General features: G+C 64.5%; 51 protein-coding genes, 2 tRNA genes, 2 rRNA genes and 1 riboswitch (2 of these 56 running past the window's edge). Of the genes, 24 read left to right on the forward strand and 31 right to left on the reverse strand.

The genetic code is table 11. The features are described from left to right. The 4 genes from RAD04_RS18255 to RAD04_RS18270 all read right to left on the reverse strand — a co-directional run. Positions 1-1,022, reverse strand: a 23S ribosomal RNA gene (locus tag RAD04_RS18255); it reaches 1,824 nt to the left of the window's first position. Between the two features lie 413 nt (positions 1,023-1,435). After that, positions 1,436-1,511 (reverse strand) — tRNA-Ala (locus RAD04_RS18260). Positions 1,512-1,544: 33 nt separating this feature from the next. Further along, a tRNA-Ile gene (locus RAD04_RS18265) sits at positions 1,545-1,621 on the reverse strand. Positions 1,622-1,813: 192 nt separating this feature from the next. Next, a 16S ribosomal RNA gene (locus tag RAD04_RS18270) occupies positions 1,814-3,302 on the reverse strand. The 16S and 23S rRNA genes sit together here with 2 tRNA genes alongside, the layout of an rRNA operon. Positions 3,303-3,312: 10 nt before the next feature. On the opposite strand from RAD04_RS18270, the gene RAD04_RS18275 reads away from it, so the two are divergent. The 3 genes from RAD04_RS18275 (at position 3,313) to RAD04_RS18285 (ending at position 8,284) form a co-directional block, all read left to right on the forward strand. Continuing rightward, complete coding sequence (locus RAD04_RS18275; RefSeq protein ID WP_461624862.1) at positions 3,313-3,606, forward strand: hypothetical protein; 294 nt, start codon at positions 3,313-3,315, stop codon at positions 3,604-3,606. Between the two features lie 841 nt (positions 3,607-4,447). Beyond that, positions 4,448-6,511: a M23 family metallopeptidase gene (locus tag RAD04_RS18280; RefSeq protein ID WP_461624863.1), complete on the forward strand. Its 2,064-nt coding sequence runs from the start codon at positions 4,448-4,450 to the stop codon at positions 6,509-6,511. Between the two features lie 153 nt (positions 6,512-6,664). Further along, positions 6,665-8,284: a hypothetical protein gene (locus tag RAD04_RS18285; RefSeq protein ID WP_461624864.1), complete on the forward strand. Its 1,620-nt coding sequence runs from the start codon at positions 6,665-6,667 to the stop codon at positions 8,282-8,284. Positions 8,285-8,528: 244 nt separating this feature from the next. Here the strand turns inward: RAD04_RS18285 and RAD04_RS18290 are convergent, their stop codons facing one another. The 3 genes from RAD04_RS18290 to clpB form a co-directional block, all read right to left on the reverse strand. Then, positions 8,529-8,786, reverse strand: coding sequence for a hypothetical protein (locus RAD04_RS18290; RefSeq protein ID WP_461624865.1), 258 nt, complete (start codon positions 8,784-8,786; stop codon positions 8,529-8,531). 33 nt (positions 8,787-8,819) lie between these two features. Further along, complete coding sequence (locus RAD04_RS18295; RefSeq protein WP_461624866.1) at positions 8,820-9,743, reverse strand: hypothetical protein; 924 nt, start codon at positions 9,741-9,743, stop codon at positions 8,820-8,822. Positions 9,744-10,049: 306 nt separating this feature from the next. Further along, entirely contained in the window at positions 10,050-12,689 is a 2,640-nt protein-coding gene (gene clpB / locus RAD04_RS18300; protein WP_461624867.1) for an ATP-dependent chaperone ClpB, read from the reverse strand. A gap of 239 nt (positions 12,690-12,928) precedes the next feature. Here clpB and RAD04_RS18305 point away from each other — a divergent pair, with 239 nt between their 5' ends. Further along, positions 12,929-13,717, forward strand: a complete 789-nt coding sequence (locus tag RAD04_RS18305; protein ID WP_461624868.1) for an MOSC domain-containing protein — start codon at positions 12,929-12,931, stop codon at positions 13,715-13,717. Positions 13,718-13,846: 129 nt separating this feature from the next. On the opposite strand, the gene RAD04_RS18310 is transcribed toward RAD04_RS18305, so the two are convergent. Beyond that, a complete protein-coding gene (locus RAD04_RS18310) occupies positions 13,847-14,521 on the reverse strand; it encodes an NlpC/P60 family protein (RefSeq protein ID WP_461624869.1) in 675 nt (224 codons plus the stop codon). 217 nt (positions 14,522-14,738) lie between these two features. Here RAD04_RS18310 and RAD04_RS18315 point away from each other — a divergent pair, with 217 nt between their 5' ends. Then, positions 14,739-15,602, forward strand: a complete 864-nt coding sequence (locus RAD04_RS18315; protein WP_461624870.1) for an alpha/beta fold hydrolase — start codon at positions 14,739-14,741, stop codon at positions 15,600-15,602. 115 nt (positions 15,603-15,717) lie between these two features. Here RAD04_RS18315 and metW read toward each other — a convergent pair whose 3' ends face one another. After that, entirely contained in the window at positions 15,718-16,380 is a 663-nt protein-coding gene (gene metW / locus RAD04_RS18320; RefSeq protein ID WP_461624871.1) for a methionine biosynthesis protein MetW, read from the reverse strand. Between the two features lie 2 nt (positions 16,381-16,382). Further along, the gene (gene metX, locus RAD04_RS18325) at positions 16,383-17,582 is read right to left on the reverse strand and encodes a homoserine O-acetyltransferase MetX (protein WP_461624872.1); all 1,200 of its coding nucleotides are present in this window, start codon (positions 17,580-17,582) and stop codon (positions 16,383-16,385) included. 91 nt (positions 17,583-17,673) lie between these two features. Beyond that, a riboswitch (SAM riboswitch) is annotated at positions 17,674-17,753 on the reverse strand. Between the two features lie 156 nt (positions 17,754-17,909). Between metX and RAD04_RS18330 the strand changes: the two genes are divergently transcribed. The 3 genes from RAD04_RS18330 to RAD04_RS18340 are packed head-to-tail and all read left to right on the forward strand — an operon-like array spanning position 17,910 to position 20,824. Next, complete coding sequence (locus tag RAD04_RS18330; protein ID WP_091960290.1) at positions 17,910-18,758, forward strand: chorismate mutase; 849 nt, start codon at positions 17,910-17,912, stop codon at positions 18,756-18,758. A 36-nt stretch (positions 18,759-18,794) separates the two neighbouring features. After that, on the forward strand, positions 18,795-19,892 hold the full coding sequence (hisC, locus tag RAD04_RS18335) for a histidinol-phosphate transaminase (protein ID WP_461624873.1): 1,098 nt from the start codon (positions 18,795-18,797) through the stop codon (positions 19,890-19,892). Beyond that, positions 19,889-20,824 (forward strand): prephenate/arogenate dehydrogenase family protein, encoded by a 936-nt coding sequence (locus tag RAD04_RS18340; RefSeq protein WP_461624874.1) that lies wholly within the window; start codon positions 19,889-19,891, stop codon positions 20,822-20,824. The genes hisC and RAD04_RS18340 overlap by 4 nt, the downstream gene beginning before the upstream one ends. Before the next feature lie 105 nt (positions 20,825-20,929). On the opposite strand, the gene RAD04_RS18345 is transcribed toward RAD04_RS18340, so the two are convergent. Beyond that, complete coding sequence (locus RAD04_RS18345) at positions 20,930-22,117, reverse strand: DUF2125 domain-containing protein (protein ID WP_461624875.1); 1,188 nt, start codon at positions 22,115-22,117, stop codon at positions 20,930-20,932. A gap of 110 nt (positions 22,118-22,227) precedes the next feature. Here RAD04_RS18345 and RAD04_RS18350 point away from each other — a divergent pair, with 110 nt between their 5' ends. Next, positions 22,228-22,836, forward strand: coding sequence for a gamma-glutamylcyclotransferase (locus RAD04_RS18350; RefSeq protein WP_461624876.1), 609 nt, complete (start codon positions 22,228-22,230; stop codon positions 22,834-22,836). On the opposite strand, the gene RAD04_RS18355 is transcribed toward RAD04_RS18350, so the two are convergent. The 4 genes from RAD04_RS18355 to ftsE all read right to left on the reverse strand — a co-directional run bounded on the left by RAD04_RS18355 (position 22,833) and on the right by ftsE (position 26,057). Next, positions 22,833-23,606, reverse strand: coding sequence for a lysophospholipid acyltransferase family protein (locus tag RAD04_RS18355; RefSeq protein ID WP_461624877.1), 774 nt, complete (start codon positions 23,604-23,606; stop codon positions 22,833-22,835). The two genes, RAD04_RS18350 and RAD04_RS18355, sit on opposite strands and share 4 nt — an antisense overlap. A gap of 23 nt (positions 23,607-23,629) precedes the next feature. Beyond that, the gene (locus tag RAD04_RS18360) at positions 23,630-24,334 is read right to left on the reverse strand and encodes a YdcF family protein (protein ID WP_461624878.1); all 705 of its coding nucleotides are present in this window, start codon (positions 24,332-24,334) and stop codon (positions 23,630-23,632) included. A 102-nt stretch (positions 24,335-24,436) separates the two neighbouring features. Next, on the reverse strand, positions 24,437-25,405 hold the full coding sequence (locus RAD04_RS18365) for a cell division protein FtsX (RefSeq protein WP_018316252.1): 969 nt from the start codon (positions 25,403-25,405) through the stop codon (positions 24,437-24,439). Next, a complete protein-coding gene (ftsE, locus tag RAD04_RS18370; RefSeq protein WP_020508614.1) occupies positions 25,398-26,057 on the reverse strand; it encodes a cell division ATP-binding protein FtsE in 660 nt (219 codons plus the stop codon). The genes RAD04_RS18365 and ftsE overlap by 8 nt, the downstream gene beginning before the upstream one ends. Positions 26,058-26,218: 161 nt before the next feature. Between ftsE and RAD04_RS18375 the strand changes: the two genes are divergently transcribed. Further along, entirely contained in the window at positions 26,219-27,100 is an 882-nt protein-coding gene (locus RAD04_RS18375; protein WP_461624879.1) for an MJ0042-type zinc finger domain-containing protein, read from the forward strand. Positions 27,101-27,141: 41 nt separating this feature from the next. Next, positions 27,142-27,516, forward strand: a complete 375-nt coding sequence (locus tag RAD04_RS18380) for a response regulator (protein WP_025033579.1) — start codon at positions 27,142-27,144, stop codon at positions 27,514-27,516. Between the two features lie 132 nt (positions 27,517-27,648). Here RAD04_RS18380 and RAD04_RS18385 read toward each other — a convergent pair whose 3' ends face one another. Further along, the gene (locus RAD04_RS18385) at positions 27,649-28,794 is read right to left on the reverse strand and encodes a DUF4175 family protein (protein ID WP_461624880.1); all 1,146 of its coding nucleotides are present in this window, start codon (positions 28,792-28,794) and stop codon (positions 27,649-27,651) included. Next, positions 28,782-30,731, reverse strand: coding sequence for a TIGR02302 family protein (locus RAD04_RS18390; RefSeq protein ID WP_461624881.1), 1,950 nt, complete (start codon positions 30,729-30,731; stop codon positions 28,782-28,784). The genes RAD04_RS18385 and RAD04_RS18390 overlap by 13 nt, the downstream gene beginning before the upstream one ends. 165 nt (positions 30,732-30,896) lie before the next feature. Between RAD04_RS18390 and RAD04_RS18395 the strand changes: the two genes are divergently transcribed. Both RAD04_RS18395 and RAD04_RS18400 read left to right on the forward strand, forming a co-directional pair. Continuing rightward, a complete protein-coding gene (locus tag RAD04_RS18395) occupies positions 30,897-31,280 on the forward strand; it encodes a carboxymuconolactone decarboxylase family protein (protein WP_461624882.1) in 384 nt (127 codons plus the stop codon). A gap of 117 nt (positions 31,281-31,397) precedes the next feature. Continuing rightward, entirely contained in the window at positions 31,398-32,288 is an 891-nt protein-coding gene (locus RAD04_RS18400; protein ID WP_461624883.1) for an NAD(P)-dependent oxidoreductase, read from the forward strand. 103 nt (positions 32,289-32,391) lie between these two features. On the opposite strand, the gene lysA is transcribed toward RAD04_RS18400, so the two are convergent. The 3 genes from lysA to argH form a co-directional block, all read right to left on the reverse strand. Beyond that, complete coding sequence (gene lysA / locus RAD04_RS18405; RefSeq protein ID WP_461624884.1) at positions 32,392-33,657, reverse strand: diaminopimelate decarboxylase; 1,266 nt, start codon at positions 33,655-33,657, stop codon at positions 32,392-32,394. Positions 33,658-33,680: 23 nt separating this feature from the next. Next, positions 33,681-33,971 carry an LPS translocon maturation chaperone LptM gene (gene lptM, locus RAD04_RS18410; RefSeq protein WP_038948523.1) on the reverse strand — a complete coding sequence of 97 codons (291 nt, stop codon included), beginning with the start codon at positions 33,969-33,971 and terminating at the stop codon, positions 33,681-33,683. A gap of 93 nt (positions 33,972-34,064) precedes the next feature. Beyond that, positions 34,065-35,462 carry an argininosuccinate lyase gene (gene argH / locus RAD04_RS18415; RefSeq protein ID WP_461624885.1) on the reverse strand — a complete coding sequence of 466 codons (1,398 nt, stop codon included), beginning with the start codon at positions 35,460-35,462 and terminating at the stop codon, positions 34,065-34,067. Between the two features lie 101 nt (positions 35,463-35,563). Here argH and tlpA point away from each other — a divergent pair, with 101 nt between their 5' ends. Continuing rightward, on the forward strand, positions 35,564-36,229 hold the full coding sequence (gene tlpA, locus RAD04_RS18420) for a thiol:disulfide interchange protein TlpA (protein WP_461624886.1): 666 nt from the start codon (positions 35,564-35,566) through the stop codon (positions 36,227-36,229). Between the two features lie 6 nt (positions 36,230-36,235). Here the strand turns inward: tlpA and RAD04_RS18425 are convergent, their stop codons facing one another. The 6 genes from RAD04_RS18425 to RAD04_RS18450 all read right to left on the reverse strand — a co-directional run bounded on the left by RAD04_RS18425 (position 36,236) and on the right by RAD04_RS18450 (position 40,337). Further along, positions 36,236-36,430 (reverse strand): hypothetical protein, encoded by a 195-nt coding sequence (locus RAD04_RS18425; protein ID WP_091960250.1) that lies wholly within the window; start codon positions 36,428-36,430, stop codon positions 36,236-36,238. Positions 36,431-36,655: 225 nt separating this feature from the next. Continuing rightward, positions 36,656-37,537, reverse strand: coding sequence for a 3-hydroxybutyryl-CoA dehydrogenase (locus tag RAD04_RS18430; RefSeq protein ID WP_461624887.1), 882 nt, complete (start codon positions 37,535-37,537; stop codon positions 36,656-36,658). A gap of 210 nt (positions 37,538-37,747) precedes the next feature. Next, complete coding sequence (locus tag RAD04_RS18435; protein ID WP_018316266.1) at positions 37,748-38,692, reverse strand: electron transfer flavoprotein subunit alpha/FixB family protein; 945 nt, start codon at positions 38,690-38,692, stop codon at positions 37,748-37,750. Next, complete coding sequence (locus RAD04_RS18440) at positions 38,692-39,441, reverse strand: electron transfer flavoprotein subunit beta/FixA family protein (protein ID WP_018316267.1); 750 nt, start codon at positions 39,439-39,441, stop codon at positions 38,692-38,694. The genes RAD04_RS18435 and RAD04_RS18440 overlap by 1 nt, the downstream gene beginning before the upstream one ends. A 126-nt stretch (positions 39,442-39,567) precedes the next feature. Beyond that, positions 39,568-40,140: a cob(I)yrinic acid a,c-diamide adenosyltransferase gene (locus RAD04_RS18445; RefSeq protein WP_461624888.1), complete on the reverse strand. Its 573-nt coding sequence runs from the start codon at positions 40,138-40,140 to the stop codon at positions 39,568-39,570. A 2-nt stretch (positions 40,141-40,142) separates the two neighbouring features. After that, positions 40,143-40,337, reverse strand: coding sequence for a twin transmembrane helix small protein (locus RAD04_RS18450; protein ID WP_091960239.1), 195 nt, complete (start codon positions 40,335-40,337; stop codon positions 40,143-40,145). A gap of 317 nt (positions 40,338-40,654) precedes the next feature. On the opposite strand from RAD04_RS18450, the gene RAD04_RS18455 reads away from it, so the two are divergent. After that, on the forward strand, positions 40,655-41,548 hold the full coding sequence (locus tag RAD04_RS18455; RefSeq protein WP_461624889.1) for a YihY/virulence factor BrkB family protein: 894 nt from the start codon (positions 40,655-40,657) through the stop codon (positions 41,546-41,548). On the opposite strand, the gene RAD04_RS18460 is transcribed toward RAD04_RS18455, so the two are convergent. Next, on the reverse strand, positions 41,475-42,755 hold the full coding sequence (locus RAD04_RS18460; RefSeq protein WP_461624890.1) for an ATP-binding protein: 1,281 nt from the start codon (positions 42,753-42,755) through the stop codon (positions 41,475-41,477). The two genes, RAD04_RS18455 and RAD04_RS18460, sit on opposite strands and share 74 nt — an antisense overlap. 104 nt (positions 42,756-42,859) lie before the next feature. Beyond that, positions 42,860-43,732, reverse strand: a complete 873-nt coding sequence (gene gluQRS / locus RAD04_RS18465; protein ID WP_461625026.1) for a tRNA glutamyl-Q(34) synthetase GluQRS — start codon at positions 43,730-43,732, stop codon at positions 42,860-42,862. A gap of 122 nt (positions 43,733-43,854) precedes the next feature. On the opposite strand from gluQRS, the gene RAD04_RS18470 reads away from it, so the two are divergent. Then, entirely contained in the window at positions 43,855-44,511 is a 657-nt protein-coding gene (locus tag RAD04_RS18470; RefSeq protein ID WP_461624891.1) for a DNA-3-methyladenine glycosylase family protein, read from the forward strand. Here RAD04_RS18470 and RAD04_RS18475 read toward each other — a convergent pair. Beyond that, positions 44,508-45,395, reverse strand: a complete 888-nt coding sequence (locus tag RAD04_RS18475) for a LysR family transcriptional regulator (protein WP_461624892.1) — start codon at positions 45,393-45,395, stop codon at positions 44,508-44,510. The genes RAD04_RS18470 and RAD04_RS18475 overlap by 4 nt on opposite strands. A gap of 180 nt (positions 45,396-45,575) precedes the next feature. Between RAD04_RS18475 and RAD04_RS18480 the strand changes: the two genes are divergently transcribed. From RAD04_RS18480 to RAD04_RS18505, 6 genes are all read left to right on the forward strand, one after another. Continuing rightward, positions 45,576-46,550 (forward strand): NAD(P)H-dependent flavin oxidoreductase, encoded by a 975-nt coding sequence (locus tag RAD04_RS18480; protein ID WP_461624893.1) that lies wholly within the window; start codon positions 45,576-45,578, stop codon positions 46,548-46,550. A 35-nt stretch (positions 46,551-46,585) separates the two neighbouring features. After that, positions 46,586-47,770, forward strand: a complete 1,185-nt coding sequence (locus RAD04_RS18485) for an ABC transporter substrate-binding protein (RefSeq protein ID WP_461624894.1) — start codon at positions 46,586-46,588, stop codon at positions 47,768-47,770. A gap of 22 nt (positions 47,771-47,792) precedes the next feature. Then, positions 47,793-49,319, forward strand: coding sequence for an acyl-CoA synthetase (locus tag RAD04_RS18490; RefSeq protein WP_461624895.1), 1,527 nt, complete (start codon positions 47,793-47,795; stop codon positions 49,317-49,319). A 165-nt stretch (positions 49,320-49,484) separates the two neighbouring features. Beyond that, positions 49,485-51,260, forward strand: coding sequence for a flavin-containing monooxygenase (locus RAD04_RS18495; RefSeq protein WP_461624896.1), 1,776 nt, complete (start codon positions 49,485-49,487; stop codon positions 51,258-51,260). 61 nt (positions 51,261-51,321) lie between these two features. Continuing rightward, entirely contained in the window at positions 51,322-52,299 is a 978-nt protein-coding gene (locus tag RAD04_RS18500; protein WP_461624897.1) for a peptidyl-alpha-hydroxyglycine alpha-amidating lyase family protein, read from the forward strand. Positions 52,300-52,513: 214 nt separating this feature from the next. Continuing rightward, on the forward strand, positions 52,514-53,071 hold the full coding sequence (locus RAD04_RS18505; RefSeq protein ID WP_018316280.1) for an HNH endonuclease: 558 nt from the start codon (positions 52,514-52,516) through the stop codon (positions 53,069-53,071). Positions 53,072-53,080: 9 nt separating this feature from the next. Here the strand turns inward: RAD04_RS18505 and RAD04_RS18510 are convergent, their stop codons facing one another. Together RAD04_RS18510 and RAD04_RS18515 are read right to left on the reverse strand one after the other, a co-directional pair. Beyond that, a complete protein-coding gene (locus tag RAD04_RS18510; protein WP_461624898.1) occupies positions 53,081-54,550 on the reverse strand; it encodes a GH1 family beta-glucosidase in 1,470 nt (489 codons plus the stop codon). Between the two features lie 2 nt (positions 54,551-54,552). Continuing rightward, the gene (locus tag RAD04_RS18515; protein ID WP_461624899.1) at positions 54,553-55,554 is read right to left on the reverse strand and encodes a glycoside hydrolase family 16 protein; all 1,002 of its coding nucleotides are present in this window, start codon (positions 55,552-55,554) and stop codon (positions 54,553-54,555) included. Between the two features lie 238 nt (positions 55,555-55,792). On the opposite strand from RAD04_RS18515, the gene RAD04_RS18520 reads away from it, so the two are divergent. Next, entirely contained in the window at positions 55,793-56,014 is a 222-nt protein-coding gene (locus tag RAD04_RS18520) for a dodecin (protein ID WP_018316283.1), read from the forward strand. 174 nt (positions 56,015-56,188) lie between these two features. Further along, positions 56,189-56,333 carry the beginning of a sensor domain-containing diguanylate cyclase gene (locus RAD04_RS18525; RefSeq protein WP_201760022.1) on the forward strand. The gene runs 1,760 nt beyond the window's last position, so 145 of the gene's 1,905 nt are visible here — the first part of the coding sequence; its start codon is at positions 56,189-56,191; the stop codon falls past the right edge of the window.

The raw sequence follows: 56,333 nt of genomic DNA on the forward strand, positions 1-56,333 counted from the left end.
TCCCGGATAGTACTCTCAGGTATTCGGAGTTTGGTTGGGTTTGGTAAGACGGTAAGTCCCCCTAGCCCATCCAGTGCTCTACCCCCTGAGGTATTCATCCGAGGCGATACCTAAATATCTTTCGCGGAGAACCAGCTATTTCCCAGTTTGATTGGCCTTTCACCCCTAACCACAAGTCATCGGAGCCTTTTTCAACAGGCACCCGTTCGGTCCTCCAGTGAGTGTTACCTCACCTTCAACCTGCTCATGGCTAGATCACTAGGTTTCGGGTCTAATACAACGAACTTGACGCCCTATTCAGACTCGCTTTCGCTACGCCTTCGCCTATCGGCTTAAGCTTGCTCGTTAAATTAAGTCGCTGGCCCATAATACAAAAGGTACGATGTCACCCAGAACGTATCTTGGGCTCCATCTGTTTGTAGGTGTCCGGTTTCAGGTCTATTTCACTCCCCTCGTCGGGGTGCTTTTCACCTTTCCCTCACGGTACTGGTTCACTATCGGTCGCTGAGGAGTACTTAGGCTTGGAGGGTGGTCCCCCCGCGTTCAGACAGGATTTCACGTGTCCCGCCTTACTCGTGGATACATCATCGCATTACTCGTACGGGGCTATCACCCTCTGAGGCCCAGCTTTCCTGACTGGTTCCGATTGTCTTTGATGTATCACTGGCCTGGTCCGCGTTCGCTCGCCACTACTAACGGAGTCTCTGTTGATGTCCTTTCCTCCAGGTACTTAGATGTTTCAGTTCCCTGGGTTTGCTTGAAACCTCCTATGTATTCAGAAGTCTCATACCTTCTCTTGATAACCGGAAATCCAAAACCTCGCGGTCATGGTCCCGATCATTTCTGGTCGAACACCAAGACACAAGGTCTTGGAGTTCCGGCTATCGAAGGTGGGTTTCCCCATTCGGAAATCCATGGATCAAAGCTTCTTCGCAGCTCCCCACGGCTTATCGCAGCGTAGCACGTCCTTCATCGCCTCTCAGCGCCAAGGCATCCACCGAACACCCTTAAGGCACTTGATTGCTCTCATTATCAATGTCCACACACTCGGCAGAATGTTGTCTGCAGAATTACCTTGCGGCACGCGCCCTCGATGAACGCTATCTGCAGCCGGACAATGATTAGAAAGACCAGCTTGCTTCGTAAGATCGTTCCGATAGCGAGGCGGTCAAGCTTCGCTAAAAGGATCATTTACAACTCGCTTGTCTCTCCAAAGCAGCCTTGTGAGCTACCCTTGAAAGACGCACGAGCGCCGAAATGATCCGGAGATAATGAAGTCTCGCGTAGCAATTGCTTGCTGCACGATCCAACTCGGATCGATCTCCTCTTTACGATGTCAGAAATCACGCAACTTGCTGTCTATCCAGACTAGCAAGATGCGAAGTGATGTTTCGCGGACGATTTAGGTGCACGATCAGTCGATGATCAAACCATCTGGTGGAGCCAGACGGGATCGAACCGACGACCTCATGCTTGCAAAGCACGCGCTCTCCCAGCTGAGCTATGGCCCCGTAACCAGAAGACGAATGCTCACTCGATGAAAGTGGTGGGCCTGGGAAGACTTGAACTTCCGACCTCACGCTTATCAAGCGCGCGCTCTAACCAACTGAGCTACAAGCCCCTAACGCATATCCAGTCAAGGACCAGGGATCCTGCAAGCTTGCAGCCCCAGCGCGTGTTCGTCCGCGAAGAAAGAGAAACGAAGACGGCGAAATCCCGCCAATGCAGCTCAACAATCCTGACGATTGTTGGCCACTGATGTTTCTAAAACGATCCGATAGTGAGCCGAAGCTCGCTGAAGGATCATCCTTAGAAAGGAGGTGATCCAGCCGCAGGTTCCCCTACGGCTACCTTGTTACGACTTCACCCCAGTCGCTGACCCTACCGTGGCCGGCTGCCTCCCTTGCGGGTTAGCGCACCGTCTTCAGGTAAAACCAACTCCCATGGTGTGACGGGCGGTGTGTACAAGGCCCGGGAACGTATTCACCGTGGCGTGCTGATCCACGATTACTAGCGATTCCAACTTCATGGGCTCGAGTTGCAGAGCCCAATCCGAACTGAGACGGCTTTTTGAGATTTGCGAAGGGTCGCCCCTTAGCATCCCATTGTCACCGCCATTGTAGCACGTGTGTAGCCCAGCCCGTAAGGGCCATGAGGACTTGACGTCATCCCCACCTTCCTCGCGGCTTATCACCGGCAGTCTCCTTAGAGTGCTCAACTAAATGGTAGCAACTAAGGACGGGGGTTGCGCTCGTTGCGGGACTTAACCCAACATCTCACGACACGAGCTGACGACAGCCATGCAGCACCTGTGTTCCAGGCTCCGAAGAGAAGGTCACATCTCTGCGACCGGTCCTGGACATGTCAAGGGCTGGTAAGGTTCTGCGCGTTGCGTCGAATTAAACCACATGCTCCACCGCTTGTGCGGGCCCCCGTCAATTCCTTTGAGTTTTAATCTTGCGACCGTACTCCCCAGGCGGAATGCTTAAAGCGTTAGCTGCGCCACTAGTGAGTAAACCCACTAACGGCTGGCATTCATCGTTTACGGCGTGGACTACCAGGGTATCTAATCCTGTTTGCTCCCCACGCTTTCGTGCCTCAGCGTCAGTATCGGGCCAGTGAGCCGCCTTCGCCACTGGTGTTCTTGCGAATATCTACGAATTTCACCTCTACACTCGCAGTTCCACTCACCTCTCCCGAACTCAAGATCTTCAGTATCAAAGGCAGTTCTGGAGTTGAGCTCCAGGATTTCACCCCTGACTTAAAGACCCGCCTACGCACCCTTTACGCCCAGTGATTCCGAGCAACGCTAGCCCCCTTCGTATTACCGCGGCTGCTGGCACGAAGTTAGCCGGGGCTTATTCTTGCGGTACCGTCATTATCTTCCCGCACAAAAGAGCTTTACAACCCTAGGGCCTTCATCACTCACGCGGCATGGCTGGATCAGGGTTGCCCCCATTGTCCAATATTCCCCACTGCTGCCTCCCGTAGGAGTTTGGGCCGTGTCTCAGTCCCAATGTGGCTGATCATCCTCTCAGACCAGCTACTGATCGTCGCCTTGGTGAGCCATTACCTCACCAACTAGCTAATCAGACGCGGGCCGATCTTTCGGCGATAAATCTTTCCCCGTAAGGGCTTATCCGGTATTAGCACAAGTTTCCCTGTGTTGTTCCGAACCAAAAGGTACGTTCCCACGCGTTACTCACCCGTCTGCCGCTGACGTATTGCTACGCCCGCTCGACTTGCATGTGTTAAGCCTGCCGCCAGCGTTCGCTCTGAGCCAGGATCAAACTCTCAAGTTGGACTTGAACTTTGAACCGGCTGATCACAACGTTTGACGAGGTCCCACCATTATCGACCGAAGTCGATGTGCTGCCTGCGATTCACATCGCGGGCAACGATGGTGTTTCCTTTGAAACGTGTACCGCCAAAGTCTTTCGTCCGGCCCCGATCAAAAAAGCCGAAGCTTTTCAGATGCGAGACCCGCAAGGACTCCGCCGTCCACGTTTCTCTTTCTTCATCTTCACTTGTCAAACAGCCCGAGACCGTGGAGGTCTCAACCTTCCTGAGAGGAAGGGTTCCGACACCCTTACCGACGATGGATGAACTCCAATCGACTTACGTCGACTGTTGTGTCACTCAACAAGGTGAGGAGCATCAGTGGCGCGTTCGCTCGCCTTGGTCAGTGACCCGGCGGCGCCGCGCTCAGTGGTCGGGTTATAGGCCCCCGCACTCGGGATTGTCAACGCCCATTGTCAACAAATCGTCGCACGGTGGATTGTCGCGAAAAACAACGTGTTTCCAGATGGTTAGGAGAGCCGCAGATGCGTCGACCCGGTCAGGCCGGTGAAAAAACTTGAAAAAAGTTTGGGCCCCAGGGGGCTCCGGAGCCGACCTGGGAGGGGTTGTGGATGGGGACTGGGAAGCGACCTGGCAAGCCACCTGGGAAGCCACGCGGGGGAACGGCTTGGCGACTGGATTGGCGCGCGGGTCGGCGACTTGGGCAGAGTACCTGGGGAGGACTTGAGGCGCCTTACCGTGTACCTTCGCGGTGGGAAGCGGCGTGCAGCTCCCTCTCGGGAGGCCCCCGCCCTCCGGCCGTTCAGGAAACTTTTTCGATGACAGGCGCCGTACTTGAGCCACAATCCCGCGGCGTTCTGATAAGAGACAAGCTTGAATCGCAGGGATGCCAGTGGGGGCTGCCGGCGGTTTTCATGGGGTCAGAGGAAGGCGATCTTGCAGATGACGCGGCCTTCCTCCGACATTCGAGAGACATCGAGAGAGCTTCACCCGTCCAGCTGTTCGTAATTTCGGCCGGCCCCATCCGAGGGGCCTTCTGAGCGCGGACGCCTGCGTGGCTTGCCTTTTCCGGCGATCCCCCTTCAAGAGGGCGACCAGGACAAGGTTCGAAAGCGGGTATCTTGGGTCGTTGATTGGGGGACTTGCGTTGAACCACAGGACTTCACGCGGCGCTTACGGGCGTGAGACCGGGATCATCGATCTCGGCCACGAGCCGCCGCTGTCCGTCGATGGTTCTGAAGCCGCCGTAATCGACCGCCGCCGCGTCTCGGTGCAATGGTTCAGCGGGACAATCTTGACCGGACTCTGCGGCGCAGCCCTGATCGGCGGCGCCGTTTTCGCATCGCTCGACGGCGAGATGACCTTCGCCAAGGTGCCCGAGCGGGTCGAGGGCGCGCTGCGCGGTGCATTCGGTGCCGCCGATCGCGCCGCCACCCTGCACAAGAGCGACCGCCTGCCGCCGCCGAGCGAATCCACCGCGTCCCGCAACATCATGCGCGTCTCCACGGTGGCCCGCGTCGGCAACCGCGACGTGATGCGGGTGCGCCCCTTCGTCCGGATCGCCGGCAATCTGTCGATGACGACGAGCGACCTGTCGGCGAAGATCCCGCCGTTCAACGCCCAGCGCCTGCTCACCGACGTCGGCTCCGATCCGAAGACCGCATCCGACGATCCCAACAATCCCGAAGCGGTCGAGCCCGACGCCGAAGTGTCCTTTGTCACCAAGGACCTGTCGCCGGTGCTGCCGAAAGCCAAGATTTCCGCGGTGGTGGCGCTCGACGATATCCTGATGCGGGTGCGCGATGCCGCCAACTGGCGCGGCAATGGCGGAGTGCGCTACGCCTCGCTCGCCAATGCCGCCGCCGATGTCTCCGGCGCGACCGGCCCGTCCGACATCCGAAGCGCCTACGCCGCCGAGGCCTCGCCCTCCGATCCCTATGCCGGCTTCGAGACGCGCGTGGTGCCGGAAAACGTCACGCTACTGCCCAAGACCAAGGAGCAGATCACCGGCGGCAATCCCAACGGCGAACGCGTCCATCTGGTCAAGAAAGGCGACAGCGTTGCCTCGGTGCTGCGCGATCTCGGCGCGAACGCCGACGAGATCAAGGCGATCACCGCAACGCTCGGCCCCCGCGGCCGCGACGGCGGCCTCAAGGACGGCGAGAAGCTCCGCATCCTGATGGCGCCGGCGAGTCCTGGCGCCCGCCTCCAGCCCTATCGCGTCGTCGTCGCCAACGAGACCATGGTCGAGGCGATCGCGGCGCTGTCCGATCTCGGCAAATACGTCGCGGTCGACGTCTCCAGCATGAACACCGTCGCCGATGCCGCGGCCAGCGCCAGCAGCGACGACGACGATGATGACGACGGCTCCGGCGTGCGGCTCTACCAGAGCATCTACGAGACCGCGATGCGCAACAAAGTGCCGATGCCGGTCATCGACGACATGATCAAGATCTACTCCTACGACGTCGATTTCCAGCGCAAGGTGCAGCCGGGCGATTCCTTCGACGTGTTCTACGCCGGCGAGGACGAGGGCGTGACGTCCACGGAGAAGAACGACGTGCTGTTCGCCTCCCTCACGGTCGGCGGCGAGACCAAGAAATACTACCGTTACCAGAGCCCCGACGACGGCGTCGTCGACTACTATGACGAGACCGGCAAGAGCGCGAAGAAATTCCTGGTCAGAAAGCCCGTCAACAACGCCATCATGCGCTCCGGCTTCGGCGGCCGCCGCCACCCGATCCTGGGCTATGTGAAGATGCACACCGGCGTCGACTGGGCCACCGCCTACGGCACGCCGATTTTCGCCTCCGGCAACGGCATGATCGAGAAGGCCGGCCCCGAAGGCGGCTACGGCAAATATATCCGCATCAAGCACAACAACGGCTACGAGACGGCCTATGGCCACATGTCGGCTTTCGCCAAGGGCATGGAGATCGGCAAGAAGGTGCGGCAGGGCCAAGTGATCGGCTTCGTCGGCTCATCCGGCCTGTCGACCGGTCCGCACGTCCATTACGAGATCCTGGTCAACGGCCGCTTCGTCGATCCGATGCGCGTGAAGCTGCCGCGCGGCCGTTCGCTCGACGGCCCGATGCTCGCAGGCTTCGAGAAGGAGCGCGACCGGCTCGACGGCATGATGAGCGGCCGCGGCGGCGCCATCGCCCGCATGTCGGATGCGACCGGCGGCCCGTTGCAGGTCAGCAACCGCTAATTGCAACCGGCCGACATCGGCCGGACATCTCCAGCCACGATCCGAATTCGACGTTCTCGCGCGAGACCCCGCTTGGCGGCGTCTCAACGTCAAGTTTCGTTTGCCAAAGCGGCACCAGGGGCGAATACTTTCCAAAAAACGGGAGGTCTCGCCATGAAGAACAGGCTCGCCTGCGCAGCCGTTGCCGCTGCCCTTTTCGCCACCACGAGCGCATCGGCCGAGACTTGGGAGCTCACCAAGCTGGTCCAGGGCTCGGCATTCCATGGCGTGCATGGGCTCGGCATCGACAAGGCCGGCCATCTGTTCGCCGGCAGCGTCGCCGGCGCCGCTCTCTACGAGGTCGACATATCAGGCGGTACCGCCAAGGTTGCAATCCCCTCGCCGATCGGAATGGCCGACGACATCGCGTTTGCGCCCGACGGCACCATGGCCTGGACCGGATTCCTGACCGGCGATCTCTATGCGCGCAAGGGCGATGGCCCGATCAAGAAGCTCGCCAGCGGCCTTCCCGGCATCAACTCGCTCGCCTTCCGCAAGGACGGCAGGCTCTACGCCACCACCGTCTTCCTCGGCGACACGCTCTATGAGATCGACGTCGAGGGCGTGAAGCCGCCGCGCCAGATCATGGAGAAGATGGGCGGCCTCAACGGCTTCGAGTTCGGTCCCGATGACAAGCTCTATGGTCCGCTCTGGTTCAAGGGTCAGGTCGCAAAAGTCGACGTCGACAAGGCCGAGCTGACGGTCGTCGCCGACGGCTTCAAGGTCCCGGCCGCGGTGAACTTCGATTCCAAGGGCAATCTCTTCGTGGTCGACACCGCGCTCGGCCAGCTCGTCCGGGTCGATCCCAAATCGGGCGCCAAGACCATGGTCGCGCAATTGAAGCCGTCGCTGGACAATCTCGCCATCGACGACAAGGATCGCATCTACGTCTCCAACATGGCCGACAACGGCATCCAGGAGGTCGATCCCGCGACCGGCCAGGCCAAGCAGATCATCATCGGCAAGCTCGCCTTGCCCGGTGGCATCGGCGTCACCTCGGAGAACGGCAAGGATACGATCCACCTCGCCGACGTTTTCGCCTATCGCACGGTGGACGGCGCAACCGGCGAGGTCACCGAAAAGGCGCGCATGCACGCCGCAGGCACCACGCTGGAATATCCGATGAGCGCGACGGCGCGAGGCAACGACGTGGTGCTGTCGAGCTGGTTCACCGGCACGGTGCAGGTGATCGACGCCAGGACCGGCGCGACGCGCGACATGCTGCACGGCTTCAAGGCGCCGCACGATGCGATCGTGCTCGCCGACGGCGGCATTTTGGTCGCCGAACTCGGCACCAAGTCGCTGGTCAAGATGAGCGGTGAGCACGGCAAGGATCGCACCACGCTGATCGGCGACCTCGAGGGCCCGGTCGGGCTCGTCCGTGGCAAGAGCGACGAGGTCTACGTCACCGAGGCCTTTGCGGGCACCGTGTCCCGGGTCGACAGCAACGGCGAAAAGACCGTGCTCGCCAAGGAGCTGAAAATGCCCGAAGGCATCGCGCGCGGCAACGACGGCACGCTGATCGTCGCGGAAGTCGGCGCCAAACGGCTGATCGCGATCGCGCCGGAGAGCGGCAAGATCACCGAGATCGCCGCCAATCTCCCGATCGGCCTCGCGGGCGCACCCGGCGGCCTGCCGACCAACATTCCGACAGGCGTGGCGGTCGGGGCGACGGGCGTGATCTACTTCTCGTCCGACATCGAGAACGCGATTTACAAGGTAACGAAGAAATAGATCCCGGCGCGTTCCAGTCGGCTGCTGGACTTGGCGAGCCGTGGATCATTCCTTTGGTCCACGCTGCGGGGCCATTCTGAATCAATGCAGGATCGCGCTCTGCACGCAGAACGCGACTCCACGAGCGCTCCTGCGCAGTCAGGATGCCGCGGCGATTTGTTGTCCGCCAACGAAGCCCAATAGCGGCGGCTCGACCGCCATCCAGATCACGATCAGATCGGCAAGTCGCTATCTTCCACGCGAGCTACGCAACCGCGTACGTACCATCGGCAGCAAGTGTGACCTCAATTGAATCATTGCCAGCCTCAATTGCGGTCTTTGCCGCAGCCTTTGCCGCGGCGGCCGACTCTGCTTTAGGTACTGGTCCGTCATCATCAAATTCCGTAGCGCCAGTATATGTACCATTGTTATTCAGAGTTAGAGATATTCTCATCGCTTCTTGGTTGATGTTGAACTCTACGAAGCTAATCGCATCGTGCCTGCTGGTTATGATCTCAGACATTACGCTCTCCAGTACTGCTGTTTCGCCGACCGGCTAAAGTTTAAGGCAGACGATAACCTGGCGCCGAACCGATCCCAGGCCGGAGCTCGTGAGGATGCTTCGCACATTTGTGAACCCTTTCGGCAAGCACGCGTTCGCTGCTTTGAGATTGGTGCGATTGATTGCTGAATTGCCTCCGCCTGGCCTTAGAAATGCGTCCAGAATTCTCGTCGATGAGTCCGGGCTATAAACTCCGCTTATTACAACTTCTTTCTGCAAGGCGGCTTGATCCGCCGCCTCTCCCGATTTTCCGAGAGCTTCAATCAATCCTGCGGTGAGCGTGCCGGCCCGATAATAGTCTTCGAGATCGTGAAGGGCTGCCGAGAGCGGATAGGCTGCTGACGGTGCATCGCGCAAAGGGATAATGCGCTTGGCAATCTCGTCCCGCTTGGCTCGCATATGTCCTTGAGCGATCTGGATCGTCTTCGCGATGACAATTTCGCTGTCGTAGAATCCGCGAGCGGCGCTTACCCCGGACGCTGCACCTGCGAGAATTTGCGCGGAGCGAAGTGGAGTCGTTAGGGAACTCGCAATCGTAAGGGACTGTGCGACTACCGACGTGCCAAAGCCGAACTTCTGCCGCTCATTCGTCAATGCCGTTTCATATTCGGAATACTCCAGATCGATGATGTACATCCGTCGCGCAATAACTTCATTGCGATAGAACACCCGATCGCCTTCGGCCGTCGGACTATTCGAATCTACGGAATAATAACGTTCGACCATTCCCTGGATGCGACGCTTGCCATCAGGGCCTGTATCGCCATCCAGCCATGCGCGCGCGAGGGATACTTCCTCTGCCGGGCTGTATAGCCTATCGGGCCCGCTATCCCAGGTTTTGCACCCTGTCAAAACAGCGCCAGCCAGCATCAGGATGCTGAACGCTAAACGTCGACGCAACGCCCCCACGCCACGCATGCTACGCCCCCTTAACCCCTCGTTAGGGATTGTGGCGATGATGTGTCGGGTTGTTCAAGAGGATTCGCACAGCCACAGCGTTAAAGCGCTTTACGTGTCGCATTTGCACAACACTTCCTTTGCGTGCAGTGCGTCAAAATTGTAGATGGCGTGCATATGCCGGTGGGAGTGCACCGCGAAGACGCTCGCCCCGGCAAAACGGCGCTCCGCTCCACCATCAGCGAACGAACCACCCGCAAAAAAATCGCCCCGGAGAGGCTGACCTCTCCGGGGCGGCTTGTCGTTTCAGGCTTTGATCGCCCGCGTTCAGTTCAGCTTCCGCTTCGCCACCGGCGCCTCGAACTGGGCGATCTCGGCGGTCTGTGGCGCCTTGCCGTTGAAGGTCAGGACGTTGCCTTCGGACGAGATCGCGACAGTATCGCCGTCCCTGATGTCACCGGCCAGGATCATCTCGGCGAGCGGGTCCTGGACGTGACGCTGGATCACGCGCTTGAGCGGCCTTGCGCCGTAGGCGGGGTCCCAGCCCTTGGCGGCGAGCCAGTCGCGGCCGGCGGCGTCGAGCGTCAGCACGATCTTGCGATCGGTCAGCAGCCTCTGCAGCCGCGCGAACTGGATCTCGACGATCCGGCCCATCTCGCTCCGCTGCAAGCGGTGGAACAGGATGATCTCGTCGACGCGGTTGAGGAATTCGGGGCGGAAATGCCCGCGCACCATCGCCATCACCTGCTCGCGCACGGCCGAGGTGTCCTCGCCCTCCGGCTGGTTCACCAGGAATTCCGAACCGAGGTTCGAGGTCATGATGATCAGCGTGTTGCGGAAGTCGACGGTGCGGCCCTGGCCGTCGGTCAGGCGGCCGTCGTCGAGCACCTGCAACAGGACGTTGAAGACGTCGGGATGCGCCTTCTCGATCTCGTCGAACAGCACCACCTGGTAGGGCCGGCGCCGCACCGCTTCGGTAAGCGCGCCGCCCTCGTCATAGCCGACATAGCCCGGAGGCGCGCCGATCAGACGCGAGACCGAGTGCTTCTCCATGTACTCGGACATGTCGAGGCGGACCATCGCGGTCTCGTCGTTGAACAGGTACTCGGCCAAGGCCTTGGTCAGCTCGGTCTTGCCGACGCCGGTGGGGCCTAAGAACATGAACGAGCCCGTGGGGCGGTTCGGGTCCTGCAGGCCCGCGCGCGAGCGACGCACGGCGGTTGCGACCGCGCGCACGGCCTCGGCCTGGCCGACGACGCGGGTGCCGAGCTGCTCCTCCATCTTCAGGAGCTTCTCCTTCTCGCCCTCCAGCATCTTGTCGACGGGCACGCCGGTCCAGCGCGAGACCACCTGCGCGATGTGGTTGGCGGTGACCGCCTCCTCCATCATCTCGCCGGAGCCCTCACGCGCCTCGATATCCGCAAGCTGCTTCTCGAGCTGCGGGATCCGGCCATAGGCCAGCTCGCCGGCCTTCTGGAATTCGCCGCGACGCTGGGCGTCGGCGAGATCGACGCGCAGGGCGTCCAGCTCCGACTTCAGCTTCTGGGCGTTGGAGAGCTTGTTCTTCTCCGCGCTCCAGCGCGCCGTCAGCGCCGCGGACTTCTCCTCGAGCTCGGCGAGCTCTTTCTGGAGCGTCTCGAGACGGGACTTGGAGCCGGGATCGCTTTCCTTCTTGAGAGCTTCCTGCTCGATCTTGAGCCGGATGATCTCGCGGTCGAGCGAATCCAGCTCTTCCGGCTTGGAATCGACCTGCATCTTCAGCCGCGCAGCCGCCTCGTCCATGAGGTCGATCGCCTTGTCGGGCAGGAAGCGGTCGGTGATGTAGCGGTTGGACAGCGTCGTCGCGGCAACAAGCGCGGAATCCGTGATTCGCACGCCGTGGTGCTGCTCGTACTTGTCCTTGAGGCCGCGCAGGATCGAGATGGTGTCCTCGACCGAAGGCTCGCTGACGAAGATCGGCTGGAAGCGCCGCGCCAGCGCGGCGTCCTTCTCGACGTGCTTCTGGTACTCATCGAGCGTGGTCGCGCCGATGCAGTGCAGCTCGCCGCGGGCGAGCGCGGGCTTGAGCAAATTGGAGGCGTCCATCGCGCCGTCGCCCTTGCCGGCGCCGATCAGGGTGTGCATCTCGTCGATGAAGAGGACGAAATTTCCCTCGCTCGCGGTCACCTCCTGGAGTACGGCCTTCAGCCGCTCCTCGAACTCACCGCGGTATTTTGCACCCGCGATCAGCGCGCCGAGGTCGAGCGAGAGCAGCTTCTTGTCCTTCAGGCTCTCCGGCACATCGCCGTTGACGATGCGCAGCGCCAACCCTTCCGCGATGGCGGTCTTGCCGACTCCGGGCTCGCCGATCAGGACGGGATTGTTCTTGGTCCGGCGCGAAAGCACCTGGATGGTGCGGCGGATCTCCTCGTCGCGGCCGATGACCGGATCGAGCTTGCCGTCGCGCGCGGCCTGGGTCAGGTCGCGGGCATATTTCTTCAGCGCGTCATACGCGTTCTCGGCAGTGGCCGAATCGGCCGTGCGGCCCTTGCGCAGGGCCTCGATCGCCGCATTGAGGTTTTGCGGGGTGACGCCGCCCTTGGCGAGGATGGTGCCGGCCTCGCTGGTCTTTTCCAGCGTTAGGCCGAGCAACAGCCGCTCGACGGTGACGAAGCTGTCGCCAGCCTTCTCGCCGGCCTTTTCGGCGGCATCAAAAGTGCGGGCGAGCTCGGGCGCCAGATAGATCTGGCCGGCGCCGCCGCCACTGACCTTCGGCACCTTGCCGAGGGCATCCTCGGTCGCCTTCAGGATTGCACGGGAATTGCCGCCGGCGCGGTCGATCAGGCCGGAAGCCAGGCCCTCATTGTCGTCCAGGAGGACCTTGAGCACGTGCAGGGTGGAAAACTGCTGGTGCCCCTCGCGCATCGCAAGCGACTGCGCTGACTGGACGAAGCCCCTGGAGCGTTCGGTGTATTTGTCGATATTCATCTTTTCTGTCCCTCGGCCTGCCCCTGGAGCCCTCTAAGGCACTCCAAACGGCATCTTCATTGGGTTTCCGATTACCGCATTGACGTTTCTCAACCGGTAACGGTCGTGTTTTGCCGACGTTGCCGCCGGCGTGAGGCAGATGTGGGAAGCAGGCTGCAGATGCGAAAGAGGCCAATTCACAATTTCGTGCGCTGATCCGCCGGCTTGGCGGGGCCGGGTCGAATCCCTTAAGTAGCGGCATGACAGCTAGCCAGACCGCCGAGATCACCGGCCTTTACCGCTACCCGATCAAGGGCCTGACACCGGAGCTCCTGCACCGCGCCCCCTTGCGGACGGGCCAGACCCTGCCCGCCGACCGCCGCTACGCCATCGAGAACGGTCCGAGCGGCTTCGATCCCGAACGGCCCGAGTGGAGGCCGAAAATCCAGTTTCTGATGCTCGCACGCAATGAGCGGCTTGCCGAGCTCGACAGCCGGTTCGACGACGCCACCAATGTCTTGACCATCCGCAAGGACGGCCAGACCGTCGCCAGCGGCGACCTCGAGACCGCCGCCGGGCGCGCCGCTATCGAGAGGTACTTCGCGGAGAACTTTCAGCCGGAGCTAAAGGGCCCGCCGAGGCTGCTGTCCGGCCGCGACCACAGCTTCTCCGACGTGGCCCGCAAGGTCGTCTCCATCATCAGTCTCGGCAGCGTCCGCGCCATCGAGACCATGCTGGGCGGCACTGCCGTGAATCCCCTGCGTTTCCGCGCTAATCTTTATGTAAAGGGCTGGCCGGCCTGGTCCGAGCTCGATCTCGTCGGCCAGACGCTGGCGATCGGCGCGGCGCGGCTGAAGGTGGTCAAGCGTATCGTCCGCTGTCCGGCCACCAATGTCGACCCGGTGACGGCCAAGCGCGATCTCGAGATCCCGCCGACGCTCTCGCGCAATCTCGGGCACATGGACTGCGGCATCTATGCCGAGGTGATCGAAGGTGGCGAGATCGGCGTCGGCGATGCGATCGCGTTGGAAGAGCCGAAGCTGGTGTGAGCTTCGTACGGTGGGTTAGCCGAAGGCGTAACCCACCACTGTCTGTCACCGCAGAAACAGACGAGGTGGGTTACGCCAGCGGACCGCACTTCGCGCGACCGCTAGCTAACCCACCCTACGCACCTCACCTCAGTTCGGCATCACATAGGCATAGATCCGCCCGCGCGAGACCGGCGCTTCGCGGACGCGGTTGCCGTTGTTGCCGGAGATCATGATCGGATTGCCCTGCGCGTCGATGCCCGTGATGATGCCGACATGACCGCCGCGGCGGCCGCGCGACATCACCGCGATGGCGCCGACCTGCGGACCGGAGACACGGGTGCCGTAACGCGCGAACGAGCTCGCCATGTCGGAGCCCGAGCCCTTATGGCCGGTGTGCTCCAGCACCATGTTCATGAAACGCGCGCACCACAGGCTGCCGCGCCCGGTCGGATTGCCGCCGACATAGCGGCGCGCCTCGGATACGAGGTTCGATCCGCCGCCGAAGCCGCCGCTATTGGCCATTGCGGTATTAGCCATGGTGTTGTGGACCATGCCGCCGCTATTGGCGTTCGGATCATAGCTCGCCTGGGTGTCGGCGAATCCGCTCGCCCGCAACTGCGCCGCGCTGCGCTCGAAGCGCGAGCTGCGTGCATGGTGGCGGTAGTGATGATGTCTGGCGTGGTGCACGTGTGCGTGCCGCTCTGCGCTATGACGATGATGCGGCCGCGCTGAGGCCGGAGAAACGAACGCGGCCACCGCCGCGAAGAAGATCGCCAGCGCGACAACACAACGCGACAGGCGAGACGCAAACAACTCAAACATTCTTCATCCTTCGTTGACACCCCACTTCCCAATCGGCCCGTGCAACGGCCGACATCGGTCTGGCCGTTAAGCCGCCCGATGTGGCGAGAAAAAGACGCGGGCTGCCTGCGAATGGCTGCGATGATTTTGTGCCGATACTGGCTCGAGGCCGCCGCATTGCCGACAACAGCATTAACTGCGATCTTGCAAAGGCGGCTTTAAGAGAGGGAAACGGTTAATGCCCCACGCCACGACCAGGGACGACGTCCGCATCTATTTCGAAGAAGCGGGTCAGGGAACGCCGATCATTTTTCTGCACGAGTTCGCGGCCGACCACACCAATTGGGAGCCGCAGATGCGCTACTTCTCGCGCGGCCATCGCTGCATCACCTATTCGGCCCGCGGCTACACGCCGTCGGACGTGCCTGAAGGCGAGGTTTACAGCTACACGCATTTCTACAGCGATGCGCTCGCGGTGCTCGATCATCTCAGGATTGAGCGCGCGCATCTGGTCGGCCTGTCGATGGGCGCCTACTCCTCGCTCCAGATCGGGCTCAACGCGCCGCAGCGCGCGTTGTCGATGACGCTGGCCGGCGTCGGCTCCGGCTCGGAGATCGAGAACCTGGAGGCCTGGCGCAAGCAGTGCCGCGCCAATGCCGAGCAGTTCGAGACGCTGGGCTCCGCGGAGGTCGCGAAAGTGACGCGCGAGGCGCCTAGCCGGATTCCCTTCCTGGTGAAGGATCCCCGCGGCCACGCCGATTTCTACGCCGCGCTGGCGCGCCACGACGCCAAGGGTTCGGCGCGCACGATGCGCGGCTTCCAGGGCCGCCGCCCCTCGATTTACACGATGACGGATGCGATCAAGCGCGCATCGACGCCGGCGCTGATCATCTGCGGCGACGAGGACGATCTATGCGTCGGACCGAGCCTGTTCCTGAAGAAGCATCTGCCTGCGGCGGGGCTGGCGATGTTTCCGAAGTCGGGCCACGTGCTCAATCTCGAAGAGCCCGCGCTGTTCAACGAGACGGTGGCGCGGTTCGTGACGCTGGTGGAGGCGGGAAGATGGCCGGTGCGCGACACGCGGTCCCTGGCTCCGCACTAGCTGTCATTCCGGGATGCGCCGGCGGCGCAGGCCCGGAATCCATTGCGCTGCAGGCGCTGTTGCTCGATGGATTCCGGGTTCGCGCTACGCGCGCCCCGGAATGACGCCTACGGCGTCACTTCCCCCCGCCGCGGCTGAGCAAGAACACCGCCTGCTCGCCGAACATGTTCCAGACCCACCAGGGCAGATTCAGCGGCACCGGGCGGCCGTAGAGATCGAGCGCGACCGAGCGCTCCATCTTGACGTTGATCTCGTCGCAGAGCTGCACGAAATCCTTGATGGTGCAGAAATGGATGTTGGCGGTGTCGTACCAGGTCGCCGGCAAATTCTCGGTGCGCGGCATGTGGCCGCCGACCAGGAGCTGGAGCCGCATCTTCCAGAAACCGAAATTCGGGAACGAGACGATGGCGCGGCGGCCGATGCGCAGCAGATTCTCCAGGACCACCCGCGGCTGCCGCGTCGCCTGCAGCGTCTGCGACAGGATCACATAGTCGAAGGCGTCATCCGGATAATTGACGAGGTCGGTGTCGGCATCGCCCTGCACCACCGCAAGGCCCTTGGCGACGCAGCGATTGACGCCCTCGCGCGACAGCTCGATGCCGCGGCCGTCAATGCCGCGGGTCTCCATCAGCTGAAGCAGGTCGCCCTCGCCGCATCCGACGTCGAGCACTTTCGAGCCCGGCTTGACCATCTCGGCGACCAGCAGATGATCGGCGCGAAACTGGCCGGACGATCCGGTCGCGACGCCGTTCAACGGCAGCACTTCCTGTACAGACATGACTAGCCGTCCCTGGTGAGCCCGCGCGCCTTGCCCGCCGATTGCAGGAAGGCGCGGGAGATGTCGAAGAATTCGGGCACGTCGAGCAGGAAGGCGTCGTGGCCGCGATCGGTCTCGATCTCGGCGAACGACACCCGCGCGCTCGACGCATTCAGCGCGTGCACCAGCGCGCGCGATTCCGAGGTCGGAAACAGCCAGTCGCTGGTGAAGGAGACCACGCAGAAGCGGGTCGCAATTCCCGCGAACGCCTTTGCGAGCACGCCGCCATGGTCGGCGGCGATGTCGAAATAATCCATCGCGCGCGTCAGATAGAGATAGGAATTGGCGTCGAAACGCTCGACGAAGGACGAGCCCTGGTAGCGCAGATAGGATTCGACCTGGAAGTCGGCGTCGAACGAGAAGGTCGGCAGCTCGCGGTCCTGCATGCGCCGGCCGAATTTTCGATGCAGCGCCGCGTCCGAGAGATAGGTGATGTGCGCCGCCATCCGCGCCACCGCGAGCCCGCGATGCGGATGGATGCCGTGATCGGCATAGCCGCCGCCGTGCCAGTCGGGATCGGCCATCACGGCCTGGCGGCCGAGCTCATGGAAGGCGATGTTCTGCGCCGAGTGCCGCGTCGCGCAGGCAATCGCCAGCGCGGAGAACACGCGGGAAGGATAGGCGGCGGTCCATTGCAGCACCTGCATGCCGCCCATCGAGCCGCCGACGACCGCAAACAGCGTGTCGACGCCGAGCCGGTCGACCAGCATCGCCTGCGCACGCACCATGTCGGGAATGGTGATGACCGGGAAATCCAGGCCCCAAACCTTGCCGGTAGCAGGATTGATCGACGCCGGCCCGGTCGAGCCCATGCAGCCGCCGATCACGTTGGAGCAGATGATGAAGTAGTGCTTGGGATCAATCGGACGTCCAGGGCCGACCAGCGTCTCCCACCAACCGGGCTTGCCAGTGACGGGATGCACATTGGCGACATGCTGATCGCCGGTCAGCGCATGGCAGATCAGCACCGCGTTGGAGCGATCGGCGTTGAGCTCGCCATAGGTCTGGTAGGCGATCTGGAACGGGGTGAGATCGATGCCGCAGTCGAGCCGCAGCGGCTGCTCGGCGCCGAAATGCGCGATCTGCGAGCTTGGATGATCCACCTCGTGCGACCGCTCGTCGGCGCTGATCGCAGGACTCGGTATCGACTTGACGCTACCCATCTGACCATCGACCTCGTTTGCGATCAAACGCGTGATCGCCACTTGCATCAGGCCATGAAAAACCCGGCCTGAACGATAGGTTCGGCCGGGATCGGAAGCGTCCCCGGCCTGTTTAGCGAGTTTTTTAACGTGGCTGCAAGCCGGCCGGCTCAAATGACCACGGAACGGGCAAAAGCTACCGTCTTGGGCGGTTTTCGTCAAGTCGCGGCCCGGATCGGCCCAATTCGTCTCTCTCGCGTCATCCGAAAAGGACGTGATTTCTCTTTGCTTTCGCCGTCCCGACTGCCTAATCAGGACATCCCCCATCGAAACCATCGACAGCCAGACATGTCCCAACGTCCGCCCGCGCCACCATCGCTCCAGGAACTGCGCAAGGAGATCGACGCGATCGACGAGGGCATGCATCGCCTGCTGATGCAGCGCGGCGACATCATCGACCGCCTGATCCAGGTGAAGCAGACCCAGGAGGTCGGCTCGGCGTTCCGCCCCGCGCGCGAGGCCGCCATGATGCGCGAGATCGTGCAGCGCCATCGCGGCATCCTGCCGCTCGACACGGTCGAGAGCATCTGGCGCGTCATCATCTCGACGTTCACCTATGTGCAGGCGCCGTTCTCGGTGCATGCCGACATCTCGGCGAGCGAGCCGGCGATGCGCGATTCCGCGCGCTTCCATTTCGGCTTCACCGTGCCTTACGTCGCGCATTTCAGCGCGCAGGCCGCGGTCGAGGCGGTAGCGAAATCCAAGGGCGATCTGGCGCTGGTGTCGGCGACGTCGAGCCGCACGCCATGGTGGCTCTTGCTCGAAACGGAAGGCGCGCCGAAGATTATCGCGCGGATGCCCTTCGTCGAGCGCGACGATCATCCGGCGGCACTGCCGGTGTTCGCGATTTCGCGCGTCGCCGACAGCGCCCTGGTGACGGAGGTCGAGACCTTCAGCGTCCGCGTCTCCGGCTGGAACGCCGAGGTCGCGCGCGCCCTGTCGCCGCTCGCCGAGATCGTGGCGGTGCCTGATACCGCCTTCGACGGCGCGGCGCTGCTGGTCTCGGTCACGAGCGCGACCAGCATCGACAAAATCAGGGCTGCCCTGATCGAGGCGGGGGCCTCGGTGCGCTCCACGGCCCTCGTCGGCAGCCACGCAACGCGCTATACGGTGCCCCCGACCGGGGCGAAATCGTAAACCACGCGCCGCGCCCCGCCATTTTCGGAGTTCAAGATGTCCCGCCCCGTGCCGAATCCCGGCATTCTCGATATTGCGCCCTACACGCCCGGCAAGAGCCCGGTGGCGGAGCCGGGCCGCAAGGTATTCAAGCTGTCGGCCAACGAGACGCCGTTCGGGCCCTCGCCCAAGGCGATCGAGGCGTTCAAGCGCGTGGCGGATCATTTGGAAGACTATCCGGAAGGAACCTCGCGCGTGCTGCGCGAGGCGATCGGCCGCTCCTTCGGGCTCGACCCCAACCGCATCATCTGCGGCGCCGGCTCGGACGAGATCCTCAATCTGCTGGCGCACACCTATCTCAGCCACGGTGACGAGGCGATCTCGACCACGCACGGCTTCCTGGTCTACCCGATCGCGACCATGGCGGTCGGTGCCAAGAATGTCGTCGCGCAGGAGACCAACCTCACCTGCGACGTCGACGCCATCCTCAAGGCGGTGACGCCGCGCACCAAGCTGGTTTGGCTCGCCAACCCGAACAATCCGACCGGCACCTATGTGCCGTTCGACGAGGTCAAGCGCCTGCGCTCCGGCCTGCCCTCGCACGTGCTGCTGGTGCTCGATGCCGCCTATTGCGACTACGTCTCGCGCAACGACTACGAGATGGGAATCGAGCTGGTCGCCACCACCGAGAATACGGTGGTGACGCACACCTTCTCCAAGATCCACGGCCTCGCCGCGCTGCGCATCGGCTGGATGTTCGGCCCCGAGCACATCATCGACGCGGTCAACCGCATCCGCGGCCCGTTCAACGTGTCGACGCCGGCAATGTATGCCGCGGTCGCCGCGATCGAGGACACCGCGCACCAGGCGATGTCGAAGCAGTTCACCGAGACCTGGCGCAACTGGCTGACCGAGGAGATCGGCAAGCTCGGACTGAAGGTGACGCCGAGCGTCGCCAATTTCGTGCTGATCCACTTCCCGACCGACAAGGGCAAGACCGCTGACGATGCCGACGCCTTCCTGACCAAGCGGGGCCTCGTGCTGCGCGGCTTAAAGAATTACGGCCTGCCGCATTCGCTGCGTATGACCATCGGCACCGAGGAGGCGAACCGCCTCGTCCTCGACGGCCTGCGCGATTTCATGGCCGGCAAATGAACAGCGCACCGCACTTCCAGCGCATCGCGCTGATCGGTTTCGGCCTGATCGGCGGCTCGATCGCGCGCGCTGCGAAGCTCCAGGGCCTGGCGGGCGAGATCGTCACCACCGCGCGCTCGGAGAAGACCCGCGCGCGGGTGATGGAGCTCGGTATCGTCGACCAGGTCGTGGCGACCAATGCGGAAGCGGTGAAGGATGCCGATCTGGTCATCCTCTGCATTCCCGTCGGCGCCTGCGGCGAGGTCGCGCAGGAGATCGCCGCGCATCTGAAGCCCGGCGCAATCATCTCCGACGTCGGCTCGGTCAAGGGCGCCATCGTCAGGGACATGGCGCCGCATCTGCCGAAGACCATTCATTTCGTGCCGGCGCATCCCGTGGCGGGCACCGAGCATTCAGGGCCGGATTCAGGTTTCGCCGAGCTCTTCATCAACCGCTGGTGCATTCTCACCCCGCCGGAAGGCGTCGATGCGGCCGCGACCGATCGCCTGCGCGCCTTCTGGGCGGCGATGGGCGCCAAGGTCGAGGTCATGACGCCGGATCATCACGATCTCGTGCTCGCGATCACCAGCCATCTGCCGCATCTGATCGCCTACACCATCGTCGGCACCGCCGACGAACTGGCGCAGGTGACGGAGTCCGAGGTGATCAAGTTCTCGGCTGGCGGTTTCCGCGATTTCACCCGCATCGCCGCGTCCGATCCGACGATGTGGCGCGACGTCTTCCTCGCCAACAAGGAAGCCGTGCTGGAAATGCTCGGCACCTTCACCGAGGATCTCGCCAAACTCACCCGCGCGATCCGCCGCGGCGACGGCGAGGCGCTGTTCGACCATTTCACCCGCACCCGCGCCATCCGCCGCGGCATCGTCGAGATCGGCCAGGATTCGGCGGCCGCGGATTTCGGCCGGCAGCATGGGGCGCTGAAGAAGCCCTGAGTTCGTAGCCCGGATGGAGCGCAAGCGTAATCCGAGATTCTTGATCGCGGCTGGCACCGTCCCGGATTGCGCTTCGCTCCATCCGGGCTACGGCAGCTACGCCACCTAATACAGCGGCGGGATCTGGCCGACCTTGACCGGGCCGAGCAGCACGGCGCCGTCGACGAACTTCAGCGGGAAGCTCCTCGCCTTCTTGCCTTCCAGCGTGCTCTCGGTGCCGATCGAATTGATGCCGGCGGCAACGCCGGCATTGGCGTTCTGCTTGATGACCTTGCCGAGGCCGGGAACGGCGCGATCGAGCGCGCCGAACAGATTGTTGAGGTCCTGCGACTTCATGCCGGGCGCGACGCGATCGAGCGTGGCCTGCGGCACGCCCTCCTCCAGCATCTTCTCGATGCCGAGCGCCGGGATCACGCGCTCGAGGCCCGTCACCGTCATCTGCAATTCGCCGTCGAGCCGGCCGTTGGCCGAGAGGGCGAGCGTGCCGGCCGCAACCGCGATCATCTCACCCTGCTGGATCCGCGACTGCACGATCTCGATATGACCGCCGGCGGCCTGGATCTCGCGGAAGCGCTGCGGCCAGGGTTTTGGCGTCAGGTCGGACAGGCCCGTGATCTTGGCGCGTGTGTCCGCCTCGAACGGCTCGGCGAGCAAGGGATGAACGCCCTGGATGCTGCCCTGCGCGACATGGAGCACGGTCTCGATCACAGGGTGTTCGGCCGGCGATCCGTCCGCGAGGCGTCCGTGCAGCTCGACCTGCTTGGCGCGCGCGAGCGGCACCTGCATGCTGCCGTCGAGACGATTGATGTTGGGATCGTCGAACACGATGGAGGCACGGTCCGGCACGGAGGGCAGGCCGACCACGCTGCTGCGGCCCTTGCTCCAGTTCACCACGAAGGTGTTTTGCGTGACGCCGTCGGTCAGTGTCGCCGGCGCGGAGAATTCGGCGATGACGAGCTTGGGATCGTACACCTGCGCAACGACCAGGATGTTGTCGAGCTTGGCCGTGAACGGCGTCTTGCTGGCATTCTGCGAGACCAGGGCCACGCTGGCGCCGGAGCACTGGACCTCGAAGCGGAACGGGAAGCCGGCGATCGAGCGCTTGGCGCAATCATAGATGCGGCCGGATTTAGCCTCCTGCGCCCGCCAGGCGTCTGCGGCCACTTCGGCCTGCGAGGCCGCGTAGAACCAGAAGCAGCTCCAGGCAACGGCGAGGATCAGGACGAGGACGGGGGCGATGAAAAGGCCCCAACGGGAGCGGCGGTGGCCTGCGGCAACGGTCATATTGGACATGCGGCGACCCTTTGGTCCCAGATTTTGGCAAATGTAAGCGAGGCCAGCCCCCGACGAAAGGCGGAGAATTCGCTTCTTTTGGGGGCGCGGTTCTGGTAGCCGTGCCCGAAATGTCCGAAATCACCCTCCCCTCCGTCACCACAGCCACGGGCGACCTCTGGGTGTTCGGCTATGGTTCGCTGATGTGGCGTCCGGGATTCGATTTCGAGGAGCGCCTCCCGGCGCGGCTGGTCGGCGAGCACCGGGCGCTCTGCGTCTATTCCTTCGTCCATCGCGGCACGCCGGAGAAGCCGGGCCTGGTGCTCGGGCTCGACCGCGGCGGCGCCTGCCGCGGCATCGCCTTTCGCGTCGCCGAAAAGAACCGCACTGAGGTCGTCGCTTACTTGCGGGCACGCGAGCAGGTGACCTCGGTCTATCGCGAGGTGATGCGCTCGGTCTGGCTGGAGAACGATGCGAGCCAGCGCGTCTCCGCGCTCGCCTATGTCGTCGACCGCGGCCATGTGCAATATGCCGGCCGTCTGTCGCTTGTCGAGCAGCACCGCCATGTCGTTCAGGGCCACGGCCAGTCTGGCGCCAATCGCGACTATGTCACCGCGACGGTGAAGGCGATCGAGGCCGAAGGCTTTCGCGATACGCAATTGCATCAGCTTGCGACTATGCTGCATGGGGAGGCGCATTCCCTGCACCCGCCGGCTCCCGACGATCGAGAGATCCGCTAGTTCTCCGACGGCGCGTAACTCGGCGAGGCGCCGATCAATTGCTCCTGCTCCTTGCGGCCGGCTTCGACGAGGCGGCTCGTTGCCTCTTCGATGGCCGTTTGCACACGGGAGAGAAACTCATCCTTCGGCAGGCCTGATGGCAACGGATCGAGGAATTCCACCACGAGCGTGCCGGGATAGCGCATGAAGGTGCGCCGCGGCCAGAACAGGCCGGAGTTGAGCGCGATCGGCAGACACGGCACGCCGCAGGACGAATAGATCTGCGCAAAGCCGGTCTTGTAGTCGGGCGGCGCGCCCGGCGCGCGGCGCGTGCCTTCCGGAAAGATGACGAGCTGCCTGCCCGAGCGCACCGCCTCGCGCGCCCGCCGCGTCATGTCCAAGAGCGCCTTCACGCCGGCCTTGCGGTCGATCGCGATCATCCCGGTCTTGACCAGAAACTGGCCGAACACCGGGATCTGCATGAGCTGACGCTTGAGGATGAAGATCGGACGATTGAAGAAACCGGGCAGAACGAACGTCTCCCAGAACGACTGATGCTTCGCCACGATCACCAGCGGCCCCTGCGGGATGTTCTCGACACCGCGGAATTCGACCTTGATGTTGCAGACCACGCGCATCAGGACCAGCGTCGCCTTGGCCCACCATTGCGCGACCGTCAGCATGGCGCGCGGCGGCAATGCGAAGGTCGGCAGCGCCACGATCGCGAGGCAGACCAGCACGGCGTAGAACAGCACGTTGAACACGAGCGAGCGCACGAAAATCAGGAACATCGACGATCCGATTATTTTGCCGATCAATTGGCTTGGGCGGTGGCGGGCCGCTTTGGCTGATGACCTGCAGGCTGCTCCGACATCTCGGGCGAAAGGTCAATCCCGAAATCCTCCAGCCGCACCCTGAGCTCGGCCGCGACGTACTTGACATATTCCGACAGCAGCAGCCGCAAGGTAGACGCCGAGGTCCACCACGGCTCCTCGCGCCATTTGTCGCCGACCACTGCGAATGGGATCAACGTCGTCTGCGGCATCGCATGCGAGAATTCCACCAGCGCGCGCGGCATGTGATAGTTCGAGGTGACCACGATCAGCGACTTGAACCGGCGGCCGTCGGCCCAGCGCCGCGCCTCCGCCGCATTGCCGCGGGTCGAAAGCGCGGTACGGTCGAGATCGACACAACAGGTCATGAAGGACTGGTTCTCCGGCAGGGTCCGGGAGATGTCGTTCGCCGTCGACGTCGGGTGCACGCCGGAGATCAGGAGCCGTCTGCCGTAGCCGGCAGCGAGCAGCTCCATCGCGTCGGACACCCGCGAGGAGCCGCCGGTCAGGACCACGATGCCGTCTGCCTTGCGGCTTGGGGCGATCTCGGCGCCGCGCAATTGCGACAGGAACGCGATGAAGCCCGCCGCCGCGCCGACGAAGGCGAGCGCAATCGTCGACACCACGGCCGCGCGCAGCCAGCCGCGCGGCAGGTTCGGCGATCGATCGTCGGTCGGCGAGGTCATATAGTGTCGGTGATCCCTTCCCTGAGGTGATTTTAAAAGGTTTTGAGGCGAAGTGGAGTCCGGTTTCTTCGCCCTCTCCTGCGGGAGAACGGAAGAAAGAACTCAATCCACATCGTTCAACGTCGCAAACAGGGTCTGGCGTGAGGCCACCGCGGTGATGGCGCCGATCAGCACGGCCTGGGCCGCGAGCACGATGTAGCCGGACGGCCGCAGCGAGAAGGTGCCGAGCAGCGCCGCGAACTGGTCGCCGACGGGGGTACCGGAAAACCAGCCGGCGATCGACTCGGAGAAGCCGAACACCAGCATGGCGGCGCCGCCGCCGATCACGCCGCCCTCGAGGCCGAGCCTCAGGAAATGACGCAGGAAGTGATTGGCGATGTAGCGGTCGCCGGCGCCGACGAAATGCAGCACCTCGACGATCGGACGGTTCGCCGCCATGGCGCCACGGGTCGCGAACGAGACCGAGATGATGGTGGCGATGATGACCAGCGCGAGGATGCCGAGGCCGGCGAGCACGGTGGCGTTGGTCATCGAGCGCATCCGCTCGATCCAGGCGCGGTGATCGTCGACGCTGGCACTTGGCGCGACCTGGGTCACACGCGCGCGCAAGGCGCCGAGATCGAGCAGCGTGCCGGGTTGCACACGCGCGATGATCATGCGCGGCACCGGCAGGTCGTCCATCGACAGGCCGGTGCCGAGCCAGGGCTCGAGCAGCTTGCCGCTCTCCTCCCGGGTGAACGGCTTGACCTCGACGACGCCGGCTTGCGCGCGCATCGCCTCCGTCACCGCCGCGGTGTCGCGTTCGAGATCGCGGCCGGCCTGCGGGCGAACCTGGATGGTGATTTCGCTGGCGACGTCCGACTGCCATTCCGCGGCGGAGGCGCTCACCAATAGCACCGTGCCCGTGGTCATCGACGCCAGGAAGGTCATGATGGCGACGACGGCGACCAGCGCGCGGCCCTGGATCGAGGCGCGCGGCACGATCGGCGACATGTTGCGCGCGTTGGCCGGAAGCTGCGGACGCTCCTGTCCGAGGTCGACCAACACGCCGCGCTCGTCGGTCCTACTCATAGACGTGCAACCGTCCCTGGTGCAGCACCAGCCGCCGGGCCTCGTACTGGTCCATCAGGCCGATGTCGTGGGTCGCGATGATGACGGCGGTGCCTGATTTGTTGAGTTCGATGAAAAGCCGCAGCAGGCGGCGTCCGAGCGTCGGGTCGACGCTGCCGGTCGGCTCGTCCGCGAGCAGCAGTTGCGGCCGCGAGATCACGGCGCGCGCGATCGCCGCGCGCTGCTTCTCGCCGCCCGACAGGATCGGCGGCAGCGCGTCCATGCGGTCGCCAAGCCCGACCCAGCGCAGCAAGTCGATCACCTCCTTGCGGTAGCTCGACTCGCTGCGGCCCATGACGCGGAACGGCAGCGCGACGTTCTCATAGGTCGTCATGTGATCGAGCAGGCGGAAATCCTGCAGCACGATGCCGATGCGCTTGCGCAGATCGGCGATCTCGTCCTTGCCGAGACGCGAGATGTCGTGGCCGAACAGATTGACGAGTCCCCGCGTCGGTCGGTGCGACAGGAACAACAGGCGCAGCAGCGAGGTCTTGCCGGCACCCGAGGGGCCGGTGAGAAACTGGAACGAATGCGCCGGGATCTGGAAGCTGAGGTCGCGCAGGATCTCCGGCCCCAGACCGTAACGCAATCCGACATTTTCGAACCGAACCAAGCTCAGCTCCGTTCGAGAGGGGACGCGGGTCGCACTGCTGCGCTCCGCCATATGCGACCAACGGGTTTTGCCGCCGTTATGGTTTCCGGTTCGTTAACGGTCGCCTTGTAGCATCCAGGCTGCCCGGTTCGGCGCGACTGGGTCATCGTCGAGGCCCGTCCATGCATATCGTCTGCCCCCATTGTATGACATCCTACGCCATCAAGCTCGCGAGCCTTGGGGCGAACGGACGGGCGGTCCGCTGTTCCCGCTGCAAGGAGACCTGGATCGCCCATGCCGAGGATGCCATCGAGGAGGCATCCGTCCCGGCCATGGCCGCCGCCAGCCAGGCCGACGACCAGACCGACCTCGCCGAGCAGTGGAACTCCTATGCCAAGGACGACGGCGCCACGGATGCGCCCGTCGTCGACAGCCCATCGATTGCCAGCGACTGGCCCGACGAAGAGGCCTCCAAGGAAATCGAGGACGAGTGGTCCGCGGCGGCCCGGGAGGCCGAGGAGGAGGTCGTCGGCGCGCAGCACCAGTCCTGGTTCCGCGGTCTGTTCCCCCGCCGCGGCGCGCGGGTGAGCCGTCCGGTCGCGACTGCGTCGCCCAAAAAATCTCATTTCGGCCTGCCGACCGCCTGCGCTGCCATGGGCGCGCTGGTGCTGGCGCTGGTGATCTGGCGCGGCGACATGGTGCGGCTGCTGCCGCAGACCGCCGCTTTCTACAAGATGGTCGGGCTCGAGGTGAACCTGCGGGGCCTCGCCTTCAAGGACGTGAAGCTGTCCAGCGAGACCGTTGACGGTAAGCAGGTGCTGGTGATCGAGGGTGTGATCGTCGGCGAGGGCAAGAAGCCGCTCGACATTCCGCGGCTGCGCTTCGCCGTCCGCGACGGGCAAGGCGCGGAGATCTACGCCTGGAATACGGTGCTGGAGCAGACCGTGCTGCGGCCCGGCGAGCGCGCCTTCTTCCGCTCCCGCCTGGCCTCGCCGCCGCCGGAAGGCCGCAATATCGACGTTCGCTTCTTCAACCGGCGCGACATTGCCGGCGGCAGCGTATGATCGCGCCGCCCGGTACCGAGGTTGGTTCGAAAGTTGGTCCCATGCCGAAGATCTTGATCGCCGATGACGAAGATTCGATGCGCACGCTGGTGGCGCGCGCCATCGCCATGGACGGGCACGAAACGGTCACCGCGCAGGACGGCGCCGAGGCGCTGGAGATCCTGACCCGCGAGGATGGCGCCTTCGACCTTCTGCTCACCGACATCCAGATGCCCGTGATGGACGGCATCGCGCTGGCGCTCTCCGCCGCGCGCGATTTTCCCGATTTGACCATCTTGCTGATGACCGGCTTTGCCGACCAGCGCGAGCGCGCCTCGAACCTCAATGCGCTGGTGCACGACGTCGTGACAAAACCGTTCTCGGTCGCCGACATCCGCACCGCCGTGGCGGACGCGCTGGCGGCGAAGAAGGGGTAGCGGGCGACAGCCACACATTCCACCGTCATGCCTTGACCGGGGCATCCAGTACGCCGCGGCCTCTCGGTTCAATCACTGCTGTCTCTGGAATACTGGATCGCCCGGTCTTCGCCGGGCGATGACAGTGGGGCCTCAAAAATCCTTCAGCAGCCGCTCGATGTAATCGAGCTCGATCTGCGGACGCGAGCTGTCGCCGAGGCGGCGGCGGAGCTCTTCGAGGATGCGGCGAACGCGCTGGGCGTCGATCTCGCCCGGGATCTTGACGGTGTAGTCGTCGCTGAGATCGCGGCCGTGAAGCGGGCGCCCGAGCGGATCGGTCTGATTGCCGCCGCTCTGCTGACGGCCGGCCCGATTGCCGGGACCATCGCCCTGCCCGTCGCCATCGCCCTGCTGCATCGCCTCGGCCATCTTCTGCGCGCCCTTGCGCATCGCGTCGAGGGCCTTGCCCTGGGAGTCCACGGCGCCATCGGCATTGCCTTCGCCGAGCTTCGAGCCGGCATCGCCCATGGCACCGTCGGCGGCATCGAGGCTGCCATCATCATCGCCCTGGTCGCCGTCCTGATCGCCGCTCTGGCCCGGATCGCCCTGCTGGCCTTTCTGACCCTGCTGACCCTTCTGGCCTTTCTGTCCCTTCTGCGCGAGGCCGCGCTTGGCGAGCTCGTCCTGCAGCTTCTTCAGGCGGTCGCGCAGCGACTGCTGATCCTGCTGCAGGTCCGACATCGACTGGTCGCCCTGCTGCTTGCCGCGCGAACGGTCACGCCGGGAATCCTGGCCCTGCTTGAAAGTCTTGTCGCGCAATTGCTGCTGCTTGCGGATCATGTCGCTGAGCTCGTTGAGCGCCTGCTCCATCTCGCTCTCACCGGATTGCCCGGGCTGCGCCATCTGGAGATTTTCCATGATCTGCGCGAGCTGCTCGAGCATGCGCTGGGCCGCCTCTTTATTGCCCTCGCGCGCCGCCTTCTCGATCTGCCGCAGCAGGTCGTCCAGATCGCGCTGCGTGATGACGGAACGATCGCGATTGGAGGACTGGCTTCTTTCCGTGGCGCGCTTGTACTCCTCGAGCTTCTGAATGGCGTCGGACTGGTTGTTCAGGCTCTTCCCGGATTCCTTCTGCCTGAGGCTGTCGCCGGATTCCTGCATCGCCTTTTCCGCGCTGTCGAGCAGCGCATCGGGATCCTGATCCAGCTGAGCCGCGGCCGGCGAGACACCGCCCAACAGCATGGCGAGGCAGGCGATCGACATCGCCTTCAAGACTGGCACGGGTGCTAGCTTCCGCATTTCCGGTCCCGCGTAAACTGGTTGGTCCTGTCGTCCCCCGCCTTGTTGGCACGGTTGTTCGCCGACTTGCGATAGGCCTGAAGCTGCTCGCGCAAGACGTCCTGCTGCTGCGCCAGCTCGGCGAGCTGCTCGGGCGTCGCGTGCTGGGTCTTTTGTCGCAGCTCGACTGCCTTGTCGAGGATGAGCTGGACCTCCGCCGGGAACGGCTGCCGGGCGCCGAGCGGATTCTGCTCGGCGCGGCGGGCGAGATCGCGCACCTTGCCGGCCATGGCCTCGCGCAGCTTCTGCGTCAGCACCCTGAGCTCGTCCTCGCTGGCGCCGCGGTCCAGCGCCGCCTTGAGCGCATCCTGCGCCGAGCGCAGCGCGGCGTTGACGCTTCCCGCGACGCCGTCGTCCTCGATGGTCGTCGCGAAGGCCCACATGCTCGCCACCACGTTGCGCAGCGCATCGTCGGTGCGGGCAGCCTCGAGCTGGCTCGCCAGACTCCGGAGGCCGAGATAACAGCCGGCATCCGGCGTGAACAATTCGGGTGCGATCATCAACGCGTCGAGGGCAGTGTAGACGTCGGAATTCCTGTTGGCGTCAAGCGCGAGGATGCGGCGCTGCTCGATCAGCGCGCGCGCGAGCGAGTTGGTGAACAGGCGCTCGGGCAAGCGCATGTTGAATGGTTCGCTCCTGGCCTCGTTGCCGGCCTCGTCCTTGGCGGTGAGCGTCAGCGTGACGTCGGCGCCGGCATAGGGGTCCTCGCTGAGGTCCTTCACGGTCTGGCCGACACCGTTGCGGGTGCGCGCGTTTGGCAGCACGAGCGGGAATTGCGGCGGCTGGAACAGCGGACGCGCCGCGGCCTTGCCGTCGGAATCCTTGCTGCCATCCTTGCTACCATCCTTGGCGTCGGCGGGGCGCAGGGCAATGTGGGCATCCGCGCCGGTCACGCCGTAATCGTCCTCGATCTTGTAGGAGAGCTGGAGCCCGCCGCGCGCCTGGCGCTCGGGATCCTTGGCGAGCGCGATCGTCGGCGCGCGGTCCGGCGTGGCCGCAAACGCCCATTGCGGCTGGCCGGAGGGCGCGCGGACATGCGCGGTACCATCTGCGGTGATGGTGAAATGCTTCTCGTTGGTGCCCTTGGGCGCGGCTTCCGCGGGAGCGACCTCCTTGAGGCCGCCGGAGACGACGACATCCAGGCTGCCGCCGGAGGAGCGCACGATCAGGGTCGAGCCGGCGGGAACGGCAAGCGGCCCGGCGGCGGGCAGCGCCGCGGCCTCCTTGTTGGCGGCCGACAGGATGACCGGCGGCTTGCCGGTGTAGAGCGGCGGAGTGACCCAGGCATCGACGCGAACATTCGCCGGCGCCAGCACGCCGTTCCAGTCGAAGGCGGCCCCGAGCCGCATCGCGCGCTCGTCGCCGGCGGCGAAGAAGGTCGCGACCAGCATCACCATGACCAGCGCGCGCAGCGCCCAGGGATCATGCAGCGCGAGCCGCGGATGGGGCAGGCCGGCGCGGATGCGCTTGAGCGAGGCCAGCGTACGCTCGCGCTGCGCCTGCCACAGCGCCTGTGCGACCGGGTCCTGCGAGGACAACGTGTCCGTCAGCGTCGTGGCCGGCCGGTGACGGATGCCGGAGCCACGATCGAGCCGGCTGAGGGCCTGCTCGCGGCTCGGCCAGCGGAAGCGAATCAAGGGAAACAGGACCGCAATTGCGATGCCGGCGAAAACGACGAGACCGATGGCACGGGCAACGAACGGCAGCGCCAGCCAGAGGCCGGCCCAGGACACCACCAGGAACAGGCCGACGACGGTCAGAAGCCGCGCCAAATTCGGCCAGGCACGCTCCCACGCGATGGCATAAATGGCCCGATCGAGGGCCTGCGCCAGCTTCAGCCGCGACAGAGCATCGCTGTTGCGGATCGGGTCTGACGGGTCGGGGGTGACGCCGTTCAATCAACTCTCCAGGTTGCCCGGTAGAGAAGCCTATCACAACGGCAGCACTGAGGCATCCGTTCCGGTACGGGAGACACCCCTTTTCCCGCATAACACGAGGACGTGACTGGCCCGCGGCAACCCCGTAATTTCCGCGCCGCCCCGAGGGAGATGAGAGGAAACGCCATGGACAAGAAGATGCACGACAAGGGCCTGGAAGTCCGCAAAGCGGTGCTGGGCGAGACCTATGTCAACAACGCCCTGAAGAACGTCGACGATTTCAACCGCCCGTTCCAGGAGATGCTGAACGAATATTGCTGGGGCACGGTGTGGGGCCGCGAGGAGCTGCCGCGCAAGACCCGCAGCATGCTCAACATCGCCATGATCGCGATCCTCAACCGCCAGCACGAATTTCGCGCGCATCTGAAGGGCGCGCTCACCAATGGCGTCAGCCGCGAGGAGATCCGCGAGATCCTGATGCAGGTCGCGATCTATGGCGGCATGCCCGCCGCAGTCGACAGCTTCCGCATCGCGCGCGAGGTGTTTGCGGAGATCGACGGCAAGGCGTGAGCTAAACCAACCGCTATTGCGAGCGAAGCGAAGCAATCCAGAAACCCCTCCGCGGAAACATTCCGGATTGCCCCGTCGCTTCGCTCCTCGCAGTGACGAGGAAGAGGAAACAACACCATGGACATTGGATTCATCGGGCTCGGAAACATGGGTTTCCCGATGGCACGGCGGCTGATCGAGGCGGGACACAAGCTCGTCGTGTTCGACACGCGCAAGGAGGTCACGGATAAGCTCACAGCGCTCGGCGCGACGGCGGCGACATCGCCGAAGGACGTCGCCGATCAGGTCGAGACCGTGATGGCAAGCCTGCCCTCGCTGCAAGCCTCGCTCGAAGTCGCAACGGGAGCGAACGGCGTCATCGAGGGCAGCCGCGCAAAACGCTTCATCGACCTCTCCACCGTCGGCTCGGCGATGGCCGTGACAATTCACGACCTGCTCGCCAAGCGCAACATCGTGCAGATCGACTGCCCCGTCTCCGGCGGCGTCGGCGGCGCCGAGAAGGGCACGCTGGCGGTGATGGTCTCTGGGCCGAGAGCGGAATTCGAGCTGCTCAAGCCCGCGCTCGACGTGATCGGAAAGGTGTTCTTCATCGGCGAGAAGCCCGGCGCCGCGCAGACCATGAAGCTCGCCAACAATTTCCTGTCGGCCACCGCGATCGTGGCGACGTCGGAAGCGGTCGTGATGGGCGTGAAAGCCGGGCTTGATCCCGCCGTCATGATCGACGTCATCAATGCCGGATCCGGCATGAACACCGCGAGCCGCGACAAGTTTCCACGCTCGGTGCTGCCGCGCAGCTTCGATTTCGGCTTTGCCGCGGGACTGATGGTGAAGGACGTGCGGCTGGCGCTGGAGGAGATGAAGCAGCTCGGCCTGTCGATGGAGGTCGCGGACGCGGTCGGGCGGTTGTGGGAGACCGTGATCAGCGCGGAAGGCGCCGAGTCCGATTTCACCGCGGCGATCAAGCCGATCGAGAAGAAGGCGGGGGTGGTGGTGGGCGAAAAAAAATAACGCCAAACCCGTAGCCCGGATGGAGCGCAGCGTAATCCGGGGTTGTTACGGCTCGGCGAGAACCCGGATTTCGCTGCGCTCCATCCGGGCTACGATCACCGCCTCACAGCCACGGCGCGGGCGTATCCATCGCGATCAGCTGCTCGACCTCGATGCGCGGACGGACCACGGCGGACTGATCGTCCTTCACCAGCACCTCCGGCACCAGCGGCCTGGTGTTGTACGTGCCGGCCTGCACCGCGCCGTAGGCGCCGGCGGTCATGATCGCGAGGAGATCACCGGGCTTGGGCGTCGGCAGCGTGCGGTCGAGCGCGAGATAGTCGCCGGTCTCGCAGACCGGGCCGACGACGTCGGCCATGATGGTGGCCGCGCCCGGGGCGGGCTGCGTCACCGGCAGGATGTCGTGATGCGCCTCGTACAGCGTCGGGCGGATGAGGTCGTTCATGGCGGCGTCGATGATGACGAAATTCTTGCCGTCGCCATGCTTCACATAGATCACCTTGGCGACCAGGATGCCGGCATTGCCGACGATCATGCGGCCCGGCTCGAACATCAGCGTACAGCCGAGATTGTGGCTGACGCGCTTGACCATGGCGGCATAGGCCGCCGGCGCCGGCGGCGCCTCGCGGTCCATGTAATAGGGAATGCCGAGGCCGCCGCCGAAATCGACATGGGAGATGTTGTGGCCGTCGGCGCGCAGCGTCTGCACGAATTCGGAGAGGATGCGGAAGGCGATCTCCATGCCGGAGAGATCGGTGATCTGGCTGCCGATATGCACGTCGGTGCCTGTTACCTCGATGCCCGGGAGTTTCGCGGCGCGGGCATAGACCTCTCGCGCATGCACGATCGGGATGCCGAACTTGTTCTCGGACTTGCCGGTGGAAATCTTGGCGTGGGTGCCGGCGTCGACATCGGGATTGACACGGAGCGAGATGCGCGCGGTCTTGCCCGTCTCGGTCGCAAGGCGCGACAGCAGCTCGAGCTCGGGCTCGGATTCGACGTTGAGACAGAGGATGTCGGCGGCGAGCGCGGCGCGCAGCTCTTGTTCGGTCTTGCCGACACCGGAGAACAGGATCTTGTTCGGCGGAATGCCGGCGGCCAGCGCGCGCTTCAACTCGCCGCCGGAGACCACGTCGGCGCCGGCGCCGAGCTTAGCCAGCGTGCGCAGCACCGACTGGTTGGAGTTCGCCTTCATGGCGTAGCAGACCAGCACCTTCTCGCCGGCGAAAGCCTCGGTGAAGACGCGGTAGTGCCGCTCCAGCGTCGCGGTCGAATAGCAATAGAACGGCGTGCCGATGGTTGCGGCCAGCTCGGACAGGTTCACCGCCTCGGCGTGCAGCACGCCGTTGCGATAGTCGAAATGGTTCATGACGCAGGCTCGGTTGTCCCGGCTTATTTCTTGCCGGGAGGTTCGTCCAGGAGCGGATCGAGAATGAACGGTTTCTTCCTGCCCTTGGCCGCCGCGGGCGCGGCATCCGCACCGTAGGTGGGATTGAACACGCTCGGCGTCCTCTGGGCCTCAGTCTCGGTGTCGGTTGGCGCAGCACCGTTGGCCGTGGGCGCGTTGGCGGTCGGCGGCAAATCCAGCGGGCCCTTGCGGCCGCAGCCGGCAAGCGCAAGCGCCGTCAGGCTCAAGACAATGATGGCCCACCCCGAGCCGGCCGGGCGAAACTTTGACGTCACGACGAAATCCCCACTACGCGGGGCGCACCATACAGAGATAAGCGCGCTCTGGCGAGAGCCGGATGACCATGAAACATAAGCGAAATTTTGCCCTCAGCCCAATTTTCGCTCTTTTTCCAGCCGCTTCGCCCAGGCCTTGGCCTGCGACGCCACGTTCTTCGGCGCGGTGCCGCCGAAGCTGGTGCGGCTCTTCACCGACGATTCGACCGAGAGCACGCCGAGCACGTCCTTGGTGATTTTTGGCTCGATCGCCTGCATCTCCTTGAGCGGCAGCTCGTGCAGGGCGACGCCGCCCTCGGCGGCCTTGGCGACGATGCGGCCGGTGACGTGATGGGCGTCGCGGAACGGCATTTTCAATGTCCGCACCAGCCAGTCGGCAAGGTCGGTCGCGGTGGAATAGCCCTCGCCTGCGGCGGCCTTCATCCTGGCTTCATCAGGCACGAGGTCGCGGACCATGCCGGTCATGGCGCGGATTGCGAGCGACAGCGCGGCAAAGCCCTCCATGGCGCCCTGCTTGTCCTCCTGCATGTCCTTTTGATAGGCGAGCGGCAGGCCCTTCATCACGATCAACAGACCGTTGAGCGCGCCGATGACGCGGCCGGTCTTGGCGCGCACCAGCTCGGCGGCATCCGGATTGCGCTTCTGCGGCATGATGGAGGAGCCGGTGGTGAACTTGTCGCTGAGGCGGATCATGCCGACCAGCGGCGAGGTCCAGATCACGATCTCCTCGGCAAAGCGCGACATGTGCACGGCGCAGATCGAGGCGGCCGACAATGTCTCCAGCACGAAGTCGCGGTCGGAGACCGCGTCTAGCGAGTTCGCCATCGGGCGGTCGAAGGCAAGCGCCTTCGCGGTGGCGTGACGGTCGATCGGGAACGAGGTGCCGGCCAGTGCGGCAGCGCCGAGCGGGGATTCATTCAGCCGCTTGCGCGCATCCTGGAAACGGCCGCGATCGCGCGCGGCCATCTCGACATAGGCGAGCAGATGATGGCCGAAGGTCACGGGCTGCGCGGTCTGCAGATGCGTGAAGCCGGGCATCACGGTTGCGGCATGCTCCAGCGCGCGATTGACCAGCGCGGCCTGGAACGCGGCGAGCGCCGCGTCGGTCTCGTCGATGATGTCACGGACGTAGAGACGGAAATCGGTCGCGACCTGGTCGTTGCGCGAGCGCGCGGTGTGCAGGCGGCCGGCGGCGGGGCCGATCAGCTCGGACAGGCGGCTCTCGACATTCATGTGAATGTCCTCGAGCGCGCGCTTGAACTCGAAGCCGCCCTTGCCGATCTCTGACAAAATCGTGTCTAGACCCTTGCCGATATTTTTCGCATCAGAGCCCGTGATGATGCCCTTCGCGGCAAGCATCGCAGCGTGGGCCTTGGACGCGGCAATGTCCTGGGCGAAGAGGTGACGATCGACGTCGATGGAGACGTTGATCTCTTCCATGATCTCGTCGGGACGTTCCGAGAACCGGCCGCCCCACATCTTGTTGCTCATGATCCCCTGCTCACGCCTTGATTTGCCGCACGTTTGCTGGCCGCCGCCAGCCGTATTAAGAGGCCCCTGATAGCCATATCTGCGACCGGATGACAAACGATATGCTCGACAAGAAGCCCTCCGCCACGCGCCGGGTCCCCCTCATCATCGCCACCGTGGCGGTCGGAGGGCTGGCCGGCTTCGCCGCGCTGTACGGACTGGGCCTGAGCCGGGCCCCATCAGGCGATCCGGCCTGCCGGGCGGCAGTGGCTACGGCGCAGAAAATCGCCCCGCTCGCGCATGGCGAGGTGGCGGCGCTGACCATGGCGAGTGCGCCGCTGAAGCTGCCCGACCTCGCCTTCGAGGATGCCGACGGCAAGCCGAAAAAACTGTCCGATTTCCGCGGCAAGACGCTGCTGGTGAACCTCTGGGCCACCTGGTGCGTGCCATGCCGGAAGGAAATGCCGGCGCTGGACGAGCTCCAGGGCAAGCTGTCGGGCCCGAATTTCGAGGTGGTGGCGATCAATATCGACACCCGCGACCCCGAGAAGCCGAAAACCTTCCTGAAAGAGGCCAATCTGACCCGGCTCGGCTATTTTAGCGACCAGAAAGCCAAGGTTTTTCAGGATCTTAAGGTCATAGGCCGGGCGCTGGGCATGCCGACCTCGGTGCTGGTCGATCCGCAAGGCTGCGAGATTGCGACGATCGCGGGGCCGGCGGAATGGGCGAGCGAGGACGCGCTCAAGCTGATCCGGGCGGCGACGGGCAAGGCCGCCGCGGCGCTCTAGGGATTTTCAGGCGGTGACGTTGAGATTGCCGCCGACGCCGGCACCGACATTGGCCAGCGAAGGCTGCCCGGCACCCATCAGCGTCAGGACGGTGGATTTTTCCATATCCATGTTCTGCTTGGTCAGCGTCGCCGAGATATTCGACTGCAGCGCGCCTTGCTGAGCGGCCAGCATGGTGCTGACCATTGCCATCATGTCCATTACGCGAACCCTCTTACCGGCTGCAGCCTAGGCGCGAGGGGTTAATAGGACATGAATTGTCACTGGACCGTGGTGTGGCCTCTTGTCTGTGTCCCGGACGCGGCGCGGCACGAAGTGACGCACCGCAGAGCCGGGACCCATGCTTCAGCGTGCACGAGGCTCCTGGGCCCCGGCTCTGCAGCGCATCGCTGACGCGCTGCGCAGCGTCCGGGGCACGAAACCGCCTTAGCGCGTCGGAACCGGCTTGGCGCCGCGGTAGTCGTAGAAGCCGCGCTGGGTCTTGCGGCCGAGCCAACCGGCCTCGACATATTTCACCAGCAGCGGGCACGGGCGGTACTTGGAATCGGCCAGCCCCTCATGCAGCACCTGCATGATGGAGAGGCAGGTATCGAGGCCAATGAAATCGGCCAGCTCCAGCGGGCCCATCGGATGGTGGGCGCCGAGCTTCATGGCCGCGTCGATCGCCTCCACGTTGCCGACGCCTTCATACAGCGTGTAGATCGCCTCGTTGATCATCGGCAGCAGGATGCGGTTGACGATGAAGGCCGGGAAATCCTCGGAGACCGCGACCTGCTTGCCGAGCTTGGCGACGAATTCCTTGGACGCCTCGAAGGTCTGGTCGTCGGTGGCGATGCCGCGGATCAGCTCCACCAGCTCCATCAGGGGCACCGGATTCATGAAGTGAATGCCGATGAAGCGCTCCGGCCGGTCGGTGGCGGCGGCAAGCCGGGTGATCGAGATCGAGGACGTATCGGAGGCGACGATCGCCTCGGGCTTCAACACGGCGCAGAGCTCGTGGAAGATCTTGCGCTTGACCTCTTCCTTCTCGACCGCGGTCTCGATCACGAGGTCGCAATCGGCGAGGTCGTCCAGCTTCTCGGCGGACGTGATGCGCGCCATCGCCTTGGCCTTGTCGTCCTCGGAAACGGCCTTCTTGGAGACCTGGCGCGCCAGATTACCGTTGATGGTGGCCATGCCCGACTTGAGGCGATCAACCGAAATGTCGTTGAGCACCACGTCGAAGCCGGCCAGCGCCGCAACATGCGCGATGCCATTGCCCATCTGACCCGCGCCGATCACGCCGACCTTCTTGATCACTGCCGCCATCTTGTCATCCACCGGAACGGCGCGCGACGAGCGCGCCTGCCTATCCCCCGAGCCGGGAGGTCTGATTTGATCAGAAGCTTGATTTAATCAGAACCCGGGCTCGAAACCTAGATTGGATCGCTTCCCCGGCGTGCCCCACGCCAAAGAAAACGCTTCAGAAATGAAACACCGGCCGGAGTTTATGCCTCCGGCCGGTGTTTTTGGCGTCTTTTATTTGCCGAGCTTGCCGAGTTCGGCCGTCAGCTCCGGAACCGCCTGGTAGAGATCGGCGACCAGACCGTAATCCGCAACCTGGAAGATCGGCGCGTCCTCATCCTTGTTGATCGCGACGATCACCTTGGAGTCCTTCATGCCGGCCAGATGCTGGATCGCGCCGGAAATGCCGACGGCGACATAGAGCTCGGGGGCCACGACTTTGCCGGTCTGGCCGACCTGCCAGTCGTTCGGCGCATAGCCGGCGTCGACCGCCGCACGCGAGGCACCGACACCGGCGCCGAGCTTGTCGGCGAGCGGCTCGATGTACTTGGCAAAATTCTCGCGGCTCTGCATGGCGCGGCCACCGGAGACGATGATCTTGGCCGAGGTCAGCTCGGGACGGTCGCTCTTGGCGACCTCCTCGCCGATGAAGGACGACAGGGCCGGATCGGCCGCCGCAGCGACGGTCTCGACCGCCGCGCTGCCGCCCTCGCCCGCTGCGGCGAAGGTCGAGGTCCGCACCGTGATGACCTTCTTGGCGTCCTTGGACTTCACCGTCTGGATCGCGTTGCCGGCATAGATCGGGCGCTCATAGGTGTCGGGGGCGACCACCTTGATGATCTCCGAGACCTGCATGACGTCGAGCAGGGCGGCGACGCGCGGCATCACGTTCTTGAAGCGCGAGGTCGCGGGCGCGACGATCGCATCGTAGCCGGAGGCCAGCGAAACGATCAGCGCGGCCAGCGGCTCGGCGAGATCGTGGGCGTAGAGCTCGCCGTCGGCGAGCAAGACCTTCTTGACGCCGGCAAGCTTGGCAGCGGCATCCGCCGCGGCCTTGGCGTTCTGGCCGGCAACGAGGACCTCGACGTCCGCGCCGAGCGCGGCGGCCGCGGTCAGGGCCTTGTTGGTCGCATCCTTGAGCGACGCATTGTCGTGTTCGGCAATCAGCAGCGTCGTCATCAGAGCACCCCGGCTTCGTTCTTGAGTTTCGACACCAGCTCGGCGACGTCCTTGACCTTGACGCCCGCCTTGCGGCCGGCCGGCTCCGTCGTCTTGACGACCTCGAGACGCGGAGCGACGTCGACGCCGTAGTCGGCGACGGTTTTGTCCGCGATCGGCTTCTTCTTGGCCTTCATGATGTTCGGCAGCGAGGCATAGCGCGGCTCGTTGAGACGCAGATCGGTGGTGACGATCGTCGGTCCCTTCAGCTTCACGGTCTGGAGACCGCCATCGACTTCGCGAGTGACCTTGAAGTCAGAACCTTCGACCTCGAGCTTCGAAGCGAAGGTTGCCTGCGACCAGCCGAGCAGCGCAGCCAGCATCTGGCCGGTCTGATTACTGTCGTCGTCGATCGCCTGCTTGCCGAGAATGATCAGGCCGGGCTGCTCTTCTTCAGCAACCTTCTTCAGGATCTTGGCGACCGCGAGCGGCTCGACGGTGCCCTCGGCCTTCACCAGGATGCCGCGATCGGCGCCCATGGCAAGACCCGTGCGGATCGTCTCCGACGCCTGCGCAGGTCCAATCGAGACCACCACGACTTCGGTCGCCTTGCCGGCTTCCTTCAGGCGCAGCGCTTCCTCAACCGCGATTTCGTCGAACGGGTTCATCGACATCTTGACGTTGGCGAGTTCAACGCCCGATCCATCGCCCTTGACGCGGACCTTGACGTTGTAATCGACCACCCGCTTTACCGGCACTAAGACCTTCATCGATCCTCTTTCACTCAATTTGGGAGGGGGGTTATCAACTGGCGCGGAACCTAAAGGCCCGATCTGCCCCGGTCAACGCGCGAACGAGCCTAATTTTAGCCCTCTGAAATGCGAGAGCTCGATGGGTCAGCGGTTCTGGCCCGGAACCCAGAGCACGTCGCCGGCGCCATTCCCGTTGGCGGCTCGGCTGGCCACGAACAGGAAGTCCGACAGGCGGTTCATATATTGGATGCCAGCTGCGCTGACCTGCTCCCCGGGTCGGGCCGCCAGTTCCACGATCACCCGTTCCGCCCTGCGGCATATCGTGCGCGCCACATGGAGATAGGCAGCAGTCGGCGTGCCGCCGGGAAGCACGAAGGAGGTCAGCGGCGCGAGCCTGTCGTTGAGCGCATCGATGTCGCGCTCGAGCCGTTCGACCTGGCTCGCCAGCACCCGCAGGCGCTCGGCTTTGCCGTCACGTTCCGGAACCGCAAGGTCGGCGCCGAGATCGAACAGATCGTTCTGGATGCGGCCCAGCATCGCGTCGAGCTCGGGGGCATCCTGGGTATGGAGCCGCACCACGCCGATCGCGGCATTGGTTTCGTCGACCGTGCCGTAGGCCTCGATACGCAGATCGTATTTTGGACGGCGCTCGCCCGAGCCGAGGGCCGTCGTGCCGTCGTCACCGGTCTTCGTGTAGATGCGATTCAGTACGACCATGATTACCGCCCCATCGCCCAGACCGCGAGCATTGCGATGACGATCGCCACGAACTGAAGCAGCACGCGCCAGCGCATCAGCTTCTGCGAAATGTTGGGCGAGCCGCCGCGCATCATGTTGATGAGCCCAAGCAGCAGCACCAACGCCACGGCGCCGGCTGCCGCCGGCAGGATGAAAGTTGTCAGGAGAGATGCCATTGGGCGGTGATAACACCGAGCGCGCCGGTCCGCCATGGTGCCGCGGCGGCCTCCGGCGTCATTCCGGGGCGATGCGAAGCGTCGAGCCCGGAATCCAACGGGCCACCCCTACTGCGGCGAAATGGATTCTCAGATGCGCAATTGCGCATCATAGCGCGCGCTACGCGCGCCCCGGAATGACAGCGAGGCGCTTCGCGAACTGGCTTTTGGGGCAAGAATATCAGATGGTAGCGCGATGATTTTCGATTTGCGCCCATTGCCTATTCTCCTGACCTCTCCCTACGTGCGGGGAGAGCGAGCAGCGCTGTAGGTGCCACGTGAAAGCCATCCGCTACATTTACTGCGTGTTGGAGGATGCGTTCTACACGTTCCTGGCCGACGACGGCTGGGCGATCGCGAGCCATATCGCGCTGTCGACGTTGATGGCGCTGTTCCCGTTCCTGATCGTGCTGACCTCGCTCGCGGGCTTCTTCGGCTCCAAGGAACTCGCCGACCAGGCCGCCAGCCTGATGCTGCAGATCTGGCCCAAGCAAGTCGCCGATTCGATCTCGGGCGAGGTGCATGACGTGCTGACCACGACCCGCACCGGCATTCTGACGATCGGCGCGGCGCTGTCGGTCTATTTCGCCTCCAACGGCGTCGAGGCGCTCCGGGTCGCACTCAACCGCGCCTATGCGGTGGTGGAGATGCGGCGCTGGTACTGGCTGCGGCTGGAATCGATCCTCTACACGCTGATTGCGGCTTTCACGGCGCTCGCCATGGCGTTCCTGATCGTGCTCGGTCCGCTCCTGATCGAAGCGGCGCGGCGCCATATTCCGCTGTTCGTCGAATCCAACGAAAGCATCCTCACCTGGCTGCGCTACGGCATCACCATCAGTGCGCTGGTGGTGGCGCTGATCATCCTGCACGTCTGGCTGCCGGCGGGTCGGCGCGGCTTCGTCCAGATCCTGCCCGGCATCGTCTTCACCATCGTGGCGTCGCTGATCTCCGGCATCGTGTTCGGACAATATCTGGCGCGCTTCGCCAACAATTACGTGACCATGTATGCGGGGCTCGCCTCGGTGATCATCGCGCTGGTGTTCCTGTATTTCATCGCCGCGATCTTCGTTTACGGCGGCGAGCTCAATGCCGCGATCATCAAGTCGCGGCTTCCTCACGGCGTGTCGCTTCAAGCAGCGCAGTCGCTAGCGCCCGCGGAGACACAGGCTTAACCAGGAAGGCGTCGGCGCCGGCCTCGCGCGAGGCCGCCTCGTCCTCGCCGCGACCGGACACCCCGATGATCGGGATCTGAGCCAGCGGGGCCTCCATGGTGCGGATCCGCCTGATGGCCTCGACGCCGTCGATGCCCGGCAGCACCATATCCATCAGCACCGCATCGAACGCGCCTTGCGCCAGCCGGCCGACAGCGTCCTCGCCGCGCCCGATGAACTCGGCATGATGGCCGAGCTCGGTCAGAATCGTGTTGAGCACGACGCGGCCGAACGGATTGTCCTCGACGCTGAGGACGCGCAGCGCCGCGACCGCATCTGCCTCGGCTTCACCCTTCGCCTTGCGGGATTTGCGCGGTCCCGCCGCATCGAGCGACACCGTCAGCGTGAAGGTAGCACCACCTCCGCGGCGCGGTGCGACGGTGATGTCGCCGCCCATCGCGCGCGCCAATTGCTTGACCGAGGACAGCCCTAAGCCGGCGCCGCCGAAGCGCGAGGCAATGGTGACATTGGCCTGGGTAAACGGACGGAACAGCCGCTTGATCTCGGCCATGGTGAGACCGATGCCGCTGTCGGACACCGCGAAGGCGACGCCGACCCTGCCCTTCTCTTTTGGCTTGCCCTTCGTTTTGCCTTTGGCAGGACGCCAGGGCGCGACCTCGAGCGCCACGCCGCCCTGGTCAGTGAACTTCACGGCGTTGTCGATCAGGTTCTCGAGCGCGGCGCGCAGGCGGACGGGATCGCCGACCACGAGGCCCGGCAGCTTGTCGGAGATCTCGACCTGGGCCTGGAGACCCTTGGCCGCGGCACGCCCGGCCAGTGAATCGCCGGCGCTGCGGGCAAGCGTGCGCAGGTCGAACAGGTCCTGCCGCAGCGTACTTCCGGCCTTGCCGGCCCCCTTGCCGGTACGGGCGGCATCCACGAACAGCGTGGCAAGGCTCGCCAGATGCTCGGCACCGGCCTTGATGGTGTCGGCCCAGCGCCGTTCCCGCTCGCCAAGATCGGAGGTCGCGAGCAGGTCGCTGATCGCAAGAATGCCGGTCAGGGGGGTGCGGACCTCATGGGCAAAAGCGGCGAGCGCCGCCTGGACCACGTCCGGGGCGACCGCCTTGGTGCTGCGCTTGCGCAACCCACCGGCCGTCCCGGACCGCTTCCGAGGCGGTCGCCTGGACGTCCGCGTGGTGCGCGCTGGGCGCGTTTTCGCCGCCATAAATCCCCTTCGAAGTGTCCCCTTCGAACCCCGGGCTGTCAGCCAAGCATGGCACGGCGGAACCCCCGGAGTCACGGCGGCGTTTCGCTAACCCCCAGAGAAACTTAACCTAATCCCACCAGCTGACGGATGCCGGCAGGCGTCATGCCGGCCGCGCGCAAGGCGCGCAGACCGGTCGAGCCGCTCGATTTCGACAGCTTCCGCCCCTCGCTGTCGCAAATCAGCCGGTGATGACGGTAGGCGGGTTCGGGCAGGCCGAGCAGGACCTGGAGCAGGCGGTGGACGGCGGTGGCGTGAAACAGGTCCTGGCCCCGCACGATCTCGCTGACGCCCTGGCGCGCGTCATCGACGACGACGGACAAATGGTAGCTGGTCGGCGTCTCCTTGCGCGCCAGGATGACGTCACCCCAGGCCTCGGGCCGCGCCGGGACGGTGCCGCGCTCGCCATCAGGCCCCTCGCCGAGCTCATTCCAGGTCAGGCCGGCGACGCGCCGACAGGCGGCCGCCATGTCGAGCCGCAGCGCGTAGGGCATGCCCGAAGCGATCAGGCGCGCCCGCGCGTCGGCAGGCAGCGATTTGGACTCGCCGGGATAAAGCGGCGCGCCGTCGGGATCACGCGGCCACGGGCCGTCCGCCTCACGCGCGAAGACGAGCTTTGCGATCTCGGCGCGGCTTTCGAAGGCGGGATAGATGAGCCCAAGCGCCGACAGCTTGTCCAGCGCGGCGCGAAAATCGGCGAGATGCTCCGACTGTCGCCGCACCGGCGTCTCCCAGTCGATCCCGAGCCAGGCGAGATCCTCGTAGATCGCCGCCTCGAATTCCGGCCGGCAGCGCGTCGCATCGATGTCCTCGATCCGCAGCAACAACCGGCCGCCCGACTCGCGAGCGCGGTCGAAATTAAGGAGCGCCGAATAGGCGTGGCCGAGATGGAGGTGGCCGTTCGGGCTCGGGGCGAATCGGAAAACGGGTGGCGCCATCATATCAAACTCGTCATGGCCGGGCTCGACCCGGCCATCCATCTTCCAAGGACTCTGTTACGATAGGAGATGGATGCGCGGGTCAAGCCCGCGCATGACGTCGAAGAGAGCTTGCCGATCGCATGACCATCCATCTCGAAACCCAATCCGATCTCGAAGAGGCCGTCCAAGCGCTGATCAAGCGCGATCCCCGCCTCAAACCCGTATTCGAGATCGCGGGCATGCCAGCCTTGCGGCGGCGCGAGCCGGGTTTTGCGGGCCTTGCCCACATCGTCTGCGGCCAGCAGCTCTCGACCGCGAGCGCCGCGGCAATCTGGGGACGGCTGTCGGCCGCCTTCGATCCGTTCGACCACGATGCGGTGCGCCGGGCCCGCACTGACCGGCTCGGGCGGCTCGGCCTGTCGGCCGCCAAGATCAAGACGCTGAAGCATCTTGCACGCGAGATCGGCGCGCAGCGGCTGAACCTCGACGTGCTCGCCGAGGAGGATGCCGACGCCGCGCACCACACGCTGATCGCGCTGCCCGGCATCGGCCCCTGGACCGCGGACGTCTATCTGTTGTTCTGCCTCGGCCATGGCGATGCCTGGCCCGCCGGCGACCTCGCCGTGCAGGAGGCTATCCGCGTCGGGCTCGGCCTTCAGGCAAGGCCGACGGAAAAGCAGATGGCGCCGCTCGCCGAACCCTGGCGTCCCCTGCGCGGCGCGGCGGCGCATTTGTGGTGGAGCTATTATCGCGCGGTGAAGAAGCGCGAGGGCGTGCTCGCCGGCGGCTCGGCCTAGCCCCGCAGCCTCGCGCGGTCGGCCCGGGCGCATTCGGCGACGAAATCCACGACGGCACGCACCGCCGGAAGCTCGACGAGGTCGGGATGGGCCAGCAGCCACAGGTCCGCCACGCTGGCGAGCTTTTGCGGGGCGACGCGCACAAGGTCGGGATAGCTTTCCGCGACGAAGCAGGAGAGCGCCGAGATCCCAATCCCGGCGCGGACCGCCGCCAGCATGTCGCCCTGGGAAGAGCAGCGCATCACCACCCTGGCCTGCCGCGTGACAACGTCGCTCCAGCGCGCAAGCTGCGCATTGGACGCCTGGTCGGCGAAGCCCACGACGCTATGCTCCTTCCACTCGCCGCGCCGTTCAGGCAAGGAACGCCCCGCGGCATAATCGCGCGAGGCATAGAATCCGGTCCCAAGGCGGCCGATCTTGCGGCCGACCAGGTTTTCCTCGCCGCTGTCGAAAGGCCGTAGCACCACGTCCGCCTCACGCCGGCGCACGCTCGCCGGAAACGGGTGGGTGATGAGCTCGAGCTGGACATGATCGTGCGCACGCAGGAAGCTTGGCAGGCGCGGCATCAGCCAATGCGAGGCCAGCGTCGCGCCGATCGAAAGCTTGACGACGCCGCGTGCCTTATGTCCTCCGGCCGCAACCGCAGTCTCGGCCCGCAGCGCCGCCGCCGCCATGGCCTCGGCGTGCTCGCGCAATGTCCGTCCATCCGCCGTCAGCGCCAGGCCGTCGGCGGCGCGCGCCACCAACCTGGTGCCGAGCTGAGCTTCCAGCGCCGCGATCTTGCGGCTGACGGTCGGATGGCTGGTGTGCAGCCGGCGGGCGGCGGCGGTGAAGCTTCCGGTATCGGCGACCGCGACGAAGGTCTTGCAAAGATCCCAGTCCAATCGGCATCCCCGTTCATATCTGAATAGCTATCCGTTCATTATTGAACGACCGGAGCGCGCCGTCCAACCTTATAGTGGGTCCAAATCCGCGACACGGGCGGCAATCGCCCCCGCGACAATCAACAGGGAAACGCCTCGTCATCCGCCCGCCGGCGGGGGCGCTTTTCCAGGGAGGACATGATGGCACTGCCCGCTCTCTTGAAGGATTCGCTCGCGCTTCCCGTGGTGGGCTCGCCGCTCTTCATCGTCTCCGGACCGGAGCTGGTGATCGCCCAGTGCAAGGCGGGCGTCGTCGGCTCGTTTCCGGCGCTCAATGCCCGTCCGGTCGAGAAGCTGGACGAGTGGCTGAGCCGCATCGAGGACGAGCTCGGCCAATACAAATCGCTCAATCCGGGCAAGAAGGTCGCGCCCTACGCGGTCAACCAGATCTGCCACGCCTCCAACGACCGCCTGATGAAGGACATGGAGACCTGCGTCAAACATCGCGTTCCCATCATCATCACCTCGCTGCGGCCGCCGGCGGAGATCGTCGAGGCCGCGCATTCCTATGGCGGGCTGGTGTTCCACGACGTCATCAACGTCAAGCATGCGCGGAAAGCGGCCGAGCACGGCGTCGACGGCCTGATCCTGGTCTGCGCGGGCGCCGGCGGGCATGCCGGAACACTCTCGCCCTTCGCGCTGGTGCGCGAGGTCAAGCAATGGTTCAAGGGCACGATCCTGCTGTCGGGCGCGATCAGCGACGGCTTTGGCATCGCCTCCGCGCTGACGCTGGGCGCCGACCTCGCCTATATGGGCACGCGCTTCATCGCGACCAAGGAAGCCAACGCCGACGAGGCCTACAAGTCCGCGCTGACGCAGCATGCCGCGCACGACATCGTCTACACCAACCTGTTCACCGGCGTGCACGGCAACTATCTCGGCCCCTCCATCGCCGCCGCGGGACTCGATCCGGACAATCTGCCGGTGGCCGACAAGACGAAGATGAATTTCGGCTCAGGCGGCAACACGAAATCGAAGGCCTGGCGCGACATCTGGGGTTCGGGCCAGGGCATCGGCCAGATCACCGACGCGCCTGCCGTCGCCGACCTGGTCGACCGGATGAAGACGGAGTTCGATCAGGCCCGGCAGGATTTCCTGATGCGCGCCAGCGCCTGAGGTCTCGGACTGACAAGAAAAAACGGGAGGACACCATGAAGCTCGCAGCCGCATTGATCGGCATGTCGTTGCTGACGCTCGGGGGCGGCAGCGCCCACGCCGAAGGCAGCGCCGAGATCCGCATCGGGCAGACCCTGCCCTATAGCGGCCCGGCCTCCGGCTTCGGCGCGATCGGGCGGACGCAGGAAGCGTTCTTCGACAAGATCAATGCCGAAGGCGGCATCAACGGCCGCAAGGTCAAGTTCATCACGCTGGACGACGCCTATTCGCCGCCGAAGACGGTCGAGCAGACCCGCAAGCTGGTCGAGCAGGACGAGGTGCTGATGATGTTCGGCTCGCTCGGCACCGCCACCAACAGCGCCGTGCAGCGCTATCTCAACGCCAAGAAGGTGCCGCAGCTGTTCGTGCTCTCGGGCGCCACCAAATGGGCCGAGCCGCAGAAGAATCCGTGGACGATACCGGGGATGGCGGCCTACGAATCCGAGGGCGTGGTCTATGCCAAATACATTCTGCAGACCAAACCCGACGCCAGGATCGCGATCCTGGCGCAGAACGACGATTTCGGCCGCGACTATGTCGCAGGCTTCAAGCGCGCGCTCGGAGCCAAGGCGGCCGGCATGATCATCGCCGAGCAGACCTACGAGACCAGCGCGCCGACGATCAGCTCGCAGCTCTCGAGCCTGAAGGCCTCGGGCGCCAACGTGCTGTTCGGCGTCGTGCTCGGAAAATTCACCTCGCAGATGGTCAAGGGCGTGGCCGAGATCGGCTGGAAGCCCGAGCTGTTCTTCGTGCCGACCTCGGCTTCGTCGATTTCGTTCCTGGAGCCGGCCGGGCTCGACAACGCGGTCGGCCTGATCTCGTCGAGCAACCAGAAGGACACGATGGACCCGCAATGGGCCGACGATCCCGGCGTGAAGGAGTATTTTGCCTTCATGAAGCAATACATGCCGAACGCCGACCTTTCCAATTCCAACTACGCGGCCGGCTACCACTATGCGACGCTGCTGATGACGGTGCTGAAGGCGTGCAAGGATGATGTCAGCCGCGACAACATCATGCGGCAGGCGGCCTCGCTGAAGGAGGTGAAGCTGCCGCTGCTGCTGCCGGGAATATCGGTCACGACCGGTGCCGACGATTATCTGCCGTTCCAGCAGCTTCAGCTCCGCCGCTTCAACGGCAAGAGCTGGGTCGGCTTCGGCGACGTGCTGGACGATCGCTAGGCTCGCGCGGGAAGGACACGCCATGATCATCAGCGGCGAGCGCCGGATCAGCTATGACGAGATCCAGTCACGCATCAGGCGGGCGGCGAGCGGATTCCGCGCCCTGGGCCTTGCCGAGGCCGCGCCGGTTGCGATGATGCTGCGCAACGATTTCGCCCTGTTCGAGGTGGTTGCGGCCTCCGCCGCACTCGGCAGCCCGGTGGTGCCGATCAACTGGCATCTCAAGGCCGAGGAGGTCCGCTACATCCTGACCGACAGCGGCGCGAAGATCCTGGTCTGCCACGCCGACCTGCTGCCGCAGATTCGCGACGGCGTGGCGCCGGATGTCCGGCTCCTCGTGGTCGCGACGCCGCCCGAGCTGGCGGCGACCTTCGCCATTGCCCCGGAGCTAACCGCGGTCCCGGCCGGACTGACCGATTGGGAGCGCTGGCGCGACGGCCATCCTGAAGCTCAGGAACCACCGCGTAGGGCCGCGGCAATGATCTACACGTCGGGCACGACCGGGATGCCGAAAGGCGTGCGGCGCATGCCGATGCAGCCCGAGCAGGCGGCCGCTTCCGAACGCGTCGGCGCGATCGCCTACGGCATCAAGCCGCGCGAGGATCAGGTCGTGCTGATCAACGGGCCGATGTATCACTCGGCGCCGCATTCCTACGGCATGATGGCGTTCCGCAATGGCTGCACCATCGTCCTCCAGCCGCGGTTCGATGCGGAGGAGCTGCTGGCCCTGATCGAGCGCCACCGCGTGACGCACATCCACATGGTCCCGACGATGTTCGTGCGGCTGCTGCGGCTGCCCGAGGCGGTCAGGCGGCGCTACGACCTCTCGTCGCTGCGCTTCGTCGTGCACGGGGCTGCGCCCTGCCCGCCCGAGGTGAAGAGGGCGATGATCGATTGGTGGGGGCCGGTCATCAACGAGTATTTCGGCTCGACCGAGACCGGGATCCCGGTATGGCACTCTGCCGAGGAGGCGCTGAAGAAGCCCGGCACCGTCGGCCGCGCCATCGAAGGCGGCATCGTCAAGATCTTCCGCGACGACGGCAGCCCGTGCAACGCCAACGAGGTCGGCGAAATCTACATGCGCCAGACGGCGGTGCCCGATTTCGATTATCATGGCAAGGCACAGGCGCGCGCAGAGGCGGGGCGCGACGGCCTCGTCAGCGTCGGCGACGTCGGCTATCTCGACGAAGACGGCTATCTGTTTCTGTGCGACCGCAAGCGCGACATGGTGATATCGGGCGGCGTCAACATCTATCCCGCCGAGATCGAGAACGCGCTGATCGGCATGCCCGGCGTGCGCGATTGCGCCGTGTTCGGCATTCCCGACCCGGAATATGGCGAGCGGCTATGTGCCTGCATCGAGCCCGACACCGGCGAGCAGCTCTCCGCCGCCGCAGTGCAGGCTTTTCTGCGCGAGCGGCTGGCGAACTTCAAGGTGCCGAAGGAGGTCCGGTTCCTGGATGCGCTGCCCCGGGAGGCGACCGGAAAGATCTTCAAGCGCAAGCTGCGCGATCCCTATTGGACCGGCCGCGGTCCGGGCGGCACTTAAACCTTCTCCGGCCGACGTCCCGCGCGCGTGGAGGGCCAGGCCATATTCCGCCCGAGCAGGGCTGCATGCCTGCCTCGCTCGGGTCGGCAGCTTTTGGCGGGCGAGGAAACCGTATAGCGTTCGATCTCAGAGGAAACGCCGCGAAAGACGGCCAAGAGGTCGCGCATGCTCGACAAGACCAAGGATCTATCCGCGTGCGCCCAGGCCTGGCTCGATGAATTCGAGCGCGCGCTGGGCAGGCCCGATCCCGCCACGCTGGACCGCCTCTTCCTCGCCGACAGCTTTTGGCGCGACGTGTTGGCGCTGAGCTGGAACCTGCAAACGATCGCCGGGCGCGAGACGATTGCGCAAGCGCTGACCGCGCTCGCGCCCAAGGCGGCACCGACCAGCTTCAAGATCGCGCCGAACCGCGCGCCGCCGCGCTGGGTGACACGCGCTGGCACCAATACCGTCGAAGCGATCTTCACGTTCGAAACCGCGACCGGCCGTGGCAGCGGCATCCTGCGGCTTATTCCCGACAAGACCGACGGCGACCGCCTGAAGGCCTGGACGCTGCTCACCGCGCTCGACGAGCTCAAAGGATTCGAGGAGCAGCTCGGCACGTCGCGACCGCGCGGCCAGGCCTATTCCCGCGATTTCCGCGGGCCAAACTGGCTCGATTTGCGCAGCGCCTCGCGCGACTATGCCGATCGCGACCCTGCCGTGCTGGTGGTCGGTGGCGGCCAGGCCGGGCTCGCGATCGCAGCCCGGCTGAAGCAGTTGAAGGTCGATGCGCTGATCGTCGATCGCGAGATGCGGATCGGCGACAATTGGCGCAAGCGTTATCATGCGCTCACCCTGCACAACCAGGTGCAGGTCAATCACCTCCCTTACATGCCCTTCCCGCCGAACTGGCCGGTCTATATCCCCAAGGACAAGCTCGCCAATTGGTTCGAGGCTTACGTCGACGCCATGGAGCTGAACTTCTGGACCGGCACCGAATTCGCAGGCGGCGCCTATGACGAGGCGAACGGGCGCTGGACGGTCACCCTGCGGCGCACCGACGGCAGCACGCGCACCATGCATCCGCGCCATGTCATCATGGCGACCGGCGTCAGCGGCATCGCCAATATTCCTGATATTCCGACGCTCGACAATTTCAAGGGAACGCTGCTTCATTCCAGCCGCTATGAGGATGGCGAGAGCTGGACCGGCAAGCGCGCTATCGTCATCGGCACCGGCAACAGCGGCCACGACATCGCGCAGGATCTTCATTCCAGCGGCGCCGAGGTGACGCTGGTGCAGCGCGCAGCCACGCTGGTCACCAATATCGAGCCGTCGGCGCAGCTCGCTTATGCGACCTATAACGAAGGTACGCTCGAGGATAATGATTTGATCGCGGCCTCGATGCCGACGCCGCTGGCGAAGAAGACGCATGTGATGCTGACGGAGCAGTCGAAGCAGCTCGACAAGGAACTGCTCGATGGGCTCTCGCGCGTCGGCTTCAAGCTCGACTTCGGCGAGGCCGGCACCGGTTGGCAGTTCAAATACCTCACCCGCGGCGGCGGCTATTATTTCAACGTCGGCTGCTCCAACCTGATCGTCGAGGGCGCGATCAAGCTCAGGCAGTTTGCCGACATTGAGGGCTTCGTCACCGAGGGCGCACGGATGAAGGACGGCACCCTCCTTCCCGCCGATCTCATCGTCTTGTCGACCGGCTACAAACCGCAGGAATATCTGGTGCGAAAGCTGTTCGGCGAGGCCATCGGCGACCGCGTCGGCCCGATCTGGGGCTTTGGCGACGGTTTTGAGCTGCGCAACATGTATGCGCGCACGAGGCAGCCCGGGCTCTGGTTCATCGCCGGCAGCCTCGCGCAATGCCGGATCAACTCGAAATATCTCGCGCTGCAGATCAAGGCGATCGAGGAAGGGATGTTGGGGCGTGAGGTGGGCACGGCTTGAGCCCCTCGTCATTGCGCGGATGCAACGAGCACGACAGGAACAACTGAAGGAAGGGACACCCATGCCAGCCATTCTCGGCAGCGGCGAGCACCGCTACCGCGTCGTCGACAATTTCGCGAAACTGCCCGACGGCTGGCAGCTCACCGACGTCGCCTCCGTCGCGGTCGACAGCAGGGACCGTGTCTACGTCTTCAACCGCGGTGCCCACCCGATGGTGGTGCTCGACCACGACGGCAATTTCCTGCGCAGTTGGGGCGAAGGGCTGTTCTCGCGCGCGCACGGCCTGCACATCGACGCCGACGACAATCTCTACTGCACCGATGACGGCGACCACACCGTGCGCAAATGCACCACGGACGGCAAGGTGCTGCTGACGATCGGCATCCCCGAGAAGCCGGCGCCGTTCATGAGCGGCGATCCCTTCCACCGCTGCACCCACACCGCGCTGTCGCCGAAGGGCGAGATCTACGTCTCCGACGGCTATGGCAATGCGCGCGTGCACAAATTCACGCCGGACGGCAAGCTGCTCAAGAGCTGGGGCGAGCCCGGCACCGATCCCGGCCAGTTCAACATCGTGCACAATATTGCCACCGATGCAGATGGCTGGGTCTATGTCGCCGACCGCGAGAACCACCGCGTGCAGGTGTTCAATGGCGAGGGCAAATACGAGACACAGTGGAACAACCTGCATCGGCCCTGCGCGCTGTGCTGTTGCGGTGGGACCAAGAGCCCGACTTTCGTGATCGGCGAGCTCGGCCCGGGCCTTGCCATCAACCGCAATGTGCCCAATCTCGGCCCGCGGCTGTCGATCGTGGACGCCAAGGGCAAGCGCATCGCACGGCTCGGCGGCGAGGAAGGGCCGGGTGTTGCGAGCGGAAAGTTCCTGGCGCCCCACGGCATCGCGCTGGATTCCAGGGGCGACATCTATGTCGGCGAGGTCGGCGTCACCAACTGGGACACCAGCTTTCCCGACGAGGAGATGCCGGCCGTAGTGCGCGCGACACGGTGCTTGCAGAGGCTGGAACGGGTACGGGAGTAGCTGCCGCGGCAGGCCGCGACGCGCTGGTCACGGCAGTTCCGCGCCAGCCGCGTACCTCCCCCAAATCGCGGCTTTTTGAGCGCTTTCGCCACCCCGGCGCCGCATTGCTTGCACCTGAATAAGTCGCTCAGCGGGCTTCACAATCCCGTCACGCTGCATGTAGTATGTCAGTACATGCTGCTTCGCAGCGTATATTGGAGGCCGGGAGCGTTACTTGAACGCACATGTCTCGCAAGGCAGTTGGCCGGTGTTGGTGCTGAATGCGGACTTCCGGCCGCTGAGTTACTACCCGCTGTCTCTTTGGTCGTGGCAGGACGCGATCAAGGCGGTGTTCCTCGATCGCGTCAACATCGTCGCACATTACGATCAGGCGGTTCATAGCCCTACGCTGCAAATGCAGCTGCCGAGCGTCGTCTCGCTCAAATCCTTCGTCAAGCCGACCACCCATCCGGCCTTCACCCGGTTCAACGTCTTCCTGCGCGATCGTTTCGCCTGCCAGTATTGCGGCTCGCCCGAAGACCTGACCTTCGATCACATCATCCCGCGCAGCAAAGGCGGCCAGACCACCTGGGAGAACGTGGTCGCGGCATGCTCGCCGTGTAACCTGCGCAAGGGCAATCTCACGCCGGTGCAGGCAAAGATGTTTCCGCGCCAGCACGCCTTCGCCCCGACCGTGCACCAGCTTCACCGCAACGGCCGCCTGTTCCCGCCGAACTATCTGCACGATAGTTGGCTCGACTATCTGTACTGGGATACGGAGCTGGATCCGTAGGGTGTGGTCTCACCCCCCGATCGCGTTCCGTGCCACCACGTCGCGATAGAACGCCGCGCTCAATTTCGGCACCCTTGCCTGGGTCTCGAAATCGACCCGGTAGAGGCCGAAGCGCTTGCCGTAGCCGAAGATCCACTCGAAATTGTCCATCAGGCTCCAGAGGAAGTAGCCGCGGATCGGCACGCCCTCGGCGGTCGCGCGCTGCATCTGGGTCAGATAGTTGCGCAGGAACATGATGCGGTCGAGGTCGTAGACCTGGCCGTCGGCAGAGATCTTGTCCTCGGACGAGGTACCGTTCTCGCTGATGTAGATATTCTCGATGTTCCAGATCTTTGCCGCCAGGCGCGGCACCCAGTAGATCACTTCGGGGCCGACCCGCAGCCATTCCGAATTCATGTGTGGGAACGAGGTGGGGAACGGCAGCACGTGGAAGCCGGGCGCGCGGTCGGAAGCCGTGACGTAATATTGCGGCGCGTAGATGTTGAGGCCGACGAAATCGTTCGGCGTGCCGATGATCTTCAATTCCTCGGCAGTGAATTTCGGCGCGTCCGCGCCGGCATAGGCGAGGAAACCGTCGGTATATCTGCCCTCCAGCACCACGCCGAGAAAGCCGGCATTGAGCTCGCGCGTCGCGATCTCGGCGGCGCGGATGTTTTCCGGCGCAGCGATCGCCGGCACGCAGGCGGCGATGTTTTCGGCCGCGCCGACGCGGGTGCCGGCGCGGCCGGCGGCACGGATCGCCTGCACGGCAAGCCCGTGCGCGAGCGCGACGTGGTGGCGAGCCTGGTTGAGTTGCGCGGCCGGCAGCTTGAGACCGGGCGCATCGATGCCCCAGCCATAGCCGAAATTCACGAAACGCCCGACCTCGTTCACGGTGAAGACGTTCTTCACCCGATCGGTCAGGCGCGCGGCGACATGCGCAGCGTAGTCAGCAAAAGCCTTCGACGTGTCGCTCGACGACCAGCCCCCGACGCGGTCCTGGAGTGCCTGCGGCAAGTCCCAATGGTAGAGCGTCGCGTAAGGCTCGATGCCGTTCGCGAGCAGTTCGTCGACGAGGCGATTGTAGAAGTCGAGACCTCTGGGGTTGGGCTGGCCCGTCCCATCCGGAAACACGCGCGGCCATGCGATCGAGAAACGGTAGGCCTTGACGCCGAGCGCCTTGATCAGCGCGACGTCTTCCTTGTAGCGATGATAGTGCTCGTTGGCGCGGTCGCCGGTCGAGCCGTCCTCGATCTTGCCGGGGGTGTGGCTGAAGATGTCCCAAATCGATTTGCCGCGACCGTCCTCGTTGACCGCGCCCTCGATCTGGTAGGACGAGGTCGCCGTTCCCCACAGAAAATCCTTCGGGAACGGCGCCGGCAGGTGGCGGTCGGCCGATGCGGACTTCTCATTTTCCGCGGCCCGGACACCTGCGGCTACGCCCAGCGCGGCGAGGCCCGTGAGCTTGGCAAAACGACGCCGCGAGACATCGGCTGACATCGCTATCTCCGTGCCAGCTCCAGATCGATCTGATAGGCCGAAATCCGGTCGATCTCGAATGCGACGCTCGACGGCGATTCCGCGTCGACGGGACCGACGCCGAGAAAGAATTTCGACCCGATCGCCAGATTGACGATCATGTACATGGGATCGTCGAAGCCGATCGGCACCTTGATGTCGGAGACCGGCCTGCGGTCGATGAAATAGACCAGCCGATCCTCCTGCCACAGCACACCGTAATTGTGGAACACGCTCGATGCGTCGCCGACCGCGAAATCGAAGCCGCAGGACTGGATCTTCTGGGTCGAGGGGATCCGCCAATGGGTCGTCATCACGAGATCGCCTGGCCGTTCGCCGCGGCCTTCCAGCACGTCGACCTCCGGCGGCCAGCCGCCGTCGTCCGCCAGCATCCAGAACGCCGGCCACACTGCGTGGCCGACCGGCACCTTGGCGCGAATTTCGAAATAGCCGTGCTTCTGGGCGAACGTGCCCTGGGTCGTCAGGATGCCCGAGATGTACTCGTTGTTGAACAGCAGCTGTTTCAATTCCGGCGGCGTTCGGCTGGCGATGATCGACAGCACGCCGTCCTTCACCCTGAACGGATCGAGCCCGAGCGGCGCGGCCGCGCGGCCGGCATAGCGCGGGTCGACGTAGATCTGCTGCTCGCCATTGGCGCTGGTCTTGCGCTTGAAGTCGGAGCCGTCGCCGCCCCAATAGCGTGCCTCCGGCCAGGCCGCGCCGCCGGCATAATGCGGGACCCAGCGTCCGTTCGACAGCGGATGCTCGTCAAAATCCTCGCTGAAGGTCCGGCGCAGCGGCAGGAACACCAGCGAGGCTGGATTGACCGTGTCCAGCCGGCGACACGCGATGGTGGAAGGATCGGTCGTCACCTGCAGGGCCATGCTCGCCGGCGCGCCATCGAGCTCATCCTGCGCAATACAAGGCGCAGGCAGCACGCCGAGGCCGATCGCAACCAGAGTGCCCCTCGTCCAACGGCCGATCATCACCGCACTCGAAGATGCCACGACATGCGCGGAGGTTAGCTCATCCGTCTTCGCGCGGGCAACCGCGGCATCCGACGCCGGCGGGCGATTTGAAAACCATTCTTCTCGCCTCCGCTCCGGGGCCATCGGGCACTGGGAACCCGAAGCGCCCACGCCCGTTCAGAGTCAACGCCATGCGCTCGCATGCACGTTCCATCGAGCGCGTTTGTCCGCTGCAAGATGAAACAAGGGAAGACCCATGGCCGCAACCGAGAGTGATCATGTCTACAAGATCCTGGACCTCGTCGGATCGTCCGAAACCTCGATCGAGGACGCGATCAAGAACGCGATCAGCCGCGCGTCCAAGACTATCCGCGAGATGAAATGGTTCGAGGTGGTGCAGACGCGCGGCCACATCGAGAACGGCGCCGTGCGCCACTATCAGGTGACGCTGCGCGTCGGCTTCACCCTGGAGGGATGAGGCGGCAGGCGGCAGAACGGAATTGTCGCACTGCGGTAGCGTGGCTCCGCCGACCGGCCCTGACGGTGTCGGCAATCCGTCCGGTTGATTACGGACCCCGCACAATCATTGCAGATTTTGCAAGAGGCCGTTAAGACGAAAGTGAGAGGTTTGCCCCGATTTGGAGCAAGCCTGATGGTCACGAGCCGCGAATTCGGCAAGACGCGCCTTCCGCTCTGGGCGGCGGGCTTCGTTGGGCTGATCTGCGTGACGATCCTGGGCCTCAGCGCCTGGCGCGAATGGGAAGCTCGCAATGTCGACCTCAGGAACGCCGAGATCG

Source organism: Bradyrhizobium sp. 25ACV (assembly GCF_054863005.1).

Excerpts from the sequence above, each read along its gene's own strand:
- RAD04_RS18285 (WP_461624864.1), top strand. The coding sequence starts at position 6,665 with ATGAAGAACAGGCTCGCCTGCGCAGCCGTTGCCGCTGCCCTTTTCGCC.
- RAD04_RS18290 (WP_461624865.1), bottom strand. The coding sequence starts at position 8,786 with ATGTCTGAGATCATAACCAGCAGGCACGATGCGATTAGCTTCGTAGAG.
- RAD04_RS18295 (WP_461624866.1), bottom strand. The coding sequence starts at position 9,743 with ATGCGTGGCGTGGGGGCGTTGCGTCGACGTTTAGCGTTCAGCATCCTG.
- clpB (WP_461624867.1), bottom strand. The coding sequence starts at position 12,689 with ATGAATATCGACAAATACACCGAACGCTCCAGGGGCTTCGTCCAGTCA.
- RAD04_RS18305 (WP_461624868.1), top strand. The coding sequence starts at position 12,929 with ATGACAGCTAGCCAGACCGCCGAGATCACCGGCCTTTACCGCTACCCG.
- RAD04_RS18310 (WP_461624869.1), bottom strand. The coding sequence starts at position 14,521 with ATGTTTGAGTTGTTTGCGTCTCGCCTGTCGCGTTGTGTTGTCGCGCTG.
- RAD04_RS18315 (WP_461624870.1), top strand. The coding sequence starts at position 14,739 with ATGCCCCACGCCACGACCAGGGACGACGTCCGCATCTATTTCGAAGAA.
- metW (WP_461624871.1), bottom strand. The coding sequence starts at position 16,380 with ATGTCTGTACAGGAAGTGCTGCCGTTGAACGGCGTCGCGACCGGATCG.
- metX (WP_461624872.1), bottom strand. The coding sequence starts at position 17,582 with ATGGGTAGCGTCAAGTCGATACCGAGTCCTGCGATCAGCGCCGACGAG.
- RAD04_RS18330 (WP_091960290.1), top strand. The coding sequence starts at position 17,910 with ATGTCCCAACGTCCGCCCGCGCCACCATCGCTCCAGGAACTGCGCAAG.
- hisC (WP_461624873.1), top strand. The coding sequence starts at position 18,795 with ATGTCCCGCCCCGTGCCGAATCCCGGCATTCTCGATATTGCGCCCTAC.
- RAD04_RS18340 (WP_461624874.1), top strand. The coding sequence starts at position 19,889 with ATGAACAGCGCACCGCACTTCCAGCGCATCGCGCTGATCGGTTTCGGC.
- RAD04_RS18345 (WP_461624875.1), bottom strand. The coding sequence starts at position 22,117 with ATGTCCAATATGACCGTTGCCGCAGGCCACCGCCGCTCCCGTTGGGGC.
- RAD04_RS18350 (WP_461624876.1), top strand. The coding sequence starts at position 22,228 with ATGTCCGAAATCACCCTCCCCTCCGTCACCACAGCCACGGGCGACCTC.
- RAD04_RS18355 (WP_461624877.1), bottom strand. The coding sequence starts at position 23,606 with ATGTTCCTGATTTTCGTGCGCTCGCTCGTGTTCAACGTGCTGTTCTAC.
- RAD04_RS18360 (WP_461624878.1), bottom strand. The coding sequence starts at position 24,334 with ATGACCTCGCCGACCGACGATCGATCGCCGAACCTGCCGCGCGGCTGG.
- RAD04_RS18365 (WP_018316252.1), bottom strand. The coding sequence starts at position 25,405 with ATGAGTAGGACCGACGAGCGCGGCGTGTTGGTCGACCTCGGACAGGAG.
- RAD04_RS18375 (WP_461624879.1), top strand. The coding sequence starts at position 26,219 with ATGCATATCGTCTGCCCCCATTGTATGACATCCTACGCCATCAAGCTC.
- RAD04_RS18380 (WP_025033579.1), top strand. The coding sequence starts at position 27,142 with ATGCCGAAGATCTTGATCGCCGATGACGAAGATTCGATGCGCACGCTG.
- RAD04_RS18385 (WP_461624880.1), bottom strand. The coding sequence starts at position 28,794 with ATGCGGAAGCTAGCACCCGTGCCAGTCTTGAAGGCGATGTCGATCGCC.
- RAD04_RS18395 (WP_461624882.1), top strand. The coding sequence starts at position 30,897 with ATGGACAAGAAGATGCACGACAAGGGCCTGGAAGTCCGCAAAGCGGTG.
- RAD04_RS18400 (WP_461624883.1), top strand. The coding sequence starts at position 31,398 with ATGGACATTGGATTCATCGGGCTCGGAAACATGGGTTTCCCGATGGCA.
- lysA (WP_461624884.1), bottom strand. The coding sequence starts at position 33,657 with ATGAACCATTTCGACTATCGCAACGGCGTGCTGCACGCCGAGGCGGTG.
- argH (WP_461624885.1), bottom strand. The coding sequence starts at position 35,462 with ATGAGCAACAAGATGTGGGGCGGCCGGTTCTCGGAACGTCCCGACGAG.
- tlpA (WP_461624886.1), top strand. The coding sequence starts at position 35,564 with ATGCTCGACAAGAAGCCCTCCGCCACGCGCCGGGTCCCCCTCATCATC.
- RAD04_RS18425 (WP_091960250.1), bottom strand. The coding sequence starts at position 36,430 with ATGGACATGATGGCAATGGTCAGCACCATGCTGGCCGCTCAGCAAGGC.
- RAD04_RS18430 (WP_461624887.1), bottom strand. The coding sequence starts at position 37,537 with ATGGCGGCAGTGATCAAGAAGGTCGGCGTGATCGGCGCGGGTCAGATG.
- RAD04_RS18435 (WP_018316266.1), bottom strand. The coding sequence starts at position 38,692 with ATGACGACGCTGCTGATTGCCGAACACGACAATGCGTCGCTCAAGGAT.
- RAD04_RS18440 (WP_018316267.1), bottom strand. The coding sequence starts at position 39,441 with ATGAAGGTCTTAGTGCCGGTAAAGCGGGTGGTCGATTACAACGTCAAG.
- RAD04_RS18445 (WP_461624888.1), bottom strand. The coding sequence starts at position 40,140 with ATGGTCGTACTGAATCGCATCTACACGAAGACCGGTGACGACGGCACG.
- RAD04_RS18450 (WP_091960239.1), bottom strand. The coding sequence starts at position 40,337 with ATGGCATCTCTCCTGACAACTTTCATCCTGCCGGCGGCAGCCGGCGCC.
- RAD04_RS18460 (WP_461624890.1), bottom strand. The coding sequence starts at position 42,755 with ATGGCGGCGAAAACGCGCCCAGCGCGCACCACGCGGACGTCCAGGCGA.
- gluQRS (WP_461625026.1), bottom strand. The coding sequence starts at position 43,732 with ATGGCGCCACCCGTTTTCCGATTCGCCCCGAGCCCGAACGGCCACCTC.
- RAD04_RS18470 (WP_461624891.1), top strand. The coding sequence starts at position 43,855 with ATGACCATCCATCTCGAAACCCAATCCGATCTCGAAGAGGCCGTCCAA.
- RAD04_RS18480 (WP_461624893.1), top strand. The coding sequence starts at position 45,576 with ATGGCACTGCCCGCTCTCTTGAAGGATTCGCTCGCGCTTCCCGTGGTG.
- RAD04_RS18485 (WP_461624894.1), top strand. The coding sequence starts at position 46,586 with ATGAAGCTCGCAGCCGCATTGATCGGCATGTCGTTGCTGACGCTCGGG.
- RAD04_RS18490 (WP_461624895.1), top strand. The coding sequence starts at position 47,793 with ATGATCATCAGCGGCGAGCGCCGGATCAGCTATGACGAGATCCAGTCA.
- RAD04_RS18495 (WP_461624896.1), top strand. The coding sequence starts at position 49,485 with ATGCTCGACAAGACCAAGGATCTATCCGCGTGCGCCCAGGCCTGGCTC.
- RAD04_RS18500 (WP_461624897.1), top strand. The coding sequence starts at position 51,322 with ATGCCAGCCATTCTCGGCAGCGGCGAGCACCGCTACCGCGTCGTCGAC.
- RAD04_RS18510 (WP_461624898.1), bottom strand. The coding sequence starts at position 54,550 with ATGTCAGCCGATGTCTCGCGGCGTCGTTTTGCCAAGCTCACGGGCCTC.
- RAD04_RS18515 (WP_461624899.1), bottom strand. The coding sequence starts at position 55,554 with ATGATCGGCCGTTGGACGAGGGGCACTCTGGTTGCGATCGGCCTCGGC.
- RAD04_RS18520 (WP_018316283.1), top strand. The coding sequence starts at position 55,793 with ATGGCCGCAACCGAGAGTGATCATGTCTACAAGATCCTGGACCTCGTC.